Here is a 57,319-nt window from a genome sequence, read left to right on the forward strand (position 1 = left end):
AATGATCGCGCGCTCTTCAACGCTGAGTTCGGAATAGGACATAGGGGCAGCACCGTACCGGAAAGGTCAGGTGTTGCACTCAGTTTTCGCGGCCGCCCCTGATAATAGTGGGGCATTGTGTATTGACCGCCTCCTACCTTATCCCACTAACAAACAGCTCAACCGCATTTTTCCTTATTATGGTTGCTGTATTTTCTATCGCTGAAACTTTGATAATGCCTGCCATTGATACCTACATCTCAAAAATAGCCCCCCCCGGACGTGAAGCAAACTATTTTGGCATTGCCAATATCCCCTGGATCATTGGCGCCACGATAGGAAACATGGTGGGGGCACATTTATTAGAGAGTAGCAACCCTACCACTCCTTGGATACTTATGAGCGTACTCGCCATCAGCGGTGCTTTAGCTCTGTCACTATTCTCTCGCCTGAACAATAACCTGAAAACATAGCATCTCAGAAAACGCAAGAATGCTCCTACAAAAAAACAAGAATCGACCTACTTGAAAGCACATCTTAAAACGCAAATCATAATCTCTTTACAGTTCATAAAGAATAACAACCATGAAATTCGTCAATATCGACATGGATTTATTGAGAGCATTGGTATTTGTCAGCAATACTCAAGGCTTTACAAAAGCGGCGCAACAACTGTTTCGTACACAATCTGCGATCAGCTTGCAAATAAAAAAGCTTGAGCAACTTACCAATTCCCAACTACTGGAGCGCGGAAAAGACATTCATTTAACCCCTGCCGGACTAAAAGTCTATGAGTATGCATTGAAAATACTCACTCTCAATGATGATCTGGTCAGCTTATTCAACTGTGATACTTCCTCTTTCGAGCCAAAAATAAGCTTGCCCGAACATCACGACTCGCACTTGATCAAAACACTGATTGGTAACCCTGTGATTGCTTCCAATCAGTGTCATTTTGTGAGCGTATTTTCAGATCAGGCGTCCAAACTGATCGATCAGCACCAGCTCGATATGGCCTTTATTCTTCATACCGAACTCCCCGGTGGCATTGAGGTTAGCAAGGTCCCATTGAGCTGGGTATCCGCGACCGGCTCCACTGTTTATCATGGCTGTGTCATTGCACTTGTGCTCCCCCCTGAAGGCAGCTTGATACGCTTTATCGCTCAGCAGGCACTCAATTACCTCGATCATCCATCAACCGTTATTTCCTCAGCCACTGAGCACAACGTACTCTCAGATGTAATTATTGCCGGCAAGGGTATCGGCGTAATGCCAACCCATACAATTCCAGAAGGGCTATTGATCATCACCGACGAGCAACTACCTCTTCTTCCATCCCCCAACCTTTATATAAAACTGCCCGAGCACGCCGATGCGCGATTAATAAAGCTGGCACCTGCATTCGCAGACGCCTATCGTTTGGGAATATGCGTTATCTAGCGATGTGGGCGCTTAACATTTGATTGAAAATATTCACCTTTTGTATATCATTGGTTCCACCTGCTATCTTCATACCGACTGCATCGCGTACATATTTTCCTATTTTCGGGTCTGAGTAACCCAGGTGACCGTAAATCTGCATCAGGTTATCCGCCGACTCTACCAAACGCTCTGCAGCCTGATATTTGACGCACGAGCACACCAATGATCCATCGGGTTGTTTATCTTCCAGTATACGTAGCGCGTCATAGGTCAAACTTCGACAGATAACTGAGGACATCTTCATGCCCACCAGTTTGCCCTGCACGTATTGAAAATCACCAATATTACGACCAAATGCCTGCCTAGAGAGACTACGCTGCAAGGCTGATCGAGTCATGCTATCTATAAGACCGGCAGCAATGATTCCATACAAAGCCCGCTCAAAAGAAATAATCTCGTGCAGGATCTTTAAACCGGCGCCTGGAGCACCAATGATATTACCCGTCACAACGCTGACATTATCGATTTCAATATTTGCCGTCGGACTTGTGCGAAGACCCAAATTATTTTCTGCAGGACCAATAGTGACACCTGTCACATCCAGATCGATAAAGAACAAAGTGATGTCTTTTTTCATACCCAGGGCCGGAATACGCCCCGCCAGCAGCCCCATTACTGCAACAGGGGCATTAGTTATGTGTGTTTTCTTTCCATTGAGCCGATAACTGCTTCCCGCCTTGACTGCCGCCAGTTGCATGCTCGACAAATCAGACCCGCCACCTAGCTCCGTCATTGCGGTTACCGCAATATCCCCCTTTAACAGCCTGGGCACCCAACGCAGTTTTTGCTCTTCACTGCCGTAATCGCATAGCAATCGCAAGGAACCAATATGACCAAGGCTCGTGATCAGAAAACCCAGATCCTCACACTCCCTTGCAACCTCCTCCAGGCATTCAACGCATTCGATCCATGTGCCGCCCAAGCCACCGAGTTCGCAGCTCACGGGGATTTTCCAAAGATCCAGATCAGCCAACATTTGCCAACTGAACAGATCCAGAGTTCCCTTACTGTCATGGCGTAAAGCTCTTTCAGAAACTGATTGACCTACCTTTTTGAACACCGCTTTATCAACCACTTTCCCACAATCCGAATGGAACATGGCTAACCCTTCTCATCAATACGTTTGATGGGTTATGAACTCCGTACAGACCTTTGCCCAACGAGTTCTGATCATCGTGCAGATATCAAAAACTAATACCCCGCCTGGATTGACGCGATGGTGTCCGGCCTGAACCTTTCAACAGCTACGCTTCTCTATGACCAGACAAGTCCTAATGGAGATCCACATGCTCAAGCGCCAGCATGCTGTTGTTATCGTACTTGCCGCCGGGCTGGCCGCCTGCGGCGAGAGTTCGACCCTGCAAGTGGTGGACGGCACCGGTCCAACGCCGAAATTGCCCGAGCCGAACAAGACACTGATCCCCACCGTCAATATCGCCCCGGCGATCGGCTGGCCTGCGGGCGCCACACCGGTTGCCGGCAAAGGCTTGAAGGTGACCGCCTTTGCCGAAGGCCTCGACCATCCACGCTGGCTCTACGTGTTGCCCAATGGCGATGTGTTGGTGGCAGAAACCAATTCGCCGCCCAAGCCCGATGACAGCCAGGGCATTCGCGGCTGGCTGGCGGAGAAAGTCATGAGCCGTGCAGGCGCCGGGTTGCCGAGCGCTAACCGGATCACTTTGCTGCGAGATGCCAATCAGGATGGCATCGCCGAAACCCGCACGGTGCTGCTCGAGAACCTCAACTCGCCCTTCGGCATGACCCTGGTAGGCAATGACCTGTACGTGGCCGATGCCGACAAGCTTTTGCGCTTCCCCTATCAGGCTGGCGAGAACACCATCAGCGCCCGGCCGACCAAAGTCATCGACCTGCCGGGCGGACCGCTGAACCACCACTGGACCAAAAACGTCATTGCCAGCCCGGACGGCACCAAGCTGTATGTCACTGTCGGCTCCAACAGCAACGTGGGCGAAAACGGCATGGACAAGGAGGAAGGCCGCGCTGCGATCTGGGAAGTTGATCGCGCCACCGGCAGCCACCGCATTTTTGCCTCGGGCCTGCGCAACCCCAACGGCATGGATTGGGAACCCAAGACCGGCAAGCTCTGGACTGCAGTCAACGAACGCGACGAAATCGGCAGCGACCTGGTGCCTGACTACATCACCTCGGTCAAGGACGGCGGCTTCTATGGCTGGCCCTACAGCTATTACGGCCAGCATGTGGATGTACGGGTCGACCCGCAAAACCCGGAACTGGTGGCCAAGGCCATCGCCCCGGATTACGCCGTGGGGCCACATACCGCCTCCCTGGGCCTGAGTTTTGCCGAAGGCAGCAAATTGCCCGGCTTTACTGAGGGAGTGTTTATTGGCCAGCACGGTTCATGGAATCGCAAGCCGCACAGTGGTTATAAGGTGATTTTCGTACCCTTTGCCGACGGCAAGCCCGCAGGCATGCCGATCGATGTGCTGACCGGCTTTCTCAACACAGATGAAAAGGCCATGGGCCGGCCAGTGGGCGTGGTGATCGACAGGCAGGGTGATTTACTGGTTGCCGATGATGTCGGCAACAAGGTTTGGCGGGTGTCGGGGAGGTAAGATAAAAGAGAAGTTCAACTGTGGGAGCGGGCTTGCTCGCGATAGGCGCTACGCGGTTTATCTATATGACCGCAGTAGCGCCATCGCGAGCAAGTTGAATCATCGCACTGCCTCTCCCACAAAGGTTGGGCCACCCTGAATTTAGGGCAAACGCGCCAAATGCTGCTCTGTCGGCAACACCCGCTTGGCATTCAGATAAGCTTTCTGCCAGTAAGCCTTGTTCAGGCTGTCCAGCTTGACCGTACCGCCTGTGGCAGGCGCATGCACAAAACGGCCTTCGCCCACATAGATCCCGGCATGACTGACCTGGGAGCCGCCATTGGTGGCAAAGAACAGCAGATCACCGGTTTGCAGCTTGTCCTGACCAACACTCTGCGCGCTCATCACGATCATCTCGCGGGTCGTGCGCGGCAACGAAATTCCTGCAGCGTCGTTGTAGACGTACTTGATCAAACCACTGCAATCAAAGCCCGAATCCGGCGTATTGCCACCCCAGCGATAAGGCGTACCCACCAGGCCCAAGGCGCGAAACAGCACGTCTGCAGCTACTGGCGAAGACTCTTCGGCGGGGTTGATAAATACGACTGGCTTGGCCGGTACGGCAACCGGCGCAGGGCGGCTGGAGCAGGCACTGAGTAGCGCTGCTAGAGTCAAGAGTACAGCTCGGGCCATGGTCGACATAAACAGAATGTTCCTGATTCTGGATACGGCAACTCTGGCCGCGAAGCCCGAAGCCGCGAGAGGGGGCACCTTCGCGGCTTCAGAAATTTAATAATGCTCCTGAATTCTAGCCGTTAGCAGCCGAACTTCAAGTAACACATTAACTTTATTTACGAGCGACTACGCTCGCTGGAGCCATCGCCAGGGCGCGTTTGGCCTCGATAAAGGTCTTGCTCCAGTAGCTGTCACCCAGATTATCAATCCGTACACCCCCGCTGCGGCGGCTGCTGGAGTGGATAAACTGGTCATCGCCCAGGTAAATCCCGGCATGACTGACACGGCCACGACCATTGGTGCTGAAGAACAGCAAATCACCTGGTTTCAGATTGTTTCGTGCGACCAACGGTGCTTTAACGTTGATCATTTCGCGGGTCGAGCGAGGCAATTGCATGCCTGCTTCTTCCTTGAACAGGTAGCCAATAAAGCCGCTGCAATCGAAGCCCGCTTCAGAGGTGCCGCCAAAACGGTAACGGGTACCGATCAAGGACATGCCGCGCTCAAGAATGCTGTCAGCCAAAGCTGGCAATTCGTAAGGCTTGCTGTTGGCAGAAAATTCAGCGAGTTCTTTTTCGGTTGCCAGTTCTTCCTGATAAAGAGCGGAAGTTTGCGAGACCGAAGATGACTTTTGAACCTGAGTCTGGACAACTTGCTGCGACACTGGCGTGTGGGCGGCGCAGCCAAACAACAGGGTAACGAGTGCGAGAGGCACGAGGGGTGCGAAGCGCTTTAGCATGGGCACGACCGTGGCTTAATGGAAAAAGTAGCCGCGACTATGCCAACTATGATCCTCATTTGCAAATTCAATCGATCTAAATGTGACTTGATGGTTTCGTCGTGACATCTAAGGCTGTACACCCCTGACGATAGATTTTGCGCACACGCCCCTTTGGCCGCGCAGGATTTCTGGCGCCTGAAAACCGCCAATAATGGCTGCAGACCGCGGTCTTAAAGGGATGAACTACCAGCCCAGGGTTTCTTTCAGGAAGGGGATAGTCAGCTTGCGCTGCGCCTGCAAAGACGCCTGATCGAGTCGTTCGAGCAAATCGAACAATGCACTCATGCTGCGCGTGCCGCGAGTGAGAATAAAATGCCCGACCTCGTCGGTCAGGTGCAGGCCGCGGCGCGATGCGCGCAACTGCAGGGCACGCAGCTTGTCCTCATCGGACAGCGGGCGCATCTGAAAAACCAGTGCAAGGGTCAGGCGGGACTTGAGGTCCGCCAGCTTGATCGGCAACTCACGGGGAGAGGTGGAGGCGGCAATCAGCAGGCGCCGGCCGCTGTCACGCAGGCGATTGAACAGGTGAAACAGCGCTTCTTCCCAGTCAGCCCGCCCGGCCACTGCCTGAAGGTCATCCAGGCAAACCAGCTCGTACTGCTCAAGGTTATCGAGGATTTCTATGCCGCGATCCAGCAACTCGGCCAGTGGCAGGTAAACCGCCGGTTCTCCCATCTGCTCAAAGCGCAGGCAAGCGGCCTGCAGCAGGTGCGTACGCCCCACGCCATGCTTGCCCCAGAGGTAGATCAGGCTTTCGGTCCAGCCAGCGTCGGCTTCGCACAGACGTTCGACATAGCCGAGTGCAGCGGCATTGGCGCCTGGATAGTAATTTATGAAGGTAGCGTCATCACGCAGACGCACACCTAGGGGCAGCTGAATCGGTTTCATGCTGACTGAACAGTTCAAACGAACCGTTAGTGGCCTCTGTGTAAGGTTTGAAAAGTTTATACCCGTGTCGCTGGGCACACAATGTAACAGACCGCGAGCAAAATCAAAGGTTTGCATTAAGGTCTTGGATTGATTGGGCTTTTTCTGACAACTACGAGCGGCTTCGCGGCCACAAAAAAGGCGGGACCACCTCGCGACGGCCCCGCCTTCACGGAACGCCCCCAACCTATAACTGCGGGTCTTCACTGCCTTTATAGGCTTGGGACTCCTTGTACATATCCTGCACATGGCGCAGCAGCACCATGATCACCGCCGCTACCGGCAAGGCCAGCAATACCCCGGTAAAACCGAACAACTCACCGCCCGCCAGAATCGCGAAAATTACTGCCACCGGGTGCATGCCGATCTTGTCACCCACCAGCAATGGGGTAAGCACGGTGCCCTCCAGCGCCTGGCCGACCATAAACACCGCCACGATGCCGAGCATCGGATACAGATCGCCACCAAACTGGAACAGTCCGGCCACCAGCGCAGCTCCAATACCGACAATAAAGCCCATATACGGCACGATGGCCGCCACTCCCGCCATCAAGCCGATCAACAACCCCAACTCGAGCCCGACCAGCATAAGACCTGCGGAATAGATCACCCCCAGCGCCAGCATCACCAGCAGTTGCCCGCGCACAAAGGCGCCAAGCACGTCATGACATTCTTTGGCCAGCGACACAATCTGCTCGGCCCGGGCGCGGGGCAACAGACCGTGAATCTTGACCATCATGATGTTCCAGTCACGCAGCAGGTAAAACGCTACTACCGGAATCAGCACCAGATTGGCCAAAAAGCCGATCAGCGCCAGGCTGGAAGCCGTAGCCTGGGACAGGACGATTCCGACAATGTCAGTGGCCTGACCCATATGCTCGGTGATCGCCGCCTTGATCTTGTCGAACTTCCAGAAACTGTCACTCAAGCCGAACTTGGCCTGCACCCACGGCATTGCCGTGTGCTGCAACCAATCGAGTATCAGCGGGGCCAACTGGTAGAGTTTCAACAGCTGCTTAGCCAGCAGCGGAACCAGTACCAGCAACAATGTCATCAAAATGACAGTGAATACCGCAAACACCGCAACCACGCCCCAGGTCCTTGAAAGCCCGAGCCTTTCCAGGCGGTCGACCACCGGGTCGAACATATAGGCCAGGACGATTGCGACCAGAAAAGGCGTAAGTATCGGATGCAGGAAATACACGAACAGGGCGAACCCCAACGCTACGCCCCACCATACCCACCGTCGCGAATCAGCCATGAGCCACCCCATCCTTATATAAAGAAGACATCAACCTACCAGCGAAAGCGCAACTGCGCGGGCGGCGCTGAAGCCACACTTGTTGCCTGTCCTGCTTCAGCCGCAGCAGGCACTTGCCCCGCCGGTACTTCCTGCAATTGCGCCAGCCCCAGTTGCGAACGCAACTGCTCGGCGCTGCCATTTACCAGATACACAATACGATCACCGTCGACGTTCTTCAGTTGTGCGCCAAAGGGCTCAAGCAAATGCCCCAACTGCGCATAACGCTGCAGCGTCATGCCTTGCACTTCGAGCAACTGCTCCGAAGAAACGCCGGGCTTGACTGCGTAGCGCGGGGCCAGCCGCTGACTCACCGCGAGCATCACGGCATCGGCCAGCGCGGCCTGATCCGGAGCCTGAGCGCTGCCCTGCTCCTGCTGATCACCTACCCACAAACGCCACTTGGCGCTCCACTGCCCGTCGTCTTCACGGGCATGCACGGCCAGCAGCGCATCCGCGCCGTAACGTTCGGAAGCATCCTTCAAAGGCGCAGGATTGCTGCCCTCAAGGTTTTCCGCCGTACCCACCAGTTGCTCACTCAAATCTGCCAACGGCAGGCGCAGCGGCAAACCGCGATGTTGCGCGGCACGGCGCAAGGGCTCAGCCACAGACTGACCGTCACCCACCAGGCTCGAGCCATCCACTGAGTCATTCAGCCACCAGCCGAGCAATGCGGGCCGGTTGCTGCCCCACAACGACAAACCGGCCTGACGCAACGCACGGTCAGTGCTCACTGGGTCAAAATCCACCTGCAGGCTTTCCGGCGGGCCCGCGTCATAGCCGTAGCGGCTAATAATTTGCTGCGGATCTTTGCGAATTGCCTCCAACGCCGGGCTTTGGATCGCCTTGGCATCCCCGGTCAAGCGCAACACCAGGGTTTCCAGGGCCTTTTGCGTGGCCTGGGTGCGCTCGTCGGGCGACTGGCTGGTGACCGGCTCGTGTACCTGATAAAGACCCGTCAGGATTTCGGCATGACTGGCCAGGCTAAAAAATGACAAACAGCCCACAGCTAAAAATTGGCTAAGACGCATGAAAGATTCCCGATGACTAAAAGCAGCCTGATAAGGCCGTCATAAAAACACTCGAACAGACTTCTGACATGGCCACAGCCAAATCATTCAAGCCTGTCATGCAGTTTTCATGCGGTCATAAAAACTCAAAATAGATTCGCTATACCTTATACAGGCCTGCGCATGGCAGCCAGCACGACTAAAAAAGGTTTTTTTCGACAGATATAACCCTGCCTGTCGGCCCGAGGATGGCCGCTGCCCTTCAAGCCTGATAAAATCGCGCGCCTTCGCAGACCGCCAACAGCCGGACACCCTGCAAATGCTCTGTTGCAATCAACAAGCACTTGCAAGCCTGCCCCCTGAACTCGGTCGATACCCCCGAATCCCCCCTAAAGGCCTGGATTATGAGCAAGCAACCATCCCTGAGCTACAAAGACGCCGGTGTAGACATCGACGCCGGTGAAGCATTGGTCGAACGCATCAAGAGCGTGGCCAAGCGCACTGCACGCCCGGAAGTGATGGGCGGCCTCGGCGGTTTTGGCGCCCTCTGCGAAATCCCGGCTGGCTACAAGCAGCCTGTTCTGGTTTCCGGCACTGACGGCGTTGGCACCAAGCTGCGCCTGGCACTGAACCTGAACAAGCACGACAGCATCGGTATCGACCTGGTCGCCATGTGCGTCAACGACCTGATCGTATGCGGCGCCGAGCCTCTGTTCTTCCTTGACTACTATGCCACCGGCAAGCTCAACGTAGAAACCGCGACCCAAGTGGTTACCGGTATCGGCGCTGGCTGCGAATTGTCCGGTTGCTCCCTGGTGGGCGGCGAAACCGCTGAAATGCCAGGCATGTACGAAGGCGAAGACTACGACCTGGCCGGTTTCTGCGTCGGTGTTGTGGAAAAATCCGAAATCATCGACGGCTCCAAGGTGGCTGCCGGTGACGCCCTGCTCGCCCTGCCATCTTCGGGCCCGCACTCCAACGGCTACTCGCTGATCCGCAAGATCATCGAAGTGTCCGGTGCCGACATCGAAAACACCCAGCTCGACGGCAAGCCGCTGGCCGACCTGCTGATGGCCCCGACCCGTATCTACGTCAAGCCGTTGCTCAAGCTGATCAAGGAAACCGGCGTTGTCAAAGCCATGGCCCACATCACCGGTGGCGGCCTGCTCGACAACATCCCGCGCGTCCTGCCAAAAGGCGCCCAGGCGGTGGTTGACGTTGCCAGCTGGCAGCGCCCTGCAGTCTTCGACTGGCTGCAAGAAAAAGGCAACGTGGACGAACACGAAATGCACCGCGTGCTGAACTGCGGCGTTGGCATGGTGATCTGCGTGGCTCAGGCCGACGTTGAAACCGCGCTGAACGTACTGCGTGAAGCGGGCGAGCAGCCTTGGGTCATCGGCCAGATCGCAACTGCCGCTGAAGGCGCTGCGCAAGTTGAGCTGCAAAACATCAAGGCGCACTAATGCCTGATACCTGTGATGTAGTGGTGCTGCTTTCCGGCACCGGCAGCAACTTGCAGGCCTTGATCGACAGCGATGACGTCAAGGCCAGCCCGGCAACGATCCGCGCGGTAATCTCCAACCGCGCCGATGCCTACGGCCTGCAACGCGCCAAAGACGCGGGTATCGCTACCCGCGTACTGGATCACAAGGCATTCGAGGGCCGCGAGGCCTTCGATGCTGCACTGATTCAAGTCATCGACGAATTCAAACCGCAACTGGTGGTACTGGCCGGCTTCATGCGCATTCTCAGCGCAGACTTCGTACGCCACTACCAGGGTCGCCTGCTCAATATCCACCCCTCCCTGCTGCCTAAATACAAAGGCTTGCACACGCATCAGCGGGCGCTGGAGGCAGGAGACAGCGAACACGGCTGCAGCGTGCACTTTGTGACCGAGGAACTCGACGGCGGACCTCTGGTCGTACAGGCAGTGATACCGGTAGAGTCCGATGACTCGCCGCACAGTCTGGCGCAACGGGTCCACGCCCAGGAACACCGGATTTATCCGCTTGCAGTGCGCTGGTTTGCCGAAGGTCGCTTGTCACTTGACGAGCAAGGCGCATTATTGGACGGTCAATTACTTGCGGCCAGCGGCCACTTGATACGAACCTAGGAGAACTTATGCGTCGTGCCCTGCTTCTCGCCCTTAGCCTGCTGGCTATTCCAGCAGTCCAAGCGGCCGATCTTCAGCCATTCAAGGCCAGTTACACGGCTGACTGGAAACAACTGCCCATGAGCGGTTCTGCCGAGCGCAGCCTGACCAAGAGCGATAACGGCATCTGGACCTTGAACTTCAAGGCTTCGATGCTGGTGGCCAGCCTGAACGAAGAAAGCACCCTCAAGATCGAGAAAAACACACTGATCCCGTTGACCTACCACTTTGAACGTGGCGGCCTGGGCAAAGCGAAAAAGATCGATCTGGATTTCGACTGGGCGGCCAAGATGGTCACTGGTACCGATCAGGGCGACGCTGTAAAAGTGCCTTTGCTCAGCGGCATGCTCGACAAGTCCACCTACCAGTTGGCACTGCAGCGTGATGTAGAGGCCGGCAAAAAATCCATGAGCTACCAGGTGGTTGATGGTAACGACGTGGACACCTATGACTTCCGCGTGATCGGCCCTGAAGTGGTCGAAACCAAGGCTGGCAAGGTAGACGCCATCAAGGTTGAGCGCGTACGCGACCCGACACAGAACAAGCGCATCACCGAAATGTGGTTCGCCAAGAACTGGGGTTCGCTGCTGGTCAAACTGCGTCAGGTAGAAAAAGACGGCAAGGAATACAACATCATGCTGCTCGACGGCACGGTGAATGGCCAAACGGTCAAGGGCAACTAAGCGCCAGGCCCTGGCTGCAAGCTTCAAGAAAACCTCGCCTCGGCGAGGTTTTTTTTAAAAAGCCTATCGCGAGCAAGCCCGCTCCCACAGGTTTTGTGCTGCCCATAAATCTGATGCCAGACAATTGCATTGTGGGAGCGGGCTTGCTCGCGATGCAGGCGACTCGGTGCTCCCGAAAGCCCTCAAACATGAAACATTTGTCATAAAACTAAACACCAGATCCGTAAACACCCCGTTTTTAAAGGGCTGCAGGGTTTTCTGGTTTTTAACAAGATGACAGCGCGACAATCAGCTATTTACTTAGGAAGCTAACAGATTCTATAAAGAAGTCCTGCGACGCCTTGCCGCAGGCCCTTATCAGAATTTGGAGCAAGCAGATGACTATCAAAGTAACTGAGCGCGACGATTCACGTATGTTCCACCAGCTGGTAGCCCACGGTGTACACCTGTGGGATGTGCATCAAGAAGACATACTGGTAGGCATGTTCCACCGCGAAAGCGACGCTCACAGCTACAAGGCTGAGCTGGAAAAGCTTGAAGCGCAGAAACGCCAGGCCTGAACGACAGCAACTACAGTCTTGAAAAACACAAACCCCGCCGAAGCGGGGTTTGTTGTATCAACGCGAACGCTCCCACAAGTTTTATATCACCCGCTTTACCACATCAAATCATCGGGGATCTGATACGCCGCGTACGGATCGTCTTCTTCCGGCGTTTTCGGCTCCACCAGAATATTCAACTGCACGATCCGGCGCGGGTCGCGCTCCTGGATCTTCAGCGCCGCCTCGCGAGGGATAACTTCATAGCCGCCCTGGTGCTGTACGATCGCCAGCGAGCCATTGGCCAGCTTGTTGCGCATCAGGGTGTTGACCGACAGGCGCTTGACCTTCTTGTCGTCAACGAAGTTGTAGTAGTCCTCGGTGTTCAGCTTGGGCAGACGCGAAACTTCGATCAATTGCTTGATCTGCGCGGCACGGGCCTTTTGCTCGACTTTCTCCTGCTGCTGGCGGTTCAGCTCCTGGTCGCGCTTGACCTTCTCGGCCTTGGCTTCGGCAGCCAGACGCTGCTGGGTGTCGTCCAGTTCGATCTGGCCTTTGTGGGCCAGTCGCTGCTGCTTCTGCTTTTCTTTACCGGCCTGTTTGGCCTGCTTCTCATTGACCAGTCCGGCTTTGAGCAACTGGTCGCGTAGGGAAATGCTCATCTACTTACTCACTTAGGCAAACTCAGCCGCAGCTGGGCAAATTCTTTTCCTGGCGCTTGGCTTCGCCCCACAGGGCGTCCAGGTCTTCAAGGGTGCAACTTTCAATGGGACGCAGGGTATCGCGCAATGCCTGCTCGATAAACCGGAAACGTCGATCAAATTTTGCATTGGCGCCACGCAAGGCGGTTTCCGGGTCGACTTTAAGGTGCCGGGCCAGATTGACCACCGTGAACAGCAGGTCACCGATCTCGTCATGGATGGCCGCCGAATCATTGTCGGCCATAGCCTCCAGCACTTCGTCCAGCTCTTCACGGACCTTGTCCAGCACCGGCAATGCGGCTGGCCAGTCAAAGCCGACCTGGGCTGCCCGCTTTTGCAGCTTGGCCGCGCGGGACAACGCAGGCAGGGCTACCGGTACATCGTCGAGCAGCGACAACTGCTCGGGGGCAGCAGATTTTTCTGCACGCTCCTCGGCCTTGATCTGATCCCAGCGCAACTTGACCTGTTCTTCGCTCAGGCGCGGCACGTCCAGCGGCGCATACAGGTCACCAGTGGGGAATACATGGGGATGACGGCGGATCAGCTTGCGGGTAATGCTGTCGATTACCCCGGCAAATTCAAAGCGGCCTTCTTCGCGGGCCAACTGGCTGTAATACACCACCTGAAACAGTAAATCGCCCAGTTCCCCCTGCAGGTGCTCGAAATCGCCGCTCTCAATGGCGTCAGCGACCTCGTAGGCCTCTTCAAGGGTATAAGGCACAATAGTGGCGTACGTTTGCTTGATATCCCATGGGCAGCCGTACTGCGGGTCACGCAGGCGGGCCATAAGGTGTAGCAGGTCGTCGAGGTTGTACATCAATAATCCTTTGGCTCGCCGCCCCAATCCTGTAGGAGCGGGCTTGCTCGCGATGCAGACAACTCGGTACATCTGATGTATCGAGGTGATGCTATCGCGAGCAAGCCCGCTCCCACAGGTGGTCAGCGTGCTTCGCTACGCCCGATGCGGCGGGTTTCGATGATGTTCGGCAGTTGCGAGATACGCCCCAGCAAACGCCCCAGCGCGTCGAGCCCCGGGATCTCGATGGTCAAGGTCATCAACGCGGTGTTGTTTTCCTTGTTCGAGCGGGTATTGACCGCCAGCACGTTGATCCGCTCGTTGAGCAGTACCTGGGACACATCACGCAGCAGCCCGGAACGATCGTAGGCACGAATTTCGATATCCACCGGATAAGTCGATACCGGGATCGGCCCCCAGTTAACCTGAATCATCCGCTCCGGTTCACGGCTGCCCAGTTGCAGCACCGAGGCACAGTCCTGACGGTGAATGCTGACGCCACGCCCCTGGGTGATATAACCGACAATCGCATCCCCCGGCAACGGCTGGCAGCAGCCAGCCATCTGGGTCAGCAAGTTGCCGACGCCTTCGATCTGGATATCTCCGCGCTTGCCCGGCTTGTAGCCCGTGGCCTTGCGCGGGATCAGCTCCATCTGCTCGCTGCCGCGCTCCGGCTCGACCTGTTGCTGGGCCAGGTTGATCAGTTGCGCCAGACGCAAATCACCGGCACCGAGCGCCGCATACATATCCTCGGCGGTGCGCATGTTGGCTTTGTCGGCGAGCTTCTCGTAGTCCACCGCCGGCAGGCCCAAACGGCCAAGCTCACGCTCCAGCATGGTTTTGCCGGCAGCGACGTTCTGATCACGGGCCTGCAACTTGAACCAGTGGACGATCTTTGCCCGTGCCCGCGAGGTAGTGATATAGCCCAGGTTCGGGTTCAGCCAGTCGCGGCTCGGCGTACCGTGCTTGCTGGTGATGATCTCGACCTGTTCACCGGTCTGCAGGCTGTAGTTGAGCGGCACGATGCGCCCGTTGATCTTGGCGCCGCGGCAGTTATGGCCAATTTCGGTGTGTACCCGATAGGCGAAGTCCAGCGGTGTCGCGCCCTTGGGCAGGTCGATGGCGTGACCGTCGGGAGTAAAGATATACACCCGGTCCGGCTCGATATCGACCCGCAGCTGATCAGCCAGGCCACCGATATCGCCCAGTTCTTCGTGCCATTCCAGCACCTGACGCAGCCACGAGATTTTCTCTTCGTACTGGTTGGAACCGGCCTTGACGTCGGTGCCCTTGTAGCGCCAGTGCGCGCAAACACCCAGTTCGGCTTCTTCGTGCATGGCGTGGGTGCGAATCTGCACTTCCAGCACCTTGCCTTCAGGCCCGATCACGGCGGTGTGCAGCGAACGGTAGCCGTTCTCCTTGGGATTGGCGATGTAATCGTCAAATTCCTTGGGGATATGTCGCCACAGGGTATGCACGATGCCCAGCGCGGTGTAGCAGTCGCGCATTTCCGGCACCAGCACCCGTACCGCACGCACGTCATAGATCTGGCTGAAAGCCAGGCCCTTGCGCTGCATTTTGCGCCAGATGGAGTAGATATGCTTGGCCCGGCCGCTGATGTCCGCATCAACCCCGGTAGCCACCAGTTCGGTGCGCAACTGGTTCATCACATCACTGATAAAACGCTCGCGATCAAGGCGGCGCTCATGCAGCAAGGTAGCAATCTGTTTGTACTGCTCGGGCTCAAGGTAGCGGAAGGACAAGTCCTCCAGCTCCCACTTGATATGACCAATGCCCAGGCGGTGCGCCAATGGCGCATAAATATCGAACACCTCACGGGCGACGCGGTTGCGCTTCTCGTCCGGGGCATTTTTGACCGCGCGAATCGCGCAGGTCCGTTCGGCCAGCTTGATCAGTGCAACGCGCACGTCATCCACCATGGCCACAAGCATCTTGCGCAGGTTTTCGACCTGGCCCTGAGTGCCCAGCACCATGGATTGACGAGGGCTGAGGCTGGCACTGATGGCGGCCATGCGCAGCACGCCGTCAATCAGCTTGGCCACCACCGGACCGAAACGCTGGCTGACGGCAGGCAACAGCACCTGCCCTTCGCGCACGCAACGATAGAGGATCGCGGCAACCAGAGAGTCCTGATCCAGTTTCAGATCGGCCAATATCTCGGCGATTTCCAACCCGGTACGAAAGCTCGACGTGCCTTCGGTCCACAGGTTTTTCGCGGCATTGGCTTGCTGCTCGGCCTCACGCGCAAACTCGCACGCTTCTTTCAAGGCTTCACGGTCCAGCGCCACATCGACACTCACCGCATGATCGAGCCATGCCTCGAGGTTGAGGCTGCCGTCGGTGTTGATCGGCTGGTGTGCTCTGACCTGTACCATCTTGCTTACCTTCCCTACAGCGCACGTCTAGTGCACCGAAATCACAGGCCCTAATCCCAACCCGCGCTACAGGGCATGACTGCGCCGGTTGCGGGCCCGTTGAAATAGACAGACCGTCCTAGTCTGCTTCAAATAACGCCATCGCCTCGACATGCGCGGTTTGCGGAAACATATCGAGGATTCCGGCACGTTTTAACCGATAACCCTGTTTCATCAACTCAACCGTGTCGCGCGCCAGCGTGGCCGGGTTGCACGACACATACACCAAACGTTTGGCACCCAGGCCAGACAGCTTGCGCACCACTTCATAAGCGCCGTCACGGGGCGGGTCGAGCAGCACAGCGCAAAAACCCTCTTTGGCCCAGGCTGCATCCACCAGCGGCTGTGACAAGTCAGCCTGAAAAAACGCTGCATTATGCAGGTTGTTACTGACCGCGTTTTGCGCTGCGCGTTCGACCATGGTCGCAACACCTTCGACAGCAACCACTTCGCGTACCTGCCGCGCCAGTGGTAACGCGAAGTTACCCAGCCCACAGAACAAGTCAAGAATCCGTTCGTCAGCTTGTGGCGCAAGCCACTTTATTGCCTGGGCCACCATGGCTTCATTGACGCCAGCATTGACCTGGACAAAATCTCCGGGGCGATAGGCCAAACCCAGGTCCCACTCTTCTAAACGGTAGCCCAGGGGCTGCGACAAATCGACCGGTTGTGGTTCGCCTTCACCATGCAGCCACAATTGGGCGTTATGGGTGATGCAAAATTCCTGCAGAACCTTCATGTCGGCTTCGCTGAGCGGTGCCATATGACGCAGCAAAACCGCTATTGCCGAACCGCTGAACAACTCGACATGGCCCAGGGCCTTGGGATTGCCCAGTTGACGCAACATGGCGGGCAGCCCCGTCATGATAGGTTGCAAAGCCTGTACCAGAACCAAACAGTGATCAATGGCGACGATATCCTGGCTGCCGGCAGCCCGGAACCCCACGTCCAGACGCTTGGCCCGCGCATCCCAGCGCACCGCGATACGTGCCCGACGGCGATAGCCGAACTCGGGACCGGTCAGGGGTGCTGCCCACTCTTGAGGTTCGACACCGGCCACACGGGACAGTTGCTCGGCCAGCATGCGCTGTTTCAGTGCAAGCTGCTCCTCATGGGGCAAATGTTGCACGCTGCAACCGCCACACTTGCCCGCATGGGCACAGGGCGCCTGGCGACGAATATCGCTGGCCTTGAACACTCGTTCGGTACGGGCTTCAACGATTTTGCCGTGGGCGCCCAGCACCCGGGCTTCGACTTCTTCGCCGGCCAGGGCACCCGAGACAAACCAGGTACGCCCTTCAATAAAGGCAATGCCCCGGCCATCGTTGGCCAAACGCTCGATGCTCAGACGCTGTTTCTTGCCCGCAGGCACTTGCGCAGCTTTGGTGCCACCAGCAGGCTGGAAGCGCAGGCCTCTCTCTTGCTTGGCCATCAGTTGGGCGCATCGTAAATGCCGGTCGACAGGTAACGGTCGCCGCGGTCACAAATGATCGCGACCATCACCGCGTTTTCGACTTCCTGGTTCAGGCGCAGCATGGCTGCTACCGCCCCACCCGAGGACACACCGCAGAAAATACCCTCTTCACGGGCCAGTCGACGAGTGACGTCTTCGGCTTCGCGCTGGGCCATGTCGACGATGCGGTCAACGCGGTCAGCCTGATAGATTTTCGGCAGGTACTCGGTCGGCCAGCGGCGGATACCAGGAATGGCGGAGCCTTCCATCGGCTGCAAGCCGACGATCTGCACGCCCGGATTTTGCTCCTTGAGGTAGCGCGACACACCCATGATGGTACCGGTGGTGCCCATCGAGCTGATGAAGTGGGTGATGGTACCGTTGGTCTGACGCCAGATTTCGGGGCCGGTGCCGGTGTAGTGCGCTTCTGGGTTATCACCGTTGGCGAACTGATCAAGGACCTTGCCCTGGCCTTGCGCCTGCATCTTGTCGGCCAGGTCGCGAGCACCTTCCATGCCCTCTTCCTGACTGACCAGGATCAGCTCGGCGCCATAGGCAGTCATGGCCGCCTTGCGCTCGGCACTGGAGTTGTCGGGCATGATCAGGATCATCTTGTAGCCCTTGATCGCCGCGGCCATGGCCAGTGCGATGCCGGTATTGCCCGAGGTGGCTTCAATCAGGGTATCGCCGGCCTGGATCTGCCCGCGCGCTTCGGCGCGGGCAATCATCGACAGGGCCGGGCGGTCCTTGACCGAGCCTGCAGGGTTATTCCCTTCGAGCTTGAGCAACAAGGTGTTGGTGGTGTTTCCAGCCAGGCGCTGCAAGCGCACCAGAGGAGTGTTGCCGACGCAATCGGCGATAGTTGGGTACTGCAATGTCATGGCGTATTCGCAATCCAGACCGCGGGGCCGCACATCATACCGACAAACGCCGATAGCCCATATCACGCAAAGTACGATGCTTATGGCTAAAGGCTATAAGAGCACCCTCACCCCAACCCTCTCCCGGAGGGAGAGGGAGCCGATCGGGGGATATTCAAGAATCTCGACAGCCTGTAGCCATTGCGTTGAATCCGGCATCAATACGGTCAGTCCCCTCTCCCTCCGGGAGAGGGTTAGGGTGAGGGCGGCTTTTGTCTGGCTGGCAAACGGATATGCACCCGCAACCCTTGCCCATGATTCTCAGCCCACAAACTGCCACCCTGCAGCCGCAGGGCATTGCGCGCAATGCTCAGGCCCAGGCCAAAGCCGCCATCGCCGGGGCGCGAACCATCAAGACGGGTAAAGGGCGCAAAAATTCGCTCCAGCTCTTCAGGCGCCACACCGCCGCCCTGATCATCAAGCCAAAGATGCCACATGTTGCCCTCGCGCCGCCCATCAAGACTGACGATACCCTCGGCCGGAGAGTGACGAATGGCATTACGCAGGATGTTCTCCAGGGCTTGAGCCAGGCTATTGAGATGCCCGCGCACCCAGCAATGCTCATCCACCAGGCAAGGCAAGCGTGATTGCGGCCAGCCGCTTTCAAAGCGGGCGTTTTCGGTGAGCATCTCCCACAACGCCTGCACCTGAATATCTTCCACCGGCAACGGCCCGCGCTCGGCATCCAGCCAGGCCAGTTGCAGGGTGTCCTCGACCAGCCGCTGCATGCCGTCAACTTCGCGGCTCAAGCGCTCGCGCAAGGCCTCAACGCCCTGCTCGCTGTCACACGCCACGCGCAAACGGCTCAAGGGGGTACGCAATTCATGGGACAAGTCACGGAGCAATTGCTGCTGCTGGTTCACAGTGCTTTGCAGGCGCTCGGACATCTGGTCAAACGCCCGCGCCAGTTCGCCCAACTCGTCCTGACGGCTGGTGGTCTGGCTCGACAGCCGCGCCCCCAATTGATCGGCCCGCCAGGCATTGGCCTGCTCACGCAGATGGTTGAGCGGCACGATCAGCACGCGGTACAGGCCCACGCACAACAGCAAGGTGAGCAAACCGGGGATCACGCCGTTGGTGACAATGCGCCAGACAATCTGTGAGCGCCCCGGCATAAAGCGCTGCGGCAACTCGATCACCAGGCTGCCCGAGGATGGATCTCGGGGAAATGGCACCTTGATCCAGGGCCTCGCCGTTTTCAGATGGCTGATGGGCCAGTCCAGACCACGCAAAAAGGTCAGGCGCTCACTTTCACGATCGCTCAACGGGTAACTGCTCAGCGATTGCAGGTCCTGGCCAATCACCCCGACCCAGCCAGGTTCTTTGTGCCCCATGGTCTGTATCCACTGATCTACAGCCGTTTGCTGGCCGGTTTCCCAGGCGCGCTCGGCCTCACCGGCATAGCGCACCAACGTGCCATGGGCCTGCTCGGATAAAAAGCCAGTGCGCTTGTCCATGTACCGGCCCCAGGACCAACTGAGCCAGATCATCAGTAAGCAGAAGACCACCAGCAAACACGCCAGCTTCCAGAACACCGAGTTCTTGCCGGGAACCTTACAGGGCATCGCTGGCGCTCAGAACATAACCCTTGCCCCACACCGTGCGCACTTCACGCTGGTGGTAGCCGATGGTTTTGAGCTTTCGCCGGATCTGGCTGATATGCATGTCCAGGCTGCGGTCATGGGCCGCATAACCGCGCTGCAAGACCTGCTGATAGAGAAACGCCTTGCTCAACACTTCATCGGCATTGCGCTGCAGCGTATCAAGCAAACGAAACTCGCTGCGGGTCAACCCGGCCCATTGCTCGCCACAGCGCACATCGCACGCCTCGTCATCGAACAGCAAGCCGCTTTCGGCCGGTGGCAGATCCTGCGCCAAAGGGGGGCCCGGCATACGGTCCAGGGCCACGCGACGCAAGATGGCCTGAATCCGCACTCGCAGCTCGGCCATGCTGAAGGGCTTGGGCAGGTAATCATCGGCGCCCAGCTGGAAGCCACTGATACGGTCGGCCTCGGCACCCAGCGCAGACATCAGGATAACCGGCAAGGCGTGGGTCTGGCGCAATTGCGTGAGCACCTGCAGGCCATTCATGCCCGGCAACAGGATATCCATCAGCACCACGTCAAAGTGTTCCTGGCGGGCGCGGGCCAGACCCTCCTGGCCATTCTGGCACCAGATAACGTCAAACCCGCAGCGCACCAACTGCTCGTGCAGATAGGCGCCCAGAACGGGATCGTCTTCAATGGTCAGAAGACGCGAAGGGCTAACAGCTACGGGATTCATTAGCGTCTGCAAGTAATTCTCAATCGTCGATTATTCAAGATTGAGCCACTGCGGGCAACCGGCACGGCCCTTACCCGGTCGGATAATCGAAAACTGATGGCAAATTTTCAAAGATTTGCCGGGCACCATATGGCTACACTGCCACCTGATCCGGGCGGGATGCCCGGGTCTTTCTTGAAAAGAATGCAGGGCTGGAGAGTTGCGTGCTTAAAAACCTCGGTATCAAAGGCCGCGTATTGCTGCTTACGCTATTGCCCGTCAGCTTGATGGCCAGCGTGCTGGGCGGCTATTTCACCTGGCTGCAACAGTCCGAATTGCAATCACAATTATTGCAGCGCGGCGAAATGATCGCCGAACAACTCGCCCCTCTCGTGGCTCCGGCCATGGGCCGGCACGACACTGCATTGCTGGCGCGCATCGCTACCGAATCCCTTGAGCAGCAAGATGTGCGGGCCGTTGCCTTCCTTAATGCCAACCACGAACCCCTGGCCCATGCCGGGCCAATCATGCTCAATCAGGCCCCGCTGGGCAGCAGCACGCATCTGCAGCAACGTACCGACAACGATGCCACCCGCTATCTGCTGCCGGTGTTTGGCCGCCATCGCAATCTGGCCGGTGACGTGATCCCCAATGAAGCCCATCGCCTGCTGGGCTGGGTCGAGCTGGAGCTGTCGCACAACGGCATGCTGTTGCGCAGCTACCGCAACCTGTTTGCCAGCTTGCTGCTGATTGTCACCGGGCTGGTGCTGACCACTCTGCTGGCATTGCGCATGAGCCGCACCATCAATGCGCCGCTGGGGCAAATCAAGCAGGCCGTGGCCCAACTCAAGGACGGCCACCTTGAAACCCGTTTGCCACCCTTGGGCAGTCACGAACTGGACGAGCTGGCCTCGGGCATCAATCGCATGGCCGAAACCCTGCACAATGCCCAGGAAGAACTGCAACACAGCGTCGACCAGGCCACCGAAGATGTGCGGCAAAACCTTGAAACCATCGAGATCCAGAACCTGGAGCTCGACCTGGCACGCAAGGAAGCACTGGAAGCCAGCCGCATCAAGTCCGAGTTCCTGGCCAACATGAGCCACGAGATCCGTACCCCGCTCAATGGCATTCTCGGCTTTACCCACTTGCTGCAGAAAAGCGAGCTGACTGCACGTCAGTTCGACTACCTGAACACCATCGAAAAATCGGCCGACAGCCTGCTCGGCATCATCAACGAGATCCTCGACTTTTCAAAAATCGAAGCCGGCAAGCTGGTGCTCGACAACATTCCGTTCAATTTGCGCGATCTGCTGCAGGACACCCTGACCATCCTCGCGCCTTCGGCCCACGACAAAGGCCTGGAGCTGGTCAGTCTGGTCTACCGCGACACCCCGCTGTCGCTGGTGGGTGACCCGCTGCGGCTTAAACAGATCCTTACCAATCTGGTCAACAATGCGATCAAGTTCACCCGCGAAGGCACCATTGCCGTGCGGGCCATGCTTGAAGACCAGGATGAAAACGAAACCGACGGCAGCGTCCAGCTGCGCATCAGCGTGCAGGACACCGGTATCGGTCTGACCGCCCAGGATATTCGTGCGCTGTTCCAAGCCTTCAGCCAGGCCGATAATTCGCTGTCGCGCCAACCCGGCGGCACCGGGCTGGGGCTGGTGATTTCCAAGCGACTGGTGGAACAGATGGGTGGCGAAATCGGCGTCGAAAGCACCCCGGGCGAAGGCTCGGTGTTCTGGATCAGCATCAAGCTGCCCAAAGCTCGCGATGATGTCGAAGACTTGCCCAGCGCGCCCCTATTGGGCCGTCGCGTGGCGATCCTGGAAAAACACGATCTGGCCCGTCAGGCCCTGCACCATCAACTGGAAGACTGCGGCCTCGAAGTGACGCCCTGCACCACCCTTGAGAACCTGACCAACTGCGTGACCGGCGCCCATCAGACCTCGCAGGCGATAGATCTGGCGGTGCTCGGGGTGACGGCCAATGACATGCCCCCAGAGCGCCTCAACCAGCATATCTGGGACCTTGAACATATGGGTTGCAAGGTATTGGTACTGTGCCCGACTACCGAGCAGGGGCTGTTCAATCCCGTGGTGACCAACCCCCACGGCCAGCTTCAGGCCAAACCCGCCTGTACCCGCAAGTTACGCCGCGCCCTGGCCGACCTGATCCACCCGCGCCAGCCTCGCAGTGAGCCTGGCGAGCCAATGGCCAGTCGTGCTCCGCGAATCCTGTGTGTGGATGACAATCCGGCCAACCTGCTGCTGGTGCAAACCCTGCTCGAAGGCATGGGCGCCAAAGTGGCAGCAGCTGACAGCGGCTATGCCGCGATTGACGCGGTCAAGACACAAGACTTCGACCTGGTGCTGATGGATGTGCAAATGCCCGGCATGGACGGACGCGAAACCACGGAAGTGTTGCGCCAATGGGAAAGCGAACGTCAGTGCACACCGCTGCCAGTTGTCGCGCTGACGGCCCACGCCATGGCCAACGAAAAACGTGCCCTGCTGCAAAGCGGTATGGACGACTACCTGACCAAGCCCATCAGTGAGCGCCAATTGGCCCAAGTGGTGTTGAAGTGGACAGGACTGGCCTTGCGCAATCAGGCCAGCGAGAACCACCACGAACCGGTGCGCCACAACACACAGTTGCCTGTGCTTGATCACGAGGAAGGCTTGCGCCTGGCCGCGGGCAAGGCTGACTTGGCCATCGACATGCTGGCCATGCTGCTGGCCTCGCTGGAAGCCGACCGCGACGCCATTCGCCAGGCGCGCAACGCCAAGGACACCAATGCACTGATTGAGCGCGTGCATCGCTTGCACGGTGCCACACGCTACTGCGGCGTGCCGCAATTGCGGGCGGCCTGCCAGCGCAGCGAAACCCTGCTCAAGCAGGCAAGCCCCAACGCCATCGCAGCCCTCGACGAACTGGACCTGGCCATCACTCGCCTGGCCAAAGAGGCACGCAGTACTGCATAAAACAAACACATGACTTGTGGGAGCGGGCTTGCTCGCGATGGGATCACCGCGTAATGCCAGATACACCTAGGTGCCTGCATCGCGAGCATGCCCGCTCCCACAGCAGATTGGTGGTTACACACTAAGGAAGCCCTCCCATGCGCACGATTCTTTTCAGCAGCCAGACCTACGACCGCGACAGCTTCACCGCGGCCGATCAATCCGACGGCAACGAGCTGCATTTCCAACCCGCGCGCCTGACCCTCGACACAGCAGCACTGGCCCATGATTACGAAGTGGTCTGCCCGTTTATCAATGACGATCTCAGCGCCCCGGTGCTGGAGCAACTGGCCGCAGGACGCACGCGGCTGATTGCCCTGCGCTCGGCGGGCTACAACCACGTCGACCTGCCTGCCGCCAAACGCCTGGGCTTGAGCGTGGTGCGCGTACCGGCGTACTCCCCCCACGCTGTCGCCGAGCATGCCGTGGCCCTGATCCTGGCGCTTAACCGGCGCCTGCACCGCGCCTACAACCGTACCCGCGAAGGCGACTTCACCCTGCACGGGCTGACCGGCTTTGATCTGGTGGGCAAAACCGTGGGAGTGGTCGGCACCGGGCAAATCGGCGCCACGTTCGGCAAGATCATGGCCGGCTTCGGCTGCAAACTGCTGTGCTTTGACCCCTATCCAAACGCCGAGCTACTGGCCCTGGGCGCGCAATATGTAAGCTTGCCCGAACTGCTGGCAGGGTCGCACATTATCTCCCTGCACTGCCCGCTGACCGCAGACAACAAGCACTTGATCAACGCTACCAGCCTGGCCACCCTCAAACACGGTGCCATGCTGATCAACACCGGGCGTGGCGCACTGGTCAACACACCGGCTCTGATTGAAGCGCTGAAAAGTGGCCAACTGGGCTATCTGGGGCTGGATGTGTACGAGGAAGAAGCCCAGCTGTTCTTCGAGGACCGCTCCGACCTGCCCTTGCAGGATGACGTACTGGCGCGGCTGCTGACCTTCCCCAATGTGATCATCACCGCCCATCAGGCGTTTCTGACCCGCGAGGCGCTAAGCGCGATTGCCAGCACCACCCTGAGCAATATCACAGCCTGGAAAAACGGTACGGCGCAAAACCTGATCGAAGGTTGAGTCTGGTCTTTGATGCCTGCGTGCTAGCATAGCGACTTACTTGGAGGACCCATGGTCGAACACGATTTTCGCTACAGCCTGCTTAACCCGCAGCACACCCTGATTGAATGCCGCGCTCTGGCGCCAGGCCTGTATCAAGTCACCGGCAACGGTGGTTCGATTCAAGCCGGTGACGTACTGATTGTGAGCCTCAAAGGCAGCAAGACCCTGTCCATGCGCCTGAGCGTCGACAAGGTCCGCCACCTGATCAACCCGCGCGGCCAGTGGGTTGCCGTGACCAAAGGACCGGTGTTCGGCGAACTGGCCATTCATGAATGGCAGGTCAACTGCGATGCCTGCGCCAAAGAGCTGAAGTTCGAGTTTGCGGTGGACGCCAAACTTGGCACCAAGGCGCAAAAGCCCGCAGCCACGGCACGTATTGCCGAGCTGGGCTGGAGCACTGAAGGCAGCAAGCATGTGTGCCCGCAATGCCAAAAGGCCGCGCAATGAAACGCCTGATCCTGCTGGCGGTGCTGGGCGCAAGCCTGGCGGGCTGTGCGGGTGACCCGGTGAAATTGCAGCAGAATCACACCTACGTGCTGGAGTGGATCGGCGAGCGCCCGTTGATCGACAACAGCCACCTCACCGTAACCCTGGACGATGCTGGCCGAGCCTATGGCAGTGGCGGTTGCAACCACTGGTTCGCGCCTTACACCCTGGAGGGCAACAAGCTGACCTTCGGTGGCGTGGGCAGCACCCGAAAAGCCTGTGCCCCGGCACTGATGGAGCAGGAGCATCGGTTCTTCGAGGCCCTGCAAACCGTACAGCGCTGGGACATCTCGCCGATCGAACAGGTGCGGTTCTGGCCGGCTGAAGGCAAGCCGCTAAGGCTGTGGTCTGAAGAAGGCTGATACACCGCGGCGCCTCAATCGCGGGCAAGCCCGCTCCCACATGATTAGCGCTGTGGGAGCGGGCTTGCCCGCGATGGCATCACTCAACCCCCCTTCAATTCCTTGATCTTGGCCAACACCCCGGCTGCCGTCTGCTCGCCCATCAAGGTCGCACGAACCTTGCCTTTCTCATCCAGGATGTAAGTCACTGGCAGTGCTTCGCTGCGCGGCAGATCAAACAGTTCAGCCGGATCCTGCGCCAGCACGGTAAAGGTGATGCCCAGTGCGGTACTCGCGTCGCTCAGCTCCTTGCCCTGCAAACCATCGAAGTTGACCCCGAACACCCCCACCGACTGTCCCTGCAGCTGTTTTTCCAGCAAGTTGAGCTGCGGAATTTCAATCCGGCACGGGCCGCACCATTCAGCCCAGTAATTGATGACCTTCCATTGCTTGTCCAGACGCTCCGACGCGATCTTCTGTCCGTGCTGATCGACCCCATAATCATTTCCGCAACCGGCCAGCAATAAGGTGGCAGTGACGGCAGCTACTGCCATGAGTCGCTTTAACATGCGTTGATCCTTCCCGGTAAATACCTGCAAAAAAGCCATCAGCGAGCGGCCATTTACCGCATACGGTTCAGGCGCGCCCGTCAGGCGGGTAGAATAGCCGCCACCTTACGCAAGATGCGACCCGCACATGACCGATCTGACGCTTTATCACAACCCGCGCTGCTCGAAATCCCGCGGTGCGCTCGAAATCCTCGAAGCTCGTGGCCTGACGCCTACCGTGGTGCGTTACCTCGAAACCCCGCTCAATGCCGCGCAACTGGGCGAGCTGCTGGCCAAGCTGAATATCAGCGCACGGCAACTGCTGCGCACCGGTGAGGACGAATACAAGACCCTCAACCTGGCCGACAGCAGCCTGGGCGAAGCACAGCTTATTGACGCAATGGCCGCCCACCCCAAGCTGATCGAACGACCGATCCTGGTCGCGGGCAACAAGGCCGTGATTGGTCGTCCACCGGAAAAAGTCCTGGAGATCCTGCCGTGAGTGCGCCTTATATCCTGGTTCTGTATTACAGCCGCAACGGTTCGACCAGCGAGATGGCCCGGCAAATCGCCCGGGGTATCGAGCAAGGCGGCCTTGAGGCGCGTCTGCGCACCGTACCGGCCATTTCCGCCGAGTGCGAAGCGGTGGCCCCGGCCATTCCGGACGAAGGCGCCATGTACGCCAGCCTCGATGACCTGAAAAACTGCTCGGGCCTGGCCCTGGGCAGCCCCACGCGCTTCGGCAATATGGCAGCGCCGCTCAAGTACTTTCTCGATGGCACCAGCAATCTGTGGCTGACCGGTGCCCTGGTAGGCAAACCGGCGGGCGTGTTCACCTCCACCGCCAGCCTGCACGGCGGCCAGGAAAGCACTCTGTTGTCGATGCTGCTGCCGCTGATGCACCACGGCATGCTGGTCACCGGCCTGCCCTACAGCGAGTCGTCCTTACTGCACACCACCGCAGGCGGTACGCCCTATGGCCCGAGTCACCATGCAGGCGCCGATGGCAAGCGTGGCCTGGACGAACACGAAATCGCCCTGTGCCGGGCCCTGGGTCAGCGATTGGCCACTATCGCTCTGAAACTGGAGAGCAACCGTGGCTAAAAAGCCAAAAGTGCTGCCGCCTATCGAGTGGCTGGAGCCGCGGGTGCGGCTGATGCGGGTATTGAGCCTGGTGTGCTTCTTTGGCCTGATCGCCCTGCTGTGCGTTTATTACCTGGTGTTTGCCGACCTGCACGGCGCACGCCCGTGGGTAATCCTGCTGATCGAACTGGTGCCGTTGATGTTTGTGGTGCCGGGCATGCTGATGGGTAGCCCGCGCGGGCACTCGTTCACCTGCTACGTGGTCAACCTGTACCTGATCAAGGGAGCGCTGGCGGCATTCGACCCGAATCGGCAAGTGTTCGGCCTGCTGGAAATCGCTGCCAGCGTCGCGGTATTCGTCAGTGCGTTGCTGTTTGTACGCTGGCGCTACCAGTTGGATCGACGCCTGAAAGGCGAGTGATGCAGCTCTATCTTGTGGGAGCGGGCTTGCTCGCGATGGGATCACCGCGTAATGCCAGATACAACGGGGTGCCTGCATCACGAGCAAGCCCGCTCCCACATTAGACAGGATTTGCGCTGTTAGTGATTCACCGTAAACGCCAGCATCTGCGATAGCTGACACATCGGCCGGCCACTTTCGGCGTGCCACTGGTTGAATGCATTCTGCACAATCGCCAGATCCCGCAGGCTGGTGGGCGCCTTGTCCACCAGTTGCTGTGCATTCAGCGCGGCCACCACGTCATAGCTAGGCACAAAGGTGTCCTTGCCGACCATGCGCAGAAAGCGTGGTGCCGATAAACCGCCCAACTGATGCCCATGCCTGGCCAGGTACTTCCACAAACCGACGATATCGGTCACCGGCCAATCAGCGATAAACGCGCCAAAACTGCCGTGCTCCTGAGTGATATCGAGCACCATCTGCGCATTTCGCGGCACGCTTTTCAGCTTGCCCAGATGGCGAATGATCCGCGCATCCTGCATCAGTCGCTCCAGGTGCTCGGCGCCCATCAGCACCACTTTTTCCGGATCAAAGCCGAAAAACACTTCTTCAAATACCGGCCATTTTGCATCGACCACACTGTGCTTGAGCCCGGCACGAAACACCCGCAAAGCCAGGGTCGACAGGTAGCGATCATCGCTGATCCGACGCAATTGTTGCGCCGTGTTCGGGACAGGCAATTGGGCTTCCAGTGCGGCTGACGAACCAAAGCGGTTCAAACAGTATTCGTGCAGCCATTTGTAGTCGCGCATGCCCTCTCCTCTCGGCAATTTACAGGTTGAGCAGGTTAACGAAGCGCGGGGTAGCGGTTTCGTCAATTTTCAGGCTGGCGAAGTCAAACAGATTGCGATCCGCCAACTGCGACAGGTTTACGTTCTGCAGGCTGCGAAAGATACTCTCGGTGCGGCCCGGCGTCTTGCGGTCCCAGTCCTGGAGCATGTCCTTGACCACCTGGCGCTGCAGATTCTCCTGCGAACCACAGAGGTTGCATGGAATGATCGGGAACTGCTGCCAGTCGGAATAGGCCTGGATGTCCTTCTCATTGCAGTACGCCAGCGGGCGGATCACCACATTACGCCCGTCATCGGAGCGCAACTTGGGTGGCATGGCCTTGAGGGTGCCGTTGAAGAACATATTGAGGAAAAAGGTTTCAACGATATCGTCGCGATGATGCCCCAAGGCCATCTTGGTCGCACCAATCTCATCGGCAAAGGTGTACAGGGTGCCACGGCGCAAGCGCGAGCACAGCGAACAGGTAGTCTTGCCTTCGGGGATCAGTTCCTTGACCACCGAGTAAGTGTCTTTTTCAACGATATGGTATTCCACGCCCAGCGACTTGAGATAAGCCGGCAGCACCTCCTCGGGGAAACCCGGCTGCTTCTGGTCCATATTCACGGCCACGATATCAAACTGGATCGGCGCGACCTTCTGCAGGTGCAGCAGCACATCGAGCAGGGTGTAGCTGTCCTTGCCGCCCGACAGGCAAACCATCACCTTGTCTCCGTGCTCAATCATGTTGAAATCGGCCACAGCCTCCCCGGTCAATCGACGCAGGCGTTTCTGGAGTTTGATTTGAGAGACCGAGTGAGTGCCCATAGCGCTTCAATTCCGCGAGTTAAGACCAAAAGCCGGGGATTTTACCGAAAAAAACCGGCCAACGAACCCCTGCCCGCCTAAAGACGACAATGCGATAAGCCCGTATCTGACAGCACAATATGCTCTAAAGAGCCGGATATAGGGGTCGGCAGGTTTCCTATACTTGTTATCAAGGCCGCACGCCTCTCTGTTTTTCCATACGTTCTGGCTGCGCGACCGGCACGCGTCCCACTGGGGGCGATGCGTCTTATACAGGAGCGACAGCCATGATCCATCACGTTGTGGGCCTCTTCACCCACCCCGATAAAGAATGGCGCGAAATCCGTGGTGATGCCGAAGAAAGCATCGGCCATATGTACTTCACGCATACATTGATTCTGGCTGCGATTCCGGCCATTTCCGCATTTATTGGTACGACCCAGGTTGGCTGGGTCATCGGTAGTCGCGCACCGGTGATGCTGACCATGGACAGCGCCTTGTGGATGACCCTGTTGTCCTATGCCGCCATGCTGGCAGGTGTCGGGGTGATGGGCGCATTTATTCACTGGATGGCCCGCACCTACGATGCACAACCGAGCCTGTCCCGTTGCGTGGCCTTTGCCACCTACACCGCTACACCGCTGTTTATCGGCGGACTGGCAGCGCTGTATCCGCATATGTGGCTGGGCATGGTGGTGGGCACCGCCGCCATTTGCTACACGGTGTATTTACTTTACGTCGGCCTGCCGACCTTTATGAACATCGATCCGGATGAAGGATTCCTGTTCTCCAGCTCCGTTCTGGCAGTAGGTCTTGTGGTGTTGGTGGCGATCATGGCGTTTACCGTGATTGTCTGGGGCCTGGGTGTAGGACCGGTTTACACCAATTAGCAAACTCGCAGCAAAACTTGTGGGAGCGGGCTTGCTCGCGATGCAGGCAACTCGGTCTGTCAGATAGACCCGGTTGATGCCATCGCGAGCAAGCCCGCTCCCGCAGGGCTGGAATGACCATTCAGCACCTCAGCACTTCGGAACCCCCACCGCTTGCGGCATAATCGCCAGCTCTGGAGAACCGAACCGCATGCCCGAGTCACTCAATACCCGCGTCGAAGACTGTTTCCAACAGGCCGAAGTGTTTTTCAAACGCCCCTTCAAGCGCCCCGTGGTCAGCTTCAAGCTGCGTGGGCAAAAAGCCGGGGTCGCCCATTTGCATGAAAACCTGCTGCGCTTCAATCCGCAGCTATACCGCGAAAACAGCGAAGATTTCCTCAAGCAAACCGTCCCCCACGAAGTCGCACACCTGATTGCCCACCAGCTATTTGGAGAGCGCATCGCGCCCCATGGCGAAGAGTGGCAACTGATCATGCGCGGGGTATACGAACTGCCGCCCAATCGCTGCCATACCTACGCCATCAAGCGTCGCAGCGCCACACGCTATATCTACCGCTGCCCATGCCCGGACAGCGACTTCCCGTTCTCGGCCCAGCGCCATGCGCTGGTCGGGCAAGGTCGTGGCTACCTGTGCCGGCGCTGTCGTCAGCCCCTGGTTTTCAGCGGCCAGACCCGGGTCGAATAAACAGGCATAAAAAAACCCGTCCGAAGACGGGTTTTTTTATGTACTCACGCTTACTTCAGCAGCACCGGGGCCGGGCCTTCAGCCACGCCCAGATCGTCCTGTGGACGGGTGTCTTCCAGCGGACGACCGCCGGAGTTCAGCTCTGCTTGCAGGGTGTCGGTGTCCAGCTCTTTAACCCACTTGGCCACAACCAGGGTAGCCACAGCGTTACCGATCAGGTTGGTCAGCGCACGGGCTTCGGACATGAAGCGGTCGATACCCAGGATCAGCGCCAGACCGGCAACCGGCAAGTGGCCGACAGCCGACAGGGTTGCCGCCAGTACGATAAAGCCGCTACCGGTCACGCCAGCAGCACCTTTGGAGGACAGCAACAACACCAGCAGCAACGTGATCTGATGGGTGATGTCCATATGGGTGTCAGTCGCCTGAGCGATAAACACGGCCGCCATGGTCAGGTAGATCGAAGTACCGTCGAGGTTGAACGAGTAACCGGTCGGGATCACCAGACCTACTACCGACTTCTTCGCGCCCAGTCGCTCCATTTTCACCAGCATGCGTGGCAGGGCCGATTCCGACGAGGACGTACCCAGTACGATCAGCAGCTCTTCACGGATATAGCGGATCAGCTTGATCACACTGAAGCCGTGGGCACGTGCAATACCGCCCAGCACGATCAGCACAAACAGTACGCAGGTGATGTAGAAGCAGATCATCAGCTGGCCCAGCTGTACCAGCGAGCCTACGCCGTAAGCACCGATGGTGAAGGCCATCGCGCCCAGCGCACCGATTGGCGCCAGTTTCATGATCATGTTGATGATGTTGAACATCACATGGGCGAAGCGGTCGATAAAGTCCAGTACCGGCTTGCCGTAGGCACCCAGGCGGTGCAGGGCAAAACCGAACAGCACCGAGAACATCAGCACTTGCAGGATATCGCCATTGGCGAAGGCGCCAACAATGGTCGACGGGATTACGTTGAGGATAAAGCCAACAATGCTCTGATCCGCACCGGCAGTCACGTAGGCTGCGACTTTCGAGGCGTCCAGGGTCGACACGTCGATGTGCATGCCAGCGCCAGGCTGAACCACGTTAACCACGATCAGGCCGATCAACAGCGCGATAGTCGACACGACTTCGAAGTAGAGCAACGCATAACCGCCGGTCTTGCCAACCGACTTCATGCTCTGCATGCCGGCAATACCGCTGACCACCGTACAGAAAATAATGGGCGCGATGACCATTTTGATCAGTTTGATAAAGCCATCACCCAGCGGTTTGAGTGCAACACCGGTTTCCGGGTAGTAATGGCCCAGCATGATGCCGATAGCGATAGCTAAGATCACTTGCACATACAGGGATTTGTACAGTGGCTGACGAGTCGTCATTGCAAAGTTCCTCAAGTGCATCACTCAGTTGTCATTCCGTCTGACACTGGTGACACCTAAAGCGCGAACCCTCCTTGCTTGGAGGGATTTGTTGTTGGAGCTGCTCTACCGGCAGACCTCTCGCACTTATTGCAAGCCGTGGGCCACATTGAGCAAAACACTCGCAATGGCCTATGGCGCCTGATCTTGCAGGAATTTACGGATCAATTTTGTAGGACAGGACTTGGCGGGATTCCGCCCATTGCGCATGTGATGGCGGCCGAAATGGCGGATATCCGCCTGAAGGCCGGTATCAAGAGATCACAGCTGGGGATTCTGTGGGCAATGACAAAGACAAGGATCTCATACCGCCGGGAAGTGAATCCGAAACGCCGCCCCGCCCAATGACGAATCATCCAGGGTCAGGGTGGCGTCATAGCTTTCAATGATGTCCTTGACCACTGCCAGGCCAATACCCTGCCCCGGGTGCTGGCGGTCCAGGCGCTCGCCGCGCTGCAGGATCCGCGCGCGCTGATCCGGTGGTACTCCCGGGCCATCGTCCTCCACGCACACCTCAATGCCATGGACGTTGCGGTGCAGGCTGATACGGACCTGGCTCAAACACAGCCGGTAGCCGTTTTCCAGCAAGTTGCCCAGCAACTCCAGCAAGGCATTCTGCTCGATCGGTACATGGCTCAGTTCCGGGATGTCGTAACTGACCTTGACCCCCTTGTCGCGATACACCTTGTCCAGCGTATTGCACAGGCTTTGCACCACCGGTAGCAGTTCAACCTGATGGCGCACCAGGCCGCTCTTGCGCAAGCTGGCACGTTGCAACTGATAGCCGATCTGCTGGTTCATGCGCTCGATCTGACTTTGCAGGACCCAGGCCTGCTCACGCTCGGCAGGGCGCTGGGCCATGCTTTCGCTTACACCCTGCAACACCGCCAGCGGTGTTTTCAGGCTATGGGCCAGGTCGTCGAGCGAGTCGCGATAACGTGTACGCTGTTCGCGCTCGCTTTGCAGCAAGCGGTTCAACGAGCCGGTGAGACGCAGCAGCTCGCGAGGATGCTGCTCGCTGAGACTCTCGCGTTCTCCGGTTTCAATTTCATCCAGTTCCTGACTCAAACGTCGCAAGGCGCGTAACCCCCACGTCAGACCAATCCATAGCAATGCCAGCAGCACAATCAAAGCTGCGCCGAACCCCAGATAAAGATTTTCGCGCAACCCTGCGAGCGTCAGGTTGTATTCACGCATCGGTTGTAAGGCAACAAAGCTGAAGGCAGCATTTTTGCCGCCGAGCAACTTGACCTCAACGTCGTAGACAAAAAACTCCTGCCCGTTGTCTTCGCGAATGCTTGCAAACTCATTGCCACGCCCGTCGTAGCGCGGCTTGTAGTTGATGGTTTCTTCTTGCGTGGCCCGCGAACGCCACACCAGGTGCCCGTCGCGGTCATAGATATAGCCGAGCAAGCGGCTGTCCGGCAGATTGAACTCTTCGTCCGGCAGCAGCACCGGCATCTTCAGACGGTTTTTTTCCATCTTTGCCGCTGAAATCAGCGTGGTCACATCTGACGCCAAACGCTGCTCTATGGCGTCCTTGAGCGCCAGACTGAACGCTCCTTGCATCGCCGGCAGCAACGCCAGCATAAACAACACGGCCAGCAGGGTTGCTGCCAACATCAATCGAACGCGAAGCGAACGAATCATCGGCAGCGCTCAGTAAACAGATACCCCAGGCCGCGCACCGTTTCGATTGGCTTAAAGCCGTTTGCCCCCTCAAGCTTGCGTCGCAGGCGCCCGACCAGCACCTCGATCACGTTCGGATCACGTTCCTCGTCATCCGGGTACAGCTGTTCCATCAGTCGGTCCTTGGCCACCACTTGCTGGTGATGGCGCATCAGGTATTCAAGAATCCGGTATTCATAAGCAGTCAGTGCCAGCGGCTCACCATCGAGTACCGCCTGTTTGCGGTTGATATCCAGCACCAGTTCCCCGGCCACAATGGTTGACTGGGTAAAACCGCTGGAGCGGCGCAGCAACGCATTGAGCCGCGCGTCCAGCTCTTCAAATTGAAACGGCTTGACCACGTAATCGTCAGCACCCGCAGCCAGCCCTTCGACCTTGTCCTGCCAATTGCCACGCGCCGTGAGAATCAGGATCGGAAACGTTTTGCCCCGGGCACGTAACTGGCGGATCAGTTCCAGGCCGCCAAGCCCCGGCAAACCCAGATCAATCATGGCCAGGTCATGATTGAACTGTTCGGTCTGGTACAACGCCTCTTCGGCATTGGCGACCGACTCAACCACATGACCACTTTCTGTCAGACGGGTTTGCAAGTGATGGCGCAGCAACGCCTCATCTTCAACCACCAGCAATTTCATCGCGCTCTCCCAAGCCAATCGCGTCTCGAAGGACGTGTGTCCCATATAGCCTAGCCACACAGTAGGGTGTGCGCCCTGAACCTGATCTGAACAATTGCACAGCCGGGCCTGGCCCCGGCACAATGCAGTCATGAAACGACTACCCGCCCTGCCAACCTGCTGCACACCGTTGCGCGCCGACTGGCCGTTGCCGCACATACTGCCTGCCAGTGTCTGGCTCAGCACTGACTTTATACCTGCACAGCTTGAAGACGACGATTTTGCCCGCAGCGCCATCGAGATGCCGGCGAGTATTCAACGCTCAGTGGCCAAACGCCAGGCCGAATTTCTGGCCGGACGCCTGTGCGCCCGCGCAGCGCTGCTGCAACTGGACGGTACCTGCACCACACCGGGTATGGGCGAAGACCGCGCCCCTGTATGGCCAGCCCATATCACTGGCGCCATTACCCACAGCAATGGCCGCGCCGGGGCGCTGGTGGCCCTGAAAAGTGAATGGCAGGGGCTGGGCATCGATCTGGAAAAGCTGCTCAGCACCGAACGCGCCCTGCGCCTGGCCAAAGAGATACTGACCCCCGATGAGCTTTTGCGGATGGCCGCCGGGCCTGCAGAACAGATTGCGCTGCTGGTCACGCTGACATTTTCGGTCAAGGAGAGCCTGTTCAAGGCGCTATACCCTCTGGTGCAAAAACGTTTCTATTTTGAACACGCCGAAGTGCTGAGCTGGTCCCCCGAAGGCAGTGTGCGCCTGCGCCTGCTCACCGACCTGTCGCCAGAATGGCAGTACGGTCGCGAGCTGGATGCGCAATTTGGCCTGTTTGAAGGGCAATTGTTGACGGTAGTGGCAATCAGGGGGAGCACGCCCCCTGTCGCCTGATTGCGGATTGATTACTCACTGGCCTGATATGCCTTGAGGGTCAGTTCCTCAATCAATAAATTGATTTTCTGATCCCGGGCAGCCGTAAGTTCTGCCCCTCTTTGCAGCTCAACCTCATCCGCAAGCCCCGTTTCTTCGGAGAGTTGCTTATAGCCCTGCAGGTATTCAGCTTCGATGGCCGCAAAGCGGTCTGCATAGGTATTCTCCAGAAAGCTGCGCCAGAACTTTTCGTACATGATCGAATGCATAAACGCCGGACTGCCATCCAGGGCCAAAATACTGTCTCTGGCCTCGGTGACTTGCTGATCAGAAACCCCGGCCGTGGCTTCGTACAACATGGATCTGGCCCGAGTCGGCAAATCAAGGTCCTGCGCCAGTTTCACCCGATAAAACAGGATAACTTCAGCGGCATCAGGGTTACCGCCTGCCGCCACGCGCCTGCGAACTTCGGTATCTGAAACCTGATCGACCTGCCTTAAACGGAACAGCCGTTTGGCGAGGTTGAAGAGTTCTGCTTCACGCTGCGCCTGCCCGACATTATTCAGAGCTTCATGAATCAGCACTTCGACTTCCATGTTCTCAAACAAAACCATGGCACCGTCACCGCAGCTGCGCTCTTCACGGAAGACCCGGGTCAGCAGCGATTCGCGCAGTTGCGTATTCGCCAGCATCTGATCGATAAGTGCCCATACGCGACTTGTCAGTTGCTCCCACACGGGCGCGCTCATCAAGTTCTGGCTGGTGGCGAACAGAGCAAGGGTTTCAAAAAAGTCCTTGGTCGCGCCCCCAGCGCCTTGCAACAATGTCCACTGCTGCGTCCTGGCCTGGCGTTGTGCATCAGTCAGCCCCTGGCTCAGCCACGGCGTAACACTGTTAACCGGTGCCTGAGCTTGATCAATAGAATGGACAATTGACGGACCATAGCCAAAGTCGCTGCCACCCCGTACCCAGTAAGCGATTATCTGATCACGGCTCTGCGCAGAAATCGGGTTGCCCGAAATACTGGTAACACCATTGGCGGTGGCACCCTGGGGGGCATTAAAAACGGCCTCGGGGATAGTGGTTATCAAATTGTTGCGCAGGTTTGCCCATTGCACTTGAGTCAGCGCCCACAATCCATTGGGCCACTGTGAAATTCGTGTGCTTTGCAGCCTCAAGTTACGCAAACCCCACATCTGACTCACGTCCGGCGTTACACGCAACGGGTTATTACTCAGGTCCAGCACTTCAAGCATTGAGCACGTCGCAAGCTGCCGGGCAGCATGGGGGGTCAGCACAAGGCGATTGTCAGAGAGGTCAAGCCTTCTCAGTTGGGTCATATTGCCGATAGCCGGGGGCATGCTGGTGAGCCGATTACCGGCCATGCTGAGGGTATGCAACTGTCCGAAGCTGCCCAGGAATTCATTCGAGCCATTGCGCAAGCTCATGCTGTCCATTCTCAATACGCGGACATGCGCCAAATCACCCGTCAGTGCCGGCAAGTCGCCAACATCCAGGCCATAAAAGTCGAGTATGGGCCCGATGAGGCTACCGTCATTGGCACGGGCAACTTCCGACTCTCCACGCCAGGCGCGCACGATCCGGTCCCTGACCTGACGCCTGTGACCAGGCATCGCCATACCCACATGAGCCGTACCTGTGGGATAAAGCTGAATTTGCTCCCAGGCACTTAGCTGAGCCTCCATCGTGTTGAACTGCAAGACTCTCGCAGCAACATGGTCCCGCCTGGAAGCCTCTGTGCCTCCCAGTTCGTCCAGATAGCCAACAATCCTTTCGTAGTTCCAGGTCGGATACAGCTTTTGCACATCACGTATCAAGTCCAAAGGGTGCTCAGAACTGCCAAGGCTGATCGTCAGTGGGTAAGCAATAAACGACATATCCACGTTCATCGGCGGTTTACGCGGTGGCGCAGGCGGCTCCAGCCCCAACAGGGTCTGGACATTTTCCCGGTCCCTGACAGCCTGATCGCTGATTTTTTTTGCCAGCAGGCCCGTGTCGCCCACCTCCGGGACTTCAAGGGCCGCACGCTCCGATGGGGTAAGCGCATGCAGGATGGAGGACAGCAAATTGTTGTCGTTCGCCGACGGTGCATTGAGTGCCTGACCTTCTGACGACCACGCTTGATACTGGCCCCTGGCCTTAACCAGCACCCGTGGGTTAGCTGCATCGGCGGCACCGATACTGTCGAGCAACTCACCATCGAACTCATCTCGGCGAACCTCAAACCTGACGTTTGCGGGCCAGCCGGTCAGTGACTGCAGCATATGCAGGGTGAGCATTTCACTGTCCGCAGTGACCGTTGCCCCGAGAAACAAACCTTCATAAGCACGGGCCAGACGCACCTCCCTGGCGGTCCAGCCGACCTGCTCGGAAAAACGCGGAGCAATCATGTCTTTATCGAAATAGTGGGTTCGCTCTGGCCCCGAGGTGTAGTTGAGCAAGTGCTCGATCACGCTTTTGGGCAGTTCAGGATAGTTTTTTTGCACCAGCGTCACGTGCGGATTCGAGCTGCGCTCCTGTCGACCATAGAGCGAATTGAATACCGTGGCTTGACGCTTGAGGGCATGGGCGGCAATTTTCCTGGCCAGCGCCAGCATGCGTACCTCGATAACCGGACTGTACTCGCCCAACAGGCTCAACGTATCAGCCTGGCTCATACGAGAAAGCAACGTGCGCAGCAGCAGGCTGGCATTGTCGGTTTCATTGATCATCAGCCTGATGCGGGGCGAGCTGCTGCCAAGATCAACCCCGAATTCCTGCAGGGTATTGCCTTGCAGGTCGACAATTTGCAGCACCTTGTCAGCAGGCCAGCCGGGCAGGTTCTGAATAAGTAAAAGTTGAATATCGCTGCGAGCTTCAGACAGGGAGTGATGCGCCTGCATTTGTTTTACGAAGCGCTGAATATCGGCCTCGATCGCAAAGCGCTTCCAGGCATCGATCAACAAGGGCGGCGGTTTGAGGTTGTTCATATGGATCTGGCGCAACACACCCTCGCTGGTATTGCTGACGGCCATGATTTTATGGCCCATCTCATCGCTGATGGATTCGGCCCGGGCGCGCAGCCGACGCAGCAATTTAAGCCCTTCCCACTGCAGCGGATTCTCGCTTGTCTGGCGCCATGCCCCGTCGTAGTTGTGCTCCAGCCTTGGCTCATTAACCCCCACTTTACTTGGGTGTTTCATTCGCCATTTATTGATCGTGGTATCGAACTCAACCTGATAGACCGATCCATACAAAGACACATGATATTTGTCATCAATGCTGTAAAGGCCCAGCTCGCCAGGGGGCTGATCTCTTGGCACGACTACGCCACGCTGGTACTGGAGCGTGGTGGCGTCCCACAGATCAACCTTGCCATCGGGCTGGCGCCTGGCAAGCATGGCTTCGCCCAGGGTCTGGCGCAGGCCCGCTACTCGGCCACCATCCATGCCCAACTGCTCACGTTCTTGATGGCGCAGAACCTGATTGATCGCCAGATAGAAGCTGTCAGGGGTTGAGCTGAATGTGGTCATTTCCCCACGACGAAAATCAGAGACTTCATAAATGCCATTGCCCTTATGGCGTAGCACAATTGTCGGGTCGTCTGGCCCGGTAGAAATGTAGTCTCTGGAGGACGGATCAGCGCCATCCATCACCACCAGCCTTCGATTGATCTTGTCGCGCAACACCCCTGCAGCAAACTCTCGGGCCCATAAATCCATGTCGGAGTTGTATGCCCTTCTGTGGAAAAGCCCGTCTACCACCGCATCGACCCGCAACCTTGTCTTCAATTCGCCAGCAATGCGGGCGAACGCCAAGGGCTGGGTATTGTGTTCCAGAGCCTGTGTAACTTGCTCCGAATTGAATGGATGTGCAGCCAGCAGAGGCTCAAGACTCTCGGTAGACATCCAGTCATTAAGCTGATGAAGCTTTGCCAGCAACGGGCTCGTGGTGTCCGGGATGGGCGGGCAGATCAACGGCAGATACTTTCTGGCCAAGTCGGTACTGGCTATCGGGTCGTTGCGCTTGTGCCCATAAAGCTCAGTAAGCGCCTTGAACAACAGGGTCTTGTCTTCTCGGGCCAGGTTAGCAATTTGCCCGCGTACAGAAGCAATACGCCCCGTTTTACTCAAACCCGGATTGTTTTCGCGACCCAGTCGTGAAGCCTCGGGCAACTGGTCGAGAATCAACGTGAACAATTGCTCCACCTGGGCACTTCCCTGAGTGACATCGTTCCTGGCCACATAGCTGCCGTGGTCCAGACGCTTGATCTCAATATGGCGCACAGATGTACCCGGCCGGTGATCCTTGCCATAAGACTCGACCAATTGCCCATGCTGATTGAAAACATCCAGCACCGTATCTGCGGGCCAATGCTCCAGTTGTGTCAGCATGCACAGAACTGCGCTATCAGCGTTGGCAGGCATCTCGCCACGGGAGGGAAAGTCGTTGACGATTTGCTCGATCAGCAGGTCAGCCTGTAACCGACGCACGCCATCGGCCAGCGGGCCTGGCATGAGCTGGCCAGCCCATGTTTTTTCCAGCTGTTCACGGGTGGTGCCGGTAATTCTCAGCATGCGTTGTATGTCGGCGAGTGCCGAATCAGGCGTGTCCATTGGCAACATTCGCTGCAGCAGATGTTTGTCGTCCAGGCCCTGCACATCATCCAGCGCCAGTCGCCAGACCTTGCGGCCGGGGTCAAACGCCACCTGTGGTCTGAAAGACCAGGAGTTGCCCGTTTTTAGAACGTAACCCTGACGCTGCGCATCATGGATAACCTCAACCGTGTGGATCTTGTCGCCATCCTGAACCTTGGCATACAGCTTTCCGTTGAGCTCCTGCAAACCCTGAGCATTGGGCATCCGACTCTCAAGGGAGTCTGCCAAAAGATGCGGATAAGCACTCAAGTCCGGCCGCCACAATTCAATGTTGCCAGCCTGATTTGTCACCTTGCGCGGCTGACCAAGGGTGGTCCACAGGCTTTGCAGGCGCAGGCGTTGAGCCCTGGCGGCAACCCCCATCAAACGGGCGCTGATCAACATGTCTGCACTGTCGGCCAACGCACTGGCAAAGGTATTGGCCTGCCCTTTGCTGGCCTCCTTCACGCCTTGCGCGAGGCTATAGGTCAGGGAGCCGAATATGGCCGCCTGCATGACTCTATTAAGACCCAGCACCCCGCCCGGCATGGGAGTGGTGAGCATCGTCAGCACCTCACTGCCTATATCCGAGAGTGCCTCCTTGAACGCCTGCCAATCGAGGGCTGACTTGCTGGTGGCCAACAGGCTCAAGTTGGAGCGGTACCGTTGCATCTGGCGCTCTGCGACCTTTATGGCCAATGGCTGCGAACCGCTTGAATGCATTTCGACATACAACTGCAAACTGTTCAGGTCGGGCTCGGGAAAAGTACGCCGAAAAGTGTCATGCAGAACACCTGCAAGCCATGTCATGCCCTGAGGCCTTGGCTCGTCACTCAGCAGCTTGTTGAACAAGCCCAGGTCTTTCAGGGCCAGGTGCCTGACAAACCAGCCGAGCTGGCCCTTGCTATGGTCTTGCCTGAGTTGCTGCAAAAACTGCTTGAAACCGTGATCAACATCCCTGTGCCATAACAATGCGCCGCCCAGGCGTTGCGGGAAATAGCTGAAAACCCCTGAGATCTCAGGAACTTTGATCATGAAAAAAGGCAGAGAAATATCACCAGCCCCTACAAAGTCCAGGAAACTTGCCCTGTCAAAAAGCAAGTTGGCGTCTTCTTCCAGGGCCATCGGGGGGTAGGTGAACTTCCTCGGCACAAGGGGTTTTAGCCCGATTGAAACCGGCCATACATGGGGTGGGGAATGGCCCTTCAACATACTGAGCAGGTGTTCATGGTCCGAGCGATTGACCTTCGACACAGCGCTGTTGCGATAAGCCTCCAACAGGTCGAACTCAAAACCGGCTTTGGCAGCAGCCACTACCAACTGCGTCAAGGCGCCATCATGCGCCGTTGCTCCTTCAAGTAACTGTTTGAGCTGCGTGCCTAAATCCAGTCTGCGCGCGATCTCGATAAACGGCCCCGCTGGCTGGCCTCTCAATCCTGCGGCATAGTCAATGTAACTGGCCTGTTCAAAACTGTATGGCTTGAGCAACACCGAACCGGTCCGATAACTGAAGTTCTCGCAAGCAGCCTCCCATAGCGAGGCAGAGCGCAGGTGCTCGACAAATCTGGACTCGTCCAGGGCACGATGGGTACGCGCAGGACTAAAAGTGAACTTGGGATCACGGTTCACCGATTGTGCACCGCTGATGCGGGTCATGTACTCAAACAGATCCTCTTCGATATTTTCCCGATAACGGGTATAGATCCGCGCTTGCTCGGGGTCGACATCTACACCCAGCAAGGTTTTCAACTCGCGTTTGAGGATCGCAAGGTAAGTGGCCTTGAACTCGGCCTTGATCTGCGTGATTTTGTCATCGACCGCCTTGAAAGTGGCCTGTGCTCTACGATAAAGCACTGGATAACTGAGTTTGTGCGTCTCACTCAGGCTATTGAAATTGGCCTGCACAATTGAAGACAAATAAGACAGCGCTTCTTTCTGCGCCCATTGCGTACTGGACAACAGCAACGGTGCTCGACCGCGCACAGGGGGTAAACTCGTCGTCATGGTTATGATTCCGTTGGGTTGAAAACCAACATAACCCCGAGAAAAACCCGCACTGCGGTAGATAGTTATCTGGTCTGCTGCAAGGTACTGAGCTCATGTTATGGTTCGCGCCCTCCCATTCGAGCGGTTTGCAACTATGCCTGTGACGTCTCGCGCCCTGCGTCTGGCCCTGTATTGCCTGTTGATTCTGGCCGGAGCGGCTCTGGCTGGCGGCTGGGCGATGCACCAGGCCGAACGCCATGCACTGGAAGAAAGCGCCCGGCGCGGGCCCGAGCAATTGAACCTGTATGCCAACTCGCTGCACACACTGATTGAACGCTATCGCGCCCTGCCCGCCGTGCTGGGTCTGGACCCGGAGCTGGTCACGGCCTTGAGCAACCCCATGACCGCACCCGTGCAAGCCGCACTCAATCAAAAGCTCGAACGCATCAATGGCGCGGCGCAGTCCTCCACGCTGGAGTTGCTCGACAGTACTGGCCTGGCGGTGGCGGCCAGCAACTGGAACACCTCCAACAGCTATGTGGGCCATAACTATGCCTTCAGGCCCTACTTCAAGCAGACCCGCAGCCAGGGCAGCGGCAGCTTTTATGCCGTGGGTGTGACCAGCGGGATACCGGGTTACTTCCTTTCCAGTGCAGTGCTCGATGCCGACGGCAAGTTTTTGGGAGCCATGGTGGTCAAGCTGGAGTTCCCGCAGCTTGAACGCGAATGGAGCCACGGTAACGACACCCTGCTGGTCAGCGATGCCCGGGGCATTGTATTTATCGCCAACCAGCCCGGCTGGCGCTATCGCCTGTTGCGACCTTTGAGTGACAGCGATCGCAACGAAATTTCCATCACCCGCCAGTATCACAATCAACCGCTGACGTTATTGAACACCCACACTCTGCGCAGCTTTGATAAAGCCAGCAACCTGTCCCGGGTTGACGGCCCCGACGGCCCTGCAGAGTATTTATGGGGGTCGTTACCGCTCAGCGTTGAAGGCTGGACGCTGCACTTGTTGCGCCGCCCCATGGCCGCCGCAGAAGACAGCCGTAATGCCGCATTGGCGGCAATCGGCCTGTGGCTGACCCTGGTGTTTCTGGGATTGTTCTTGCTTCAGCGTTGGCGACTGGCGCGCTTGCGACAGCGCAATCGCGAGGAGCTTGAGCAACTGGTCGAAGCCCGCACCCGGGATTTGCGTACCGCGCAAGATGGGCTGGTGCAATCAGCCAAGTTGGCAGCGCTGGGGCAAATGTCGGCGGCGCTGGCCCATGAGATCAACCAGCCACTTACCGCCCAGCGCATGCAGCTGGCAACCTTGCGCCTGTTGCTGGATCACGGTCGCATAGACGATGCTTATAAGGCCCTAGCTCCGCTGGAACAGATGCTGACACGCATGGCTGCACTCACCGGCCATCTGAAGACCTACGCCCGACAAAGCCCCGGCGGCTTGCGCGAGCGTCTTGATCTGGCGGGCGTGGTCGATCAGGCCCTGCAACTGCTGGAGCCGCGTCTGAAAGACGAAGGCATCGAGCTGAGCATCGAGCTGACTCGCCCGGCCTGGGTACGCGGCGATGCGATCCGCCTGGAGCAGGTGCTGATCAACCTGCTGCGCAATGCCCTGGATGCCATGCTCGACAAGCCACGCAAGCATCTGGAGATCAGCATCAAGGCCAATCAACAGCTGTGGCACTTGACCGTCAGCGACAGTGGCGGCGGCATCAGTGAAGAACATTTGGGGAAAATCTTCGACCCGTTCTTTACCACCAAACCTGTAGGCGATGGATTAGGCTTGGGCCTGGCGGTGTCTTACGCCATTGTTCACGAAATCGGCGGTCGCCTGACCGCCAGTAACCACGCTGATGGCGCGCAATTCACCCTGACGCTGCCCATCGCACAGGAATTTTGAAACATGCTCAATTCGGTGATCGTGGTCGATGATGAGGCCAGTATTCGTAATGCCGTGGAGCAGTGGCTGAGCCTGAGCGGCTTCGATGTGCAGTTGTTCAGCTGCGCCGAGGACTGCCTGAGCCAGTTGCCCGCTCATTTTGCCGGGGTGATCGTCAGTGATGTGCGCATGCCTGGCATCGGCGGCCTGGCTTTGCTGAACCGCTTGCAGCAACTGGACGCTGATTTGCCGGTGATTCTGCTGACCGGCCACGGTGATGTGCCGATGGCCGTCGAAGCCATGCGCGATGGCGCCTACGACTTTCTGGAAAAGCCTTTCAGCCCCGAAGCGCTGCTCAGCAGCCTGCGCCGCGCCCTGGAAAAACGCCAACTGGTGCTGGAGAACCGCCGTTTGCACGAACAGGCCGACCTGCGCGAGCAGATCGACGGGCGCCTGCTGGGGGTTTCGCGCAGCTTGCAGACCCTGCGCCGCCAGGTGCTGGAGCTGGCGCCGCTGCCGGTCAATGTACTGATCCGTGGCGAAACCGGCAGTGGTAAAGAGCTGGTCGCCCGTTGCCTGCATGATTTCGGCCCGCGTGCCGACAAACCCTTTGTGGCCCTCAACTGCTCGGCGATCCCCGAGCAGTTGTTTGAAGCAGAATTGTTCGGCCACGAAAGCGGCGCCTTTACCGGTGCCCAGGGCAAACGCATCGGCAAGCTGGAATACGCCGATGGCGGCACCTTGTTTCTGGATGAAATAGAGAGCATGCCGCTGGCCCAGCAAGCCAAGCTGTTGCGGGTATTGCAGGAGCAAAAACTCGAGCGGCTGGGCTCCAACCAGAGCATCAGCGTGAACTTGCGGGTGGTTGCTGCCACCAAGCCGGACTTGCTGGAAGAGGCCCGCGCCGGGCGCTTTCGCGAAGACCTGGCCTATCGCCTGACCGTGGCCGAGCTGCGTCTGGCGCCGCTGCGTGAGCGTCGCGAGGATATTGCCCTGCTGTACGACGCCTTTTCGCGCAATGCCGCTGAACGCCTGGGGCGCAGCGCACAAGTGCTGAGCGGGGCGCAGTTGTCGCGTTTGCTGAGCCACGACTGGCCGGGCAACGTGCGTGAACTGGCCAACGTTGCCGAGCGCGATGTGCTGGGTTTGGGCGAGCCGCAACTGCCCGACGCCGATGTGGGGCAATCGCTGGTGGCACAACAGGAAGCCTTTGAGGCGCAGTGCCTGCGCGCGGCGCTGAGCCGGCATAAAGGCGATATCAAGGCCGTGCTTAATGAGCTGCAACTGCCCCGGCGAACCCTGAATGAGAAAATGCAGCGCCATGGGTTGGTGCGCGAGGCGTTTTTGAGTACCAGTTGACTCGCTTATTCCTGTGGGAGCGGGCTTGCTCGCGAAGGCATCACCGTGATTTACCTGTCACACCGCGTCGCCAGCATCGCAGGCAAGCCTGCTCCCACAAGTTTTGTACTGCTCACAAAATTCGGACCTTGCGGGGATCATTATGTGGGAGCGAGCCTGCTCGCGAAGGCATCACTGCGGCTCGCCTGACAGACCGCAGCGCCTGCATCGCAGGCAAGCCCCACAGGTACTGCCGAACCAACAATTTCGACATCTATCAGCGGATTTTTGCCTACGCCAATTCCGACAATCAGCGAGTTTCCGCTCACTCCTCCGCTCCCCCCCTTACAAACCGTGCCCTCCAGCCTTGGCACAACTCCTGCTATAGCTCAGCAAGCACGCGTTTCGACGCGCTATAAAAAAACAATGAAAAGAAGGATCCATTTAATGGATAACTCCAGCACCCTGCCTGCCGGGTCCGTGTCTGCGGCCCCCAAAGAAAAGACCACCTCCAGCCGTATCAAATCGATTTTCAGTGGTTCCGTCGGCAATATGGTCGAGTGGTACGACTGGTACGTCTACGCCGCTTTCTCGCTGTACTTCGCCAAGGCCTTTTTCCCCAAGGGCGACACCACCGCACAACTGCTCAATACCGCTGCGATCTTTGCCGTGGGCTTTTTGATGCGCCCGATCGGCGGCTGGCTGATGGGCCTGTACGCTGACCGCAAAGGCCGTAAAGCTGCGCTGATGGCCTCGGTATTGCTGATGTGCTTCGGCTCGCTGGTGATCGCCCTGTCGCCAGGTTACGAAACCATTGGTGTCTGGGCCCCGGTCCTGCTGGTCTTCGCCCGCTTGCTGCAAGGTTTGTCGGTGGGTGGCGAATACGGCACCTCGGCCACTTACCTGAGCGAGATGGCGACCAAGGAACGTCGCGGCTTTTTCTCCAGCTTCCAGTACGTGACCCTGATCTCCGGCCAACTCATCGCCCTGGGCGTACTGATCGTGCTGCAACAGACCCTGACCGAAGAACAGCTGTACAGCTGGGGCTGGCGCGTTCCGTTCGTGATCGGCGCGCTGTGCGCGGTGGTCGCGCTGTATCTGCGTCGTGGCATGGAAGAAACCGAGTCGTTCAAAAAGGTCAAGGTCAAGCCTAAAGAAAGTGCCATGCGCACCTTGATGCGCCACCCCAAAGAACTGATGACCGTCGTCGGCCTGACTATGGGCGGCACCCTGGCGTTCTACACCTACACCACGTATATGCAGAAATACCTGGTGAACACGGTGGGCATGAGCATCTCGGACTCCACCACCATCTCGGCCGCCACGCTGTTTCTGTTTATGTGCATTCAACCACTGGTAGGCGGGCTGTCGGACAAGATCGGCCGTCGTCCGATCCTGATCGCCTTCGGCGTGCTGGGCACCCTGTTCACCGTGCCGATCCTCACCACCTTGCACACCATCACCACCTGGTGGGGCGCGTTCTTCCTGATCATGGCCGCACTGATCATTGTCAGCGGCTACACCTCGATCAACGCCGTGGTGAAAGCCGAACTGTTCCCGACAGAAATTCGCGCACTGGGCGTAGGCTTGCCTTACGCGCTGACCGTGTCGATCTTCGGCGGAACCGCTGAATACATTGCACTGTGGTTCAAGAGTGCAGGCATGGAAACCGGTTACTACTGGTACGTCACCGCCTGTATCGCCTGCTCGCTGGCGGTGTACGCCACCATGAAAGACACCCGCAAGCATTCGCGGATCGAAACAGACTAACCCTCTGCACAACAACCAGCTCTCGTAAAGGGAGCTGGTTAAACCAGCAACACCTTCCTGCCCTGCCCCCTCGAAAGCCCCCTCCTGCTCCAGCACGATAGATTTTTCTGAATTAATAGTCAGTTAATTCTGTTAGCCCACTATCAATCTCAGCAAGACCTCTATGGGCGGTTGATTCGATCAGTTCCCAAACGGGAAATCGAAGAGCCTGTGACGCCTGATTTTTTGCGGGCAGACACATCGAATAAATCGATTATTTATCGCTATTTTTTGCGCTTTTTAATCAAATTAATCGGCGTAGTCTTAAACCCATACCCACTGCACATCCCAAACACGAAACAAGGAGCTTCATCATGAAAACCAAACTTATTATCGCTGCTGCCTTTTCCGCCCTGGCCTTCAACGCTTTTGCCGCCGATGGTTTTGATAACACCCACTCGTCGAGCTTTGCTGAAGATGGCTACAGCCGCACAGGTTCTGCCGCAGTTGCCGCTGACGGTTATGACCGCACCGGTTCGGCCACCTTTGCAGAAGACGGCTATGACAAAACCGGTTCCGCCACCTTTGCAGAAGACGGTTTCAGCCGCACCAAATCGGACACCTTCGCTGCTGATGGCTACGATCGCACCAACGGCGCCCTCTTCAGCTAACCGCTGAAGCAGGCATCCAGCCCGGCCTCGGCCGGGCTTAGTTGTTTTTGGGGGAAAGCAAACGGCACAATTCTGTAACAGCTGCCGAGGGACGAAGGTGTCGAAAAGCCTAAGACTCTTTGTAATCAGCCCAAATGCCTTGCACTATATGGGCCCTCTATCTCAGCGGTTTGCGGACATTTCCCATGCATGACGATATTCATTTCTATGAACCTTCCCAGGGCCACGGCCTGCCCCATGATCCGTTCAACGCCATCGTTGGTCCGCGCCCGATCGGCTGGATTTCGTCGCAGGATTCCCAAGGCCGGCTGAACCTTGCGCCCTACAGCTTTTTCAACGCGTTCAACTACATCCCGCCGATCATCGGCTTTTGCAGTGTCGGTCGCAAAGACAGCCTCAATAACATCGAACAGACCGGCGAGTTCGTCTGGAACCTGGCCACCCGCCCCCTGGCTGAAGCAATGAACCAGAGCTGCGCCATGGTCGGGCCGGAGGTGGACGAGTTCGAGCTGGCAGGGCTGACAACCGTACCTTCACGGGTGATCAGTGTGCCGCGAGTGGCCGAGACGCCGGTGTCGTTCGAGTGCAAGGTCACGCAGATCATTCAGCTGCAGCGAGCCGATAAGGAACTGGTGCCCAGTTGGCTGATTCTGGGGGAAGTGGTGGCGGTGCATATCGCCAAACATCTGCTTAAGGACGGGATTTACGATACCGCGGCCGCCGAACCGATCTTGCGCGGCGGCGGCCCGGCGGATTACTTCCAGTTAGGCCCCGAGGCCTTGTTCAAAATGCATCGCCCGCGCTAATTACCAAACCAGCTCGGCGTCTTCGGTGACGCCTTGCAGGGCTTGCAATTGCTCGGCTGCAGCAGCATCGGCGGCGGTTGCGGTCTTGAAAGTCTGCTCTGTGAGTATTTTGTGAAAGCGTGGGGCTCCACCTTCGTACAGGGCCTTGACCGCAATTGCTGCGTGATAAACCCCGGGTTCAACCGGAACCACAGCTGATACCGCTTCAAACTGTGCAAATTCTTTACGTGCCATGTTGCAACTCCCGGCCAATGGAAAAGCCGGCATTCTACCTGTTCAGCCCGCCCGCATTGCTGAAGGTCTGAAAATCGAGGCTATCCACTACCTGCTGCTGGACCAGCGCGCCGTAGATATCCATCAGTGCCGAGTTGAAATAGGCCTGCATCGAGGGCTCATCCTGCCAATAGCCCGCCACTTTCCACAGCGACGGGTCACTATGGCAATGCTGCAAGGCAAAGTGCAGGCAACCGGGGGTCTGCAGGGTCGGTTCGATCAATTGGCTCAGGCACGCCTCGACCCGGGCCGAACACCCGGCACGGGCGCGAACCAGAGTCATATGACTGACGGCATTGGACTGGGGCATGCAGGCCTCCACAAAGGAAAGTGGTGTTGGGGGGAGAGGTTCAAAGCTTAAGGCCCGGCCTCGATTGCCGTTAGTCGATTCCTGCCCCAGGCTTGCACGATTCTGCAAAACCTCAGCTTCCAGTGCGCTCATTGCACCAATAGGCAACCCCGCTGCACAGCAAGATTTCGAGCAAGGCTGTACGCCTGCCACGGGTTCGCCAGAGACTCAAGCGCTGGCAATGACAGGATCAGGCAAGACAACGACAGAAATCAGCTACCCCTTGGCCTTGCACAAACTTAAGCTGTGCCTGCCCTGTTGCTTTAATGAGGAAGCTCCCTATGTCCCCGCTGGAACCGCCGCGGCCCGCGTTCGACCCCGCGCTTGAAACACAGCGTGTGGAACTGGCCGACCTGATTTACCGCCACGCCCCTGCAGACGGCACCTTCGACACAGGTGTCCAGGCGTTGTTTGTGTCGCGCTACAGCCTGCCCAGCGATTTCGCCCCCAGCCTGCCCAAACCGGCGCTGTGCATCATGGCCCAGGGACGCAAAGAGGTACGCCTGGCCGACGAATACTTCGCCTACGACCCGCTCAATTATCTGGTGGTGTCCGTATCAATGCCGATCAGCGGCAGGGTGCTTGAAATCTCTCCCGAGCGGCCGGTACTGGCCTTGCGCCTGGATATCGACCCGGCTGAGATCACCACCATGATCAGCGATGCAGGCCCCATGGGTGTACCGTCGCGACCCACCGGGCGCGGGTTGTACGTTGAGCCCATCGACCAACCGATGCTCGACGCATTGCTACGCCTGACGCGCCTGCTCGACACGCCCAAAGATATCGCCATGCTGGCGCCGCTGATTCGCCGCGAAATCCTGTACCGGCTGTTGCGCAGCCCCCAGGGCTACCGCTTGTATGAAATCGCCAGCGAGAACAGTCAGAACCATCGCGTCAGCCGGGCGATTTCCTGGCTCAATGGCAATTTTGAGCAGCCGCTGCGTATCGACAGCCTGGCGCGGGAGGCCAATCTCAGCGTGTCGACCTTGCACCATCGATTCAAGGCCATGACTGCCATGAGCCCCTTGCAGTACCAAAAGCAGCTGCGCCTTAACGAGGCCCGGCGGCTGATGCTTAGCGAGGGGCTGGATGCTTCGGCCGCGGGTTATCGTGTGGGCTATGAAAGCCCGTCGCAATTCAGCCGCGAGTACAGCCGTCAGTTTGGCGCGCCACCGTTGCGGGACCTGGCGCGCCTGCGCATAAGCCTATAGCCCGAGAGATTGCTGCCAGTGCAACTCGTCGATTTCGATCACTGTTGGCCCCTGACGATCGGCAGCGCTGGCCAGGGCAGCACGCAATTGCGACTCGCCCTCGACCGTCTGTGCAGTGCAGCCCAGCGCCCTGGCCACGCCAATAAAGTCCGGGGTATAGATATCGACACCCACCGGCTCGATGGCGCGATTAAGCATGTATTTCTTGATCTCGCCGTAGCCCTGGTTGTTCCACAGCAGCACGATGATCGGCGTTTTAGCTTCCACCGCGCTGGCCAGTTCGGCGAGGGTAAATTGCAGGCCGCCATCGCCGATCAAGCACAGCACCGGGCCACCCGGTTTGCCCTCGGCACGACGCCCCAGCCAGGCGCCGACAGCCGCTGGCAAGGCGTAGCCCAGGGTGCCGTAGCCGGTTGATGAGTTGAACCAGCGCCGCGGTTGCTCGGGGTTAAAGGTGAAGTTGCCGGTGTACACCGGTTGAGTCGAATCGCCCACGCACACGGCATCCGGCAGCACATCGAACACAATCTGCAAGAAGCGGGTTTGCGCCCGGGTCGGGGCATCCCACTCGCTTTCCACCAGCGCCAGCAGACGACTGACCCGTGCTGCGCCCCACTGTGCATCCCGTGATGGCAATTGCCCGAGGTTCGCCAGCAAGGCCTGGGTCGCCAGATCTGCATCGGCCACCAAAGCCAGGGTCGGCGCGTAGTTGCGCACGGTCTGGTCGGGGTCGATATCGATGCGCAGCAAGGCGCCGGGAATCTCGAAGCCGCCGGCAAAGGTGGCGTCGTAATCGGTCTCCGCCAGTTCGGTGCCAATAGCCAGCACCACGTCTGCTTCGGCCACCAGCGCCCGGGTCGCGACCAGGGTCTGGGTCGAACCGATCAACAACGGGTGACTCGAAGGCAGCATGCCCTTGGCGTTGATGGTCAGGGCCACTGGCGCGCCCAGTCGCTCAGCCAGTTGCAGCAGCGCAGGTGCGGCATCGATCGCGCCGCCACCGGCCAGAATCAGCGGGCGTTTGGCCTGGGCCAGACGCTGGCTCATCTGTTCAATGGCAACAGGCGCAGCACCAGGGCGAGCAATGCTCACGGGTTGACTGGCGAGCAGCGCGTCGGCGTTTTCCACCAGCACGTCCAGCGGGATTTCGATATGTACCGGGCGTGGCCGCCCGGCCTGGAACAGGGCAAATGCCCGCGCCAGCACACCCGGCAGCTCTGCAGCCGACATTAATGTGTGAGAGAAAGCCGCTACGCCAGACACCAGCGCGGCCTGATTCGGCAACTCGTGTAACTTGCCGCGCCCGCCGCCCAGCTGGCTGCGCGACTGCACGCTGGAGATCACCAGCATCGGGATCGAGTCCCCATAAGCCTGGCCCATCGCCGTGGTGATATTGGTCATGCCCGGCCCGGTAATGATAAAGCACACACCCGGTTTGCCACTGGTACGCGCATAACCATCGGCCATAAAGCCTGCGCCCTGCTCATGACGCGGGGTGATGTGGTTGATCGTCGAACCTGCCAGCCCACGATACAGCTCAACGGTGTGCACGCCCGGGATGCCAAACACCTGCTCGACACCGTACGCCTCAAGCAGCTTGACTAATACTTCGCCGCACGTCGCCATATGCCCTGCTCCTCTTTTTGTTCTGGAATGAACCATTGAAGCGGTCGGCTGTGGTGCGCACAACGCAAACATGCTCATACTAGCCATGTCCTGGACTCATGGCTGACCACTGATGAAACGCCTACCGCCCCTTCCTGCGCTGCATACTTTCTTGATCACGGCCCAATGCTGCAACTTCACCCGTGCCGGTGAGCAATTGCATATCACCCAGGGCGCGGTAAGCCGACAAATTGCCGGGCTGGAGGAGCATCTGGGTTATGCGCTGTTCCATCGTCAGGCCCGCGGCCTGAGCCTGACCGAACAAGGCCAGGCGCTGTACCCGCGCATCGAGCAGGTGTTCGACCTGATCGGCGAGGCTGTGGAGTACGCCAGCATTCGCCGCACTCCACTGCAGATCAAAGCACCTACCTGCATGTTGCGCTGGCTGTTGCCCAAGCTGCTGCACTGGCAAACACTGCGCCCGGATGTGCCGGTAGAGCTGACCAGCAGCATCCAGCACGGGGTGGATTTTCGCCGGGAAGCGTTCGATGCGGCGGTGGTCTACAGCCCGCAACCGGGGCCAAAACGCCAGGGCTGGCACCTGTTTGACGAGCAACTGACCCCGGTCTGCGCCCCGCACTTGCTAGAGGGCAGCGAGGCGATCAACACCTTGGGCGACCTGGCGCAGCACACCCTGCTGCACCCCAGTCGCGACCAGCAGGACTGGACCAATTGGTTGAATGCGGCAGGAGGAGAGGTGTCGGCCATCCGCAAGAGCCAGTACTTCGACACCCTGGATCTGGCCATGACTGTAGCCGCCCAGGGCAACGGCGTGGCCATTGGCGACTGGTCACTGATCGGCGATGACCTGAAGGCGGGACGGCTGGCCATGCCCTTTGATTTCAAAGTACGCACCGGCGCTGCCTATATGCTGGTGTGCTCACCGCGCAGCGAACCCTCGGCACCGCTGCGCGAATTGCTGGATTGGTTGGTGAAGCAAACTGAGCCATTACCACTGTGGGAGTTGGGAGCACCCCAAAAACGGCTGTAACCGTTTAAATTGAACTGGTATGCCCAGGCACAAGCCGTGACACGGTACGCTTGGTGTTACGAACAATGAAATCTGAAGGCTTGATTGAGTCCACAGGCAAGGGGCGAAGCGCGAAATGGCGCAACTGCCCCCAACCGTCACTCAATACCCCACAGTAAACCGCTGACGGGAGTGCTTGGGCTGTTCGACTTCATCGAGCATGGCAATGGCGAAGTCGGCGAAGCTGATCCAGCTTTTGCCTTCGGTATTGATCAGCAAGTGGTCTTTACCCAAACGGAATTTTCCCGTGCGCTCTCCTTCGACAAACTCGGCAGAGGGTGACAGAAAGGTCCAGTCGAGTTCTTTCTCGGCGCGCAAGGTATCGAGGTAGACGCCGCCCGCCGTGGCCTCTGGCCGGTATTCGTCAGGAAAGCCCGGGCTGTCGATGACCTTGGTGTCGCCCGGCAACAGCAGTGAACCCGCACCGCCGACAAACAGCAGGCGTTTAACCCCGGCCTTTTTCATCGGCTCGATAATGGCCGAGGCTGGCAGTGTCGAGAAATGCGCAGCGCTAAGTACTACGTCATGCCCCGCCACGGCGTCTTGCAAGGCCTGGGCATTGTTGACGTCGACATCTTTGGTCACCACACCTGCACGCTCGCCCAGCTTTGAGGCGTTGCGGGCAATGGCGGTTACGCTGTGGCCACGACGCAGGGCCTCTTCCAGCAGTTGGCTACCGGCACGACCGGTGGCACCGATAATTGCGATTTTGCTCATGACGTTCTCCAGTCTGTGGGTATTACCGTTGGATACTTTCACCACTTCATTTCGCCCTTGGCCACCTTGGCACTCAGTTCCAGCGAAGATTCTTCGCCCAGGCCCGGGTAGCGTTTTTTCATTGCCGCAATCAGTTCGCCCGAGTTGCTGGCCTTGAGGGCCTCTTCGTCAAACGCCTTGATGTAGTCGCGGGTGAAGTACACCGCTTTCAACGAGTGATCGCTCTGGCCCAGGTAATGGCCCGGCACCACGATTTGCGGTTGCAGGCTGTCAATGCGCTTGAGGGTGGCCAGCCACTGCTTGTGCGACTGCGGGGTCTGGGTATCGGCCATCCAGACGTGCAGGTTGTCGGCCACTACCACGCCACCGACCACGGCTTTAAGCGATGGAATCCACACAAAGGTGCGCCCCGGCTGGCGCCCGCTCAGGCCGACGATATCCAGTTCGCGCCCTTCAAGGTCCAGGGTGTTGCCCTTCAGAGCCTGCGGCACAATCAGTTTGCCCGGTACATCGGCACCCATTTGCGGGCCCCAGAACGCCAGCTTGGCGTCTTTGGTTTCATTGATATGTTCAACCACCGGCGCCGGAGCCACGACCTTGGCGTCCGGGAACGCTTGGGTCAGGGTTTCAAGGCCAAAGTAGTAATCCGGGTCACCGTGGCTGATATAGATGGTGGTCAGGTGTTTGCCGCTGGCGCGAATCTTGTCCACTACTTGCCGGGCCTGGGCCTTGCCGAACTGGGCATCGACCAGGATGGCGTCCTTTTCACCACTGATCAGCACTGAGGACACCGGGAAAATCGCCGTCGCACCAGGGTTGTAGACGTCCAGAGTCAAAGGCGCCGGGGCAGCCGCAGCATGCGCGGCAAAGCCCAGCACAACAGCGCTGAGAAGAAAACGGCGAAGGGTGGAAAATCCGGTCATGGGTGATTCCTGAGTCAGTGGCCAAGGTCGGCGATGGACAGAGCTTAGTTGCACGATCGGGAACTAAAAATGCGATGCTTGAACATAGTTTGTTTCAGATATCGGGCAGATCATGGATCGTCTTATTGCAATGCGGGTGTTTGTCACCGTCGTCGACCTCGGCAGCCAGTCGGCGGCGGCCGACCACCTGGACCTGTCGCGCCCGGTGGTGTCGCGCTATCTGGCCGAGCTGGAAGAGTGGGTGGGCGCGCGGCTGATGCATCGCACCACGCGCAAGCTGAGCCTGACCGCTGCGGGCAACGAAACGTTGCCACGCTGTCGTCAATTGCTGGAACTGGCTGACGACATGCAGGCGGCCGTGGATGTGCCCAGTGATGCACCGCGGGGGCTGCTACGCATCAGCGTCAGTACTTCGTTCGGCCAGGCGCAATTAGCGGCAGCAGTGACCGACTATGTGCGCCTTTACCCGCAAGTCAGCATCGACCTGCAAATGCTCGACCGCACCGTAAACCTGGTGGATGAACGCATTGATCTGGCGATTCGCACCAGCAATGATCTGGATCCGAGCCTGATCGCCCGCAAGCTGACCGTTTGTCGCTCGGTGCTCTGTGCGTCCCCGGCATATTTGCGCGAACACCCGGCGCCGCAGCAGGTCGACGACCTGAGCCGGCACAACTGCCTGACCCACTCCTATTACGGCAAGAGCCTGTGGCATTTCACCCACCACGGGGAGGAAGCCTCGGTGCCGGTGCAGGGCAATATCAGTGCCAACGAAGCCAGCACCTTATTGAGCGCCACACTGTCTGGCGCAGGCATTTCCCTGCTGCCCAGCTACCAGGCCGGGGTGTTTGTGCAGCGGGGTGAACTGGTGCGCCTGCTGCCCGACGCAGAGCCGCGCGTGATGAACATTTACGCAGTGTATGCCTCACGCAAACACATGCCCGCGACGTTGCGCAGCATGCTCGACTTTCTCGCAGCGCGTTTCACCGACGAACCCGAGTGGGACAAGGGCTTTTAACCGCTGAGGAACGGAGCGAGTCAACTAGTCCATTTGAGGGATGCTACCGAACAAGACCACTCGTACAACTGACATGGCAAGTACCAAGCTGTGAACTAGCCTCAAAGTTGTAACGTCAGTGGAGCAAATGCCATGACTACCAAAACAAAAACAACATGCATGACCGTTTTTATCGTTTTTGCTGCCGCTGTCCTGTTTGCTGGCGCTTGCTACCGCGCCGAGCAAACCCGACAAGCAGCCAGCTTGACCGCCAGTTGCAATGGCGGGCACTGCACTGCAATGTTCAGTGCTCTGAGGTAAGGAAGCCCCGGAGCATCAGGGCGGGCTGATGCTGTCAGCCCGCCCTTTTCGAAAGTCACTGGGCGAAACACCGCTCAGGCGCCGGAAAAAACGCGCAAAGTAAGCTGGGTCTGCAAACCCCAGGCTGTCAGCCACTTCGCTGATGGTCATCGGCGTGTAAATCAAATGCCGCTTGGCCTCCAACAGCAAGCGTTGATGGATGATCTGCAACGCCGACTGCCCCGCCAGTTCGCGGCAGATGCTGTTCAAGTGCGCGACCGAAATCCCCACCTGATGGGCCAACTGCTCAACGCTCGGCTGCTCGCGAAACAACGCCTCGACCCGTTGGTTGAACAGGCCCAGATACTCGCGCCCGCGTGGCTGCAACTGCCGCGCTTCCCGGCGCTGGATCACCTGACGGGCAACCCACACCAGCAGCACGCTAATCAGTGACTGTAAAAGCATGTCACGGGCGGGCTGGGCACCGACATATTCGCGCTGCAGTTCGCTGAACAGGTTATTAAGGTAATCACGATCCTTGCCTGCCGGGTAACTGGCCACCCGTTGCAGCAAGCTGATGGCGCCGCCCAACTGTGCCTGCAACTGAGCCACCAGCGGTGCGGCCAGGGTCAGCACAAAGCCTTCGACATTCGGCGAAAACTGAAAGCCGTGCACCGATAACGGCGGAATCACCTGAATCGCCGATTGCTCCAGTACATGGCGCAGCCCTTCTACCTCAACCTGCGCCCGGCCCTTGTGCACATAGAGCAACTGGCACAAATCAGCATGCCGATGGGGGCGGATCTCCCAATCGTGGACGCGGCTACGCAGCGAGATGGTCTCGCAGTGCAGCAGGTCGGGGCTGAGCCAGTCTTGCTGCTCGCCGTAAAGCTTGAACACCGGGATTGAAAGATTCATTGCAGCCTGGCCTGAAATTTTGCTGAAAACCGATAATCGCACCGATTAGCGAAAAGTACCGGTTATGCCGTGTTTATCACCTTCTATTGCCTCTCTCACAAGCGAAAAATGCAGACACAAACTAATAAGAACCTGCTCGCCCCACTGGGTCGAGGCTGCGCGAGAGAACAATAATGAGAACTCAAGTCGCTATTATCGGTGCCGGCCCTTCAGGCTTGCTGCTCGGTCAACTGCTGCATAACGCCGGTATTGATAACGTCATCATCGAACGCCAGACCGGCGACTACGTTCTCGGCCGGATCCGC

The 57,319-nt window shown here is 58.2% G+C and carries 51 protein-coding genes and 1 pseudogene (1 of these 52 cut by a window edge); 26 read left to right on the forward strand and 26 right to left on the reverse strand.

What is annotated here, in order from left to right; all coding sequences use genetic code 11:
* Positions 1-95: 95 nt before the first annotated feature.
* Both ACZRMH_RS08170 and ACZRMH_RS08175 read left to right on the forward strand, forming a co-directional pair.
* Positions 96-452, forward strand: a pseudogene (locus ACZRMH_RS08170) (MFS transporter); the annotation flags it as partial.
* 112 nt (positions 453-564) lie between these two features.
* A complete protein-coding gene (locus tag ACZRMH_RS08175; RefSeq protein ID WP_464012981.1) occupies positions 565-1,419 on the forward strand; it encodes a LysR family transcriptional regulator in 855 nt (284 codons plus the stop codon).
* Here the strand turns inward: ACZRMH_RS08175 and ACZRMH_RS08180 are convergent.
* Positions 1,412-2,560 carry an acyl-CoA dehydrogenase family protein gene (locus ACZRMH_RS08180; protein WP_464012982.1) on the reverse strand — a complete coding sequence of 383 codons (1,149 nt, stop codon included), beginning with the start codon at positions 2,558-2,560 and terminating at the stop codon, positions 1,412-1,414. The two genes, ACZRMH_RS08175 and ACZRMH_RS08180, sit on opposite strands and share 8 nt — an antisense overlap.
* A 187-nt stretch (positions 2,561-2,747) precedes the next feature.
* Here ACZRMH_RS08180 and ACZRMH_RS08185 point away from each other — a divergent pair, with 187 nt between their 5' ends.
* On the forward strand, positions 2,748-4,055 hold the full coding sequence (locus tag ACZRMH_RS08185) for a PQQ-dependent sugar dehydrogenase (protein WP_464012983.1): 1,308 nt from the start codon (positions 2,748-2,750) through the stop codon (positions 4,053-4,055).
* Positions 4,056-4,196: 141 nt separating this feature from the next.
* Here the strand turns inward: ACZRMH_RS08185 and ACZRMH_RS08190 are convergent, their stop codons facing one another.
* The 5 genes from ACZRMH_RS08190 to ACZRMH_RS08210 all read right to left on the reverse strand — a co-directional run bounded on the left by ACZRMH_RS08190 (position 4,197) and on the right by ACZRMH_RS08210 (position 8,808).
* Positions 4,197-4,736, reverse strand: coding sequence for a C40 family peptidase (locus ACZRMH_RS08190; RefSeq protein WP_464012984.1), 540 nt, complete (start codon positions 4,734-4,736; stop codon positions 4,197-4,199).
* Between the two features lie 145 nt (positions 4,737-4,881).
* A complete protein-coding gene (locus ACZRMH_RS08195; protein WP_464012985.1) occupies positions 4,882-5,508 on the reverse strand; it encodes a C40 family peptidase in 627 nt (208 codons plus the stop codon).
* Positions 5,509-5,733: 225 nt separating this feature from the next.
* A complete protein-coding gene (hda, locus tag ACZRMH_RS08200; protein ID WP_261741275.1) occupies positions 5,734-6,438 on the reverse strand; it encodes a DnaA regulatory inactivator Hda in 705 nt (234 codons plus the stop codon).
* A 226-nt stretch (positions 6,439-6,664) separates the two neighbouring features.
* Complete coding sequence (locus tag ACZRMH_RS08205) at positions 6,665-7,738, reverse strand: AI-2E family transporter (protein WP_464012986.1); 1,074 nt, start codon at positions 7,736-7,738, stop codon at positions 6,665-6,667.
* A gap of 35 nt (positions 7,739-7,773) precedes the next feature.
* Positions 7,774-8,808 (reverse strand): DUF2066 domain-containing protein, encoded by a 1,035-nt coding sequence (locus ACZRMH_RS08210; RefSeq protein WP_464012987.1) that lies wholly within the window; start codon positions 8,806-8,808, stop codon positions 7,774-7,776.
* A gap of 383 nt (positions 8,809-9,191) precedes the next feature.
* On the opposite strand from ACZRMH_RS08210, the gene purM reads away from it, so the two are divergent.
* The 4 genes from purM to ACZRMH_RS08230 all read left to right on the forward strand — a co-directional run bounded on the left by purM (position 9,192) and on the right by ACZRMH_RS08230 (position 12,182).
* On the forward strand, positions 9,192-10,250 hold the full coding sequence (gene purM / locus ACZRMH_RS08215) for a phosphoribosylformylglycinamidine cyclo-ligase (protein WP_464012988.1): 1,059 nt from the start codon (positions 9,192-9,194) through the stop codon (positions 10,248-10,250).
* A complete protein-coding gene (gene purN, locus ACZRMH_RS08220) occupies positions 10,250-10,900 on the forward strand; it encodes a phosphoribosylglycinamide formyltransferase (protein ID WP_464012989.1) in 651 nt (216 codons plus the stop codon). Before purM ends, purN begins: the two co-directional genes overlap by 1 nt.
* Before the next feature lie 8 nt (positions 10,901-10,908).
* The gene (locus tag ACZRMH_RS08225) at positions 10,909-11,622 is read left to right on the forward strand and encodes a DUF3108 domain-containing protein (protein ID WP_464012990.1); all 714 of its coding nucleotides are present in this window, start codon (positions 10,909-10,911) and stop codon (positions 11,620-11,622) included.
* Positions 11,623-11,999: 377 nt separating this feature from the next.
* Complete coding sequence (locus ACZRMH_RS08230) at positions 12,000-12,182, forward strand: hypothetical protein (RefSeq protein WP_016779856.1); 183 nt, start codon at positions 12,000-12,002, stop codon at positions 12,180-12,182.
* Between the two features lie 95 nt (positions 12,183-12,277).
* Here the strand turns inward: ACZRMH_RS08230 and ACZRMH_RS08235 are convergent, their stop codons facing one another.
* From ACZRMH_RS08235 to ACZRMH_RS08265, 7 genes are all read right to left on the reverse strand, one after another.
* Positions 12,278-12,823 (reverse strand): DUF2058 domain-containing protein, encoded by a 546-nt coding sequence (locus ACZRMH_RS08235; RefSeq protein ID WP_016779855.1) that lies wholly within the window; start codon positions 12,821-12,823, stop codon positions 12,278-12,280.
* Positions 12,824-12,845: 22 nt separating this feature from the next.
* Complete coding sequence (gene mazG, locus ACZRMH_RS08240; RefSeq protein ID WP_464012991.1) at positions 12,846-13,679, reverse strand: nucleoside triphosphate pyrophosphohydrolase; 834 nt, start codon at positions 13,677-13,679, stop codon at positions 12,846-12,848.
* Positions 13,680-13,801: 122 nt separating this feature from the next.
* Complete coding sequence (gene relA / locus ACZRMH_RS08245; protein ID WP_339473786.1) at positions 13,802-16,054, reverse strand: GTP diphosphokinase; 2,253 nt, start codon at positions 16,052-16,054, stop codon at positions 13,802-13,804.
* A 118-nt stretch (positions 16,055-16,172) separates the two neighbouring features.
* A complete protein-coding gene (gene rlmD, locus ACZRMH_RS08250; RefSeq protein ID WP_464012992.1) occupies positions 16,173-17,525 on the reverse strand; it encodes a 23S rRNA (uracil(1939)-C(5))-methyltransferase RlmD in 1,353 nt (450 codons plus the stop codon).
* Positions 17,525-18,427, reverse strand: a complete 903-nt coding sequence (cysM, locus tag ACZRMH_RS08255) for a cysteine synthase CysM (protein ID WP_464012993.1) — start codon at positions 18,425-18,427, stop codon at positions 17,525-17,527. The genes rlmD and cysM overlap by 1 nt, the downstream gene beginning before the upstream one ends.
* 233 nt (positions 18,428-18,660) lie before the next feature.
* Positions 18,661-20,031, reverse strand: coding sequence for a histidine kinase sensor domain-containing protein (locus ACZRMH_RS08260; RefSeq protein WP_464012994.1), 1,371 nt, complete (start codon positions 20,029-20,031; stop codon positions 18,661-18,663).
* The gene (locus ACZRMH_RS08265) at positions 20,021-20,749 is read right to left on the reverse strand and encodes a response regulator transcription factor (protein WP_464012995.1); all 729 of its coding nucleotides are present in this window, start codon (positions 20,747-20,749) and stop codon (positions 20,021-20,023) included. Before ACZRMH_RS08265 ends, ACZRMH_RS08260 begins: the two co-directional genes overlap by 11 nt.
* Before the next feature lie 203 nt (positions 20,750-20,952).
* On the opposite strand from ACZRMH_RS08265, the gene ACZRMH_RS08270 reads away from it, so the two are divergent.
* From ACZRMH_RS08270 to ACZRMH_RS08285, 4 genes are all read left to right on the forward strand, one after another.
* The gene (locus ACZRMH_RS08270) at positions 20,953-23,718 is read left to right on the forward strand and encodes a response regulator (RefSeq protein WP_464012996.1); all 2,766 of its coding nucleotides are present in this window, start codon (positions 20,953-20,955) and stop codon (positions 23,716-23,718) included.
* 137 nt (positions 23,719-23,855) lie between these two features.
* On the forward strand, positions 23,856-24,845 hold the full coding sequence (locus ACZRMH_RS08275) for a 2-hydroxyacid dehydrogenase (RefSeq protein ID WP_464012997.1): 990 nt from the start codon (positions 23,856-23,858) through the stop codon (positions 24,843-24,845).
* 51 nt (positions 24,846-24,896) lie between these two features.
* On the forward strand, positions 24,897-25,334 hold the full coding sequence (locus ACZRMH_RS08280) for a hypothetical protein (protein ID WP_016779846.1): 438 nt from the start codon (positions 24,897-24,899) through the stop codon (positions 25,332-25,334).
* Positions 25,331-25,735: an META domain-containing protein gene (locus ACZRMH_RS08285; protein WP_464012998.1), complete on the forward strand. Its 405-nt coding sequence runs from the start codon at positions 25,331-25,333 to the stop codon at positions 25,733-25,735. The genes ACZRMH_RS08280 and ACZRMH_RS08285 overlap by 4 nt, the downstream gene beginning before the upstream one ends.
* 83 nt (positions 25,736-25,818) lie before the next feature.
* On the opposite strand, the gene ACZRMH_RS08290 is transcribed toward ACZRMH_RS08285, so the two are convergent.
* Positions 25,819-26,283: a redoxin domain-containing protein gene (locus ACZRMH_RS08290; RefSeq protein ID WP_464012999.1), complete on the reverse strand. Its 465-nt coding sequence runs from the start codon at positions 26,281-26,283 to the stop codon at positions 25,819-25,821.
* A gap of 127 nt (positions 26,284-26,410) precedes the next feature.
* Between ACZRMH_RS08290 and arsC the strand changes: the two genes are divergently transcribed.
* From arsC to ACZRMH_RS08305, 3 genes are read left to right on the forward strand one after another with little or no spacing between them, the layout of a single operon-like run.
* Entirely contained in the window at positions 26,411-26,764 is a 354-nt protein-coding gene (gene arsC / locus ACZRMH_RS08295) for an arsenate reductase (glutaredoxin) (protein ID WP_464013000.1), read from the forward strand.
* Positions 26,761-27,366 carry an NAD(P)H:quinone oxidoreductase gene (wrbA, locus tag ACZRMH_RS08300; protein ID WP_464013001.1) on the forward strand — a complete coding sequence of 202 codons (606 nt, stop codon included), beginning with the start codon at positions 26,761-26,763 and terminating at the stop codon, positions 27,364-27,366. The genes arsC and wrbA overlap by 4 nt, the downstream gene beginning before the upstream one ends.
* Positions 27,359-27,766, forward strand: a complete 408-nt coding sequence (locus tag ACZRMH_RS08305) for a DUF2069 domain-containing protein (RefSeq protein WP_464013002.1) — start codon at positions 27,359-27,361, stop codon at positions 27,764-27,766. The genes wrbA and ACZRMH_RS08305 overlap by 8 nt, the downstream gene beginning before the upstream one ends.
* Positions 27,767-27,885: 119 nt before the next feature.
* Here ACZRMH_RS08305 and ACZRMH_RS08310 read toward each other — a convergent pair whose 3' ends face one another.
* On the reverse strand, positions 27,886-28,557 hold the full coding sequence (locus ACZRMH_RS08310) for a DNA-3-methyladenine glycosylase I (RefSeq protein WP_464013003.1): 672 nt from the start codon (positions 28,555-28,557) through the stop codon (positions 27,886-27,888).
* Between the two features lie 19 nt (positions 28,558-28,576).
* Positions 28,577-29,401 (reverse strand): tRNA 2-thiocytidine(32) synthetase TtcA, encoded by an 825-nt coding sequence (ttcA, locus tag ACZRMH_RS08315; RefSeq protein ID WP_464013004.1) that lies wholly within the window; start codon positions 29,399-29,401, stop codon positions 28,577-28,579.
* Positions 29,402-29,667: 266 nt separating this feature from the next.
* On the opposite strand from ttcA, the gene ACZRMH_RS08320 reads away from it, so the two are divergent.
* Together ACZRMH_RS08320 and ACZRMH_RS08325 are read left to right on the forward strand one after the other, a co-directional pair.
* Positions 29,668-30,270 (forward strand): Yip1 family protein, encoded by a 603-nt coding sequence (locus ACZRMH_RS08320; protein ID WP_464013005.1) that lies wholly within the window; start codon positions 29,668-29,670, stop codon positions 30,268-30,270.
* Between the two features lie 190 nt (positions 30,271-30,460).
* Positions 30,461-30,955 carry a SprT family zinc-dependent metalloprotease gene (locus ACZRMH_RS08325; protein WP_464013006.1) on the forward strand — a complete coding sequence of 165 codons (495 nt, stop codon included), beginning with the start codon at positions 30,461-30,463 and terminating at the stop codon, positions 30,953-30,955.
* A 50-nt stretch (positions 30,956-31,005) separates the two neighbouring features.
* On the opposite strand, the gene ACZRMH_RS08330 is transcribed toward ACZRMH_RS08325, so the two are convergent.
* From ACZRMH_RS08330 to ACZRMH_RS08340, 3 genes are all read right to left on the reverse strand, one after another.
* Complete coding sequence (locus ACZRMH_RS08330) at positions 31,006-32,340, reverse strand: dicarboxylate/amino acid:cation symporter (RefSeq protein ID WP_464013007.1); 1,335 nt, start codon at positions 32,338-32,340, stop codon at positions 31,006-31,008.
* Positions 32,341-32,682: 342 nt separating this feature from the next.
* The gene (locus ACZRMH_RS08335; protein ID WP_464013008.1) at positions 32,683-34,029 is read right to left on the reverse strand and encodes an ATP-binding protein; all 1,347 of its coding nucleotides are present in this window, start codon (positions 34,027-34,029) and stop codon (positions 32,683-32,685) included.
* Positions 34,026-34,703 (reverse strand): response regulator, encoded by a 678-nt coding sequence (locus tag ACZRMH_RS08340; RefSeq protein ID WP_464013009.1) that lies wholly within the window; start codon positions 34,701-34,703, stop codon positions 34,026-34,028. The genes ACZRMH_RS08335 and ACZRMH_RS08340 overlap by 4 nt, the downstream gene beginning before the upstream one ends.
* 130 nt (positions 34,704-34,833) lie before the next feature.
* On the opposite strand from ACZRMH_RS08340, the gene ACZRMH_RS08345 reads away from it, so the two are divergent.
* On the forward strand, positions 34,834-35,577 hold the full coding sequence (locus ACZRMH_RS08345; RefSeq protein WP_464013010.1) for a 4'-phosphopantetheinyl transferase family protein: 744 nt from the start codon (positions 34,834-34,836) through the stop codon (positions 35,575-35,577).
* An 11-nt stretch (positions 35,578-35,588) separates the two neighbouring features.
* Here the strand turns inward: ACZRMH_RS08345 and ACZRMH_RS08350 are convergent, their stop codons facing one another.
* The gene (locus tag ACZRMH_RS08350) at positions 35,589-42,197 is read right to left on the reverse strand and encodes an NEL-type E3 ubiquitin ligase domain-containing protein (protein WP_464013011.1); all 6,609 of its coding nucleotides are present in this window, start codon (positions 42,195-42,197) and stop codon (positions 35,589-35,591) included.
* 136 nt (positions 42,198-42,333) lie between these two features.
* On the opposite strand from ACZRMH_RS08350, the gene ACZRMH_RS08355 reads away from it, so the two are divergent.
* The 5 genes from ACZRMH_RS08355 to ACZRMH_RS08375 all read left to right on the forward strand — a co-directional run bounded on the left by ACZRMH_RS08355 (position 42,334) and on the right by ACZRMH_RS08375 (position 48,631).
* Entirely contained in the window at positions 42,334-44,088 is a 1,755-nt protein-coding gene (locus tag ACZRMH_RS08355; protein ID WP_464013012.1) for a sensor histidine kinase, read from the forward strand.
* A gap of 3 nt (positions 44,089-44,091) precedes the next feature.
* Positions 44,092-45,426, forward strand: a complete 1,335-nt coding sequence (locus ACZRMH_RS08360; RefSeq protein ID WP_464013013.1) for a sigma-54-dependent transcriptional regulator — start codon at positions 44,092-44,094, stop codon at positions 45,424-45,426.
* A gap of 426 nt (positions 45,427-45,852) precedes the next feature.
* Entirely contained in the window at positions 45,853-47,175 is a 1,323-nt protein-coding gene (locus ACZRMH_RS08365; RefSeq protein WP_464013014.1) for an MFS transporter, read from the forward strand.
* A 353-nt stretch (positions 47,176-47,528) separates the two neighbouring features.
* The gene (locus tag ACZRMH_RS08370) at positions 47,529-47,825 is read left to right on the forward strand and encodes a hypothetical protein (protein ID WP_464013015.1); all 297 of its coding nucleotides are present in this window, start codon (positions 47,529-47,531) and stop codon (positions 47,823-47,825) included.
* Positions 47,826-48,010: 185 nt separating this feature from the next.
* Entirely contained in the window at positions 48,011-48,631 is a 621-nt protein-coding gene (locus ACZRMH_RS08375) for a flavin reductase family protein (RefSeq protein WP_464013016.1), read from the forward strand.
* Here ACZRMH_RS08375 and ACZRMH_RS08380 read toward each other — a convergent pair whose 3' ends face one another.
* The gene (locus ACZRMH_RS08380) at positions 48,632-48,865 is read right to left on the reverse strand and encodes a hypothetical protein (protein ID WP_464013017.1); all 234 of its coding nucleotides are present in this window, start codon (positions 48,863-48,865) and stop codon (positions 48,632-48,634) included.
* Positions 48,866-48,899: 34 nt separating this feature from the next.
* Positions 48,900-49,214, reverse strand: coding sequence for a putative quinol monooxygenase (locus ACZRMH_RS08385; protein ID WP_464013018.1), 315 nt, complete (start codon positions 49,212-49,214; stop codon positions 48,900-48,902).
* A gap of 320 nt (positions 49,215-49,534) precedes the next feature.
* Here ACZRMH_RS08385 and ACZRMH_RS08390 point away from each other — a divergent pair, with 320 nt between their 5' ends.
* The gene (locus ACZRMH_RS08390; RefSeq protein ID WP_464013019.1) at positions 49,535-50,464 is read left to right on the forward strand and encodes an AraC family transcriptional regulator; all 930 of its coding nucleotides are present in this window, start codon (positions 49,535-49,537) and stop codon (positions 50,462-50,464) included.
* On the opposite strand, the gene ACZRMH_RS08395 is transcribed toward ACZRMH_RS08390, so the two are convergent.
* Positions 50,459-52,090: a 5-guanidino-2-oxopentanoate decarboxylase gene (locus ACZRMH_RS08395; protein ID WP_464013020.1), complete on the reverse strand. Its 1,632-nt coding sequence runs from the start codon at positions 52,088-52,090 to the stop codon at positions 50,459-50,461. The genes ACZRMH_RS08390 and ACZRMH_RS08395 overlap by 6 nt on opposite strands.
* A 112-nt stretch (positions 52,091-52,202) precedes the next feature.
* Here ACZRMH_RS08395 and ACZRMH_RS08400 point away from each other — a divergent pair, with 112 nt between their 5' ends.
* Positions 52,203-53,120: a LysR substrate-binding domain-containing protein gene (locus ACZRMH_RS08400; protein WP_464013021.1), complete on the forward strand. Its 918-nt coding sequence runs from the start codon at positions 52,203-52,205 to the stop codon at positions 53,118-53,120.
* 141 nt (positions 53,121-53,261) lie between these two features.
* On the opposite strand, the gene ACZRMH_RS08405 is transcribed toward ACZRMH_RS08400, so the two are convergent.
* Both ACZRMH_RS08405 and ACZRMH_RS08410 read right to left on the reverse strand, forming a co-directional pair.
* A complete protein-coding gene (locus tag ACZRMH_RS08405; RefSeq protein ID WP_464013022.1) occupies positions 53,262-53,876 on the reverse strand; it encodes an NAD(P)-dependent oxidoreductase in 615 nt (204 codons plus the stop codon).
* Positions 53,877-53,914: 38 nt separating this feature from the next.
* Positions 53,915-54,799 (reverse strand): MBL fold metallo-hydrolase, encoded by an 885-nt coding sequence (locus ACZRMH_RS08410; protein WP_464013023.1) that lies wholly within the window; start codon positions 54,797-54,799, stop codon positions 53,915-53,917.
* A gap of 112 nt (positions 54,800-54,911) precedes the next feature.
* Between ACZRMH_RS08410 and ACZRMH_RS08415 the strand changes: the two genes are divergently transcribed.
* Positions 54,912-55,817: a LysR family transcriptional regulator gene (locus tag ACZRMH_RS08415; RefSeq protein ID WP_464013024.1), complete on the forward strand. Its 906-nt coding sequence runs from the start codon at positions 54,912-54,914 to the stop codon at positions 55,815-55,817.
* 315 nt (positions 55,818-56,132) lie between these two features.
* On the opposite strand, the gene ACZRMH_RS08420 is transcribed toward ACZRMH_RS08415, so the two are convergent.
* Positions 56,133-57,014 carry a helix-turn-helix domain-containing protein gene (locus ACZRMH_RS08420; RefSeq protein ID WP_464013025.1) on the reverse strand — a complete coding sequence of 294 codons (882 nt, stop codon included), beginning with the start codon at positions 57,012-57,014 and terminating at the stop codon, positions 56,133-56,135.
* Between the two features lie 173 nt (positions 57,015-57,187).
* On the opposite strand from ACZRMH_RS08420, the gene pobA reads away from it, so the two are divergent.
* A protein-coding gene (gene pobA / locus ACZRMH_RS08425; protein ID WP_464013026.1) for a 4-hydroxybenzoate 3-monooxygenase crosses the window boundary here: on the forward strand, positions 57,188-57,319 show its 5' portion. The gene runs 1,053 nt beyond the window's last position; the window shows 132 of its 1,185 coding nt (coding positions 1-132); the start codon lies at positions 57,188-57,190; its stop codon lies beyond the right edge, outside the window.

It is taken from the genome of Pseudomonas sp. B414, assembly GCF_055408445.1.

Coding starts and splice junctions, on each gene's coding strand:
- ACZRMH_RS08175 (WP_464012981.1), top strand. CDS start 565: ATGAAATTCGTCAATATCGACATGGATTTATTGAGAGCATTGGTATTT.
- ACZRMH_RS08180 (WP_464012982.1), bottom strand. CDS start 2,560: ATGTTCCATTCGGATTGTGGGAAAGTGGTTGATAAAGCGGTGTTCAAA.
- ACZRMH_RS08185 (WP_464012983.1), top strand. CDS start 2,748: ATGCTCAAGCGCCAGCATGCTGTTGTTATCGTACTTGCCGCCGGGCTG.
- ACZRMH_RS08190 (WP_464012984.1), bottom strand. CDS start 4,736: ATGTCGACCATGGCCCGAGCTGTACTCTTGACTCTAGCAGCGCTACTC.
- ACZRMH_RS08195 (WP_464012985.1), bottom strand. CDS start 5,508: ATGCTAAAGCGCTTCGCACCCCTCGTGCCTCTCGCACTCGTTACCCTG.
- hda (WP_261741275.1), bottom strand. CDS start 6,438: ATGAAACCGATTCAGCTGCCCCTAGGTGTGCGTCTGCGTGATGACGCT.
- ACZRMH_RS08205 (WP_464012986.1), bottom strand. CDS start 7,738: ATGGCTGATTCGCGACGGTGGGTATGGTGGGGCGTAGCGTTGGGGTTC.
- ACZRMH_RS08210 (WP_464012987.1), bottom strand. CDS start 8,808: ATGCGTCTTAGCCAATTTTTAGCTGTGGGCTGTTTGTCATTTTTTAGC.
- purM (WP_464012988.1), top strand. CDS start 9,192: ATGAGCAAGCAACCATCCCTGAGCTACAAAGACGCCGGTGTAGACATC.
- purN (WP_464012989.1), top strand. CDS start 10,250: ATGCCTGATACCTGTGATGTAGTGGTGCTGCTTTCCGGCACCGGCAGC.
- ACZRMH_RS08225 (WP_464012990.1), top strand. CDS start 10,909: ATGCGTCGTGCCCTGCTTCTCGCCCTTAGCCTGCTGGCTATTCCAGCA.
- ACZRMH_RS08230 (WP_016779856.1), top strand. CDS start 12,000: ATGACTATCAAAGTAACTGAGCGCGACGATTCACGTATGTTCCACCAG.
- ACZRMH_RS08235 (WP_016779855.1), bottom strand. CDS start 12,823: ATGAGCATTTCCCTACGCGACCAGTTGCTCAAAGCCGGACTGGTCAAT.
- mazG (WP_464012991.1), bottom strand. CDS start 13,679: ATGTACAACCTCGACGACCTGCTACACCTTATGGCCCGCCTGCGTGAC.
- relA (WP_339473786.1), bottom strand. CDS start 16,054: ATGGTACAGGTCAGAGCACACCAGCCGATCAACACCGACGGCAGCCTC.
- rlmD (WP_464012992.1), bottom strand. CDS start 17,525: ATGGCCAAGCAAGAGAGAGGCCTGCGCTTCCAGCCTGCTGGTGGCACC.
- cysM (WP_464012993.1), bottom strand. CDS start 18,427: ATGACATTGCAGTACCCAACTATCGCCGATTGCGTCGGCAACACTCCT.
- ACZRMH_RS08260 (WP_464012994.1), bottom strand. CDS start 20,031: ATGCCCTGTAAGGTTCCCGGCAAGAACTCGGTGTTCTGGAAGCTGGCG.
- ACZRMH_RS08265 (WP_464012995.1), bottom strand. CDS start 20,749: ATGAATCCCGTAGCTGTTAGCCCTTCGCGTCTTCTGACCATTGAAGAC.
- ACZRMH_RS08275 (WP_464012997.1), top strand. CDS start 23,856: ATGCGCACGATTCTTTTCAGCAGCCAGACCTACGACCGCGACAGCTTC.
- ACZRMH_RS08280 (WP_016779846.1), top strand. CDS start 24,897: ATGGTCGAACACGATTTTCGCTACAGCCTGCTTAACCCGCAGCACACC.
- ACZRMH_RS08285 (WP_464012998.1), top strand. CDS start 25,331: ATGAAACGCCTGATCCTGCTGGCGGTGCTGGGCGCAAGCCTGGCGGGC.
- ACZRMH_RS08290 (WP_464012999.1), bottom strand. CDS start 26,283: ATGTTAAAGCGACTCATGGCAGTAGCTGCCGTCACTGCCACCTTATTG.
- arsC (WP_464013000.1), top strand. CDS start 26,411: ATGACCGATCTGACGCTTTATCACAACCCGCGCTGCTCGAAATCCCGC.
- ACZRMH_RS08310 (WP_464013003.1), bottom strand. CDS start 28,557: ATGCGCGACTACAAATGGCTGCACGAATACTGTTTGAACCGCTTTGGT.
- ttcA (WP_464013004.1), bottom strand. CDS start 29,401: ATGGGCACTCACTCGGTCTCTCAAATCAAACTCCAGAAACGCCTGCGT.
- ACZRMH_RS08320 (WP_464013005.1), top strand. CDS start 29,668: ATGATCCATCACGTTGTGGGCCTCTTCACCCACCCCGATAAAGAATGG.
- ACZRMH_RS08325 (WP_464013006.1), top strand. CDS start 30,461: ATGCCCGAGTCACTCAATACCCGCGTCGAAGACTGTTTCCAACAGGCC.
- ACZRMH_RS08330 (WP_464013007.1), bottom strand. CDS start 32,340: ATGACGACTCGTCAGCCACTGTACAAATCCCTGTATGTGCAAGTGATC.
- ACZRMH_RS08335 (WP_464013008.1), bottom strand. CDS start 34,029: ATGATTCGTTCGCTTCGCGTTCGATTGATGTTGGCAGCAACCCTGCTG.
- ACZRMH_RS08340 (WP_464013009.1), bottom strand. CDS start 34,703: ATGAAATTGCTGGTGGTTGAAGATGAGGCGTTGCTGCGCCATCACTTG.
- ACZRMH_RS08345 (WP_464013010.1), top strand. CDS start 34,834: ATGAAACGACTACCCGCCCTGCCAACCTGCTGCACACCGTTGCGCGCC.
- ACZRMH_RS08350 (WP_464013011.1), bottom strand. CDS start 42,197: ATGACGACGAGTTTACCCCCTGTGCGCGGTCGAGCACCGTTGCTGTTG.
- ACZRMH_RS08355 (WP_464013012.1), top strand. CDS start 42,334: ATGCCTGTGACGTCTCGCGCCCTGCGTCTGGCCCTGTATTGCCTGTTG.
- ACZRMH_RS08360 (WP_464013013.1), top strand. CDS start 44,092: ATGCTCAATTCGGTGATCGTGGTCGATGATGAGGCCAGTATTCGTAAT.
- ACZRMH_RS08365 (WP_464013014.1), top strand. CDS start 45,853: ATGGATAACTCCAGCACCCTGCCTGCCGGGTCCGTGTCTGCGGCCCCC.
- ACZRMH_RS08370 (WP_464013015.1), top strand. CDS start 47,529: ATGAAAACCAAACTTATTATCGCTGCTGCCTTTTCCGCCCTGGCCTTC.
- ACZRMH_RS08375 (WP_464013016.1), top strand. CDS start 48,011: ATGCATGACGATATTCATTTCTATGAACCTTCCCAGGGCCACGGCCTG.
- ACZRMH_RS08380 (WP_464013017.1), bottom strand. CDS start 48,865: ATGGCACGTAAAGAATTTGCACAGTTTGAAGCGGTATCAGCTGTGGTT.
- ACZRMH_RS08385 (WP_464013018.1), bottom strand. CDS start 49,214: ATGCCCCAGTCCAATGCCGTCAGTCATATGACTCTGGTTCGCGCCCGT.
- ACZRMH_RS08390 (WP_464013019.1), top strand. CDS start 49,535: ATGTCCCCGCTGGAACCGCCGCGGCCCGCGTTCGACCCCGCGCTTGAA.
- ACZRMH_RS08395 (WP_464013020.1), bottom strand. CDS start 52,090: ATGGCGACGTGCGGCGAAGTATTAGTCAAGCTGCTTGAGGCGTACGGT.
- ACZRMH_RS08400 (WP_464013021.1), top strand. CDS start 52,203: ATGAAACGCCTACCGCCCCTTCCTGCGCTGCATACTTTCTTGATCACG.
- ACZRMH_RS08405 (WP_464013022.1), bottom strand. CDS start 53,876: ATGAGCAAAATCGCAATTATCGGTGCCACCGGTCGTGCCGGTAGCCAA.
- ACZRMH_RS08410 (WP_464013023.1), bottom strand. CDS start 54,799: ATGACCGGATTTTCCACCCTTCGCCGTTTTCTTCTCAGCGCTGTTGTG.
- ACZRMH_RS08415 (WP_464013024.1), top strand. CDS start 54,912: ATGGATCGTCTTATTGCAATGCGGGTGTTTGTCACCGTCGTCGACCTC.
- ACZRMH_RS08420 (WP_464013025.1), bottom strand. CDS start 57,014: ATGAATCTTTCAATCCCGGTGTTCAAGCTTTACGGCGAGCAGCAAGAC.